Raw genomic sequence first — 57,671 nt, forward strand, 5'->3', positions numbered from 1 at the left:
TTTTGTTTGTCCAAGAATATTCCGCACAAGACTTGCCGAGAGAAACTGTCCTACCTTGTTTTGAATGGGAGATGCCGCTTCGGTCACCTGTTTTGGCGACCATTTTCCAAATTCATTTTTCCAAAATCCAAGTACAAGCGGATCGTGCACTTTTGCAAGAATTTCTTCTCGATATTCTGCTTCTCCAAGCATGCGGAGTACACCAAGGAGCGTTGTTCCATCTGCTTCAATAAGGGCGAGAAGTGTGTTTCGAAGAACGTGTTCTAACCGAGGACCCCAACTTTCAGAAAACATTTTCTTGAGCACCCCAATTACTCCAGAGGCAACGAGATGACGATTATTTGGATTTGGACATTCAAGAATATTGAACGATACGGGAAACTCAGAATCGGATGGATCAAAAAGCATAACATCATTCGTACGACTTGAAGGGACAAAACCAATCACTTCTTCCGCCAAATCTCCGTGTGGATCAATAACCGCTATTCCTTTTCCTGCTTGAATATCAGAAAAGATCATATTTTCAAGGAGCGTTGATTTTCCCATTCCTGTTTTTCCCACAATGTATACATGTCGTCGTCGATCATCTGGCAAAATGCCGAAAATATGGCGATTTCCACGAAAATTAGTTTTTCCGAGCGCAGTTGCCTCCGCATGACGAGAAAATATAGGGAGATTCTTTGGTGGCTCAAACTTCCTGTGACTCACCCACAAAACATCTGGCGTTTCCACGGTTTTTGTGGGAAGATGAAAAACCGTTGCCAATTCTTCGTTATTGAGCACCATTTGCCCGCGAATAGCAGAATGTGCCAAGCGTCGTGCCAAAAGTTGTGGTTTTCGCAAAAAGGAACTTGCCTCAAAACCATTGAGTTGAGGCATATTAAACTGCCGAAATGCTCCAACAATCTCTTCTGTTTTCTGTTCGAGTAAAAAAGGATCTTCTCCAAAAGCAACAATACGAATTGAACAAAGAAACGGAAGCCGGCTCAGTTTGTCACTTGCCGCCGTTAATTCATTCTCTCGATCATGATTTCGATTCATTTCCATATCGAGACTTATACTTTTTCCAGAAGAAACCGTTCCACTTTGCCGGAGGAAAAACCACAATCGCAAAGGAAAGCGAAGAAAACGCTGAAAAGAATTTAGAATGAGAAGATTTTGAACGCATGCGCTTTCTACATCAGAATTGCTGTATGTTCCTGCACTTATAATACGAAGACATTTTGATCCAAGTTTTCGAAACCGACGAGGAGGAAGCGGCTGACACGCAATTTGAATAACAGTCGTTTCGTTTTCGAGCAATCCTGAAAGCGGATGGAGAATACCCGAGAGCGGATCTGTGATGACCTTTGCCGTTTTGTCTTCAAATTGGGAATGGCGACGAATCGGGAATATATCGGCATTCATAAGGCGAAGCTCTGTTCCAACGGCTCTTGTGGGAGCAAGTGGAAGGTATTCCAAGACCGTTTCCATTTCTATTTCTGGATAATGTGCATAGAGCTGACTCTTTGCAAGCGCAAAGAGAGTGCGTGGCATGCGAGCAAAAAAGCAGATGCTTCCTTGGTACGAAGCAATTTCAAAAGAAAACGATATATGTGGTTTTCCCGAAAGAGTTTCCCATACCCCCCCACCCTGTTTCAGAAAATGAAGCGCAGAAAAAACCTGTTCCATTACCGCTGGATTTTTTTCACTGAGTCGTGCCGGACGAATACGAAGAAGAACTCTGTCTTCGCAATGCGCTTTTCGGAACCAATAAGAATGAATACCAAGATGAATAAGGGAAAAAAACGCAAGAAATAACGTTGTCAGAAAAAAAGACCCAGAAACAGCAAAATACGCTCCCGAAAGCAAAAGAATAAAAGAGGAAAGCCGTACAAAGGCGAGAAGAAAGAGGAGCATTTCGTTTTAGGATGAATGGGGAGAGTATTTTTTCCTGATATTTTAACAGAAAATCACAAAAAAGAGGAGGTGGAATTTCTTGAAACCGCCTCTTTTTCCCCTGCAGAGTGGGTAGGTTTTTTCAGGAATATGCTTCGGATTCTTTATTTCTGCACTCCTTTTGGTAATCATTTTTAGCATTCCCGTTTTCTCCTAGGTGGCAAAAAAGGACGCCACAACCATTGCGGACAACACCGCACAAAAGAAAACTCCAAAAACTGATTCCTGAAATGAATTTATTAGCCTTGCAGCAAAAGGGTTTACATTTTGGAGATAGAATATGGAGGAATACTGGAATAATGGTGTAGAAAGTCTGAGTAATAGGATCTTCGAAGGAGAAGGAAAAGATACATGTAGCACTACCATCCTGAAAAGAAACTCTATAGTGCACAGAGGAAACGCTCCTTATTGTCCAGAAGAGAATGGTAAGATAGAAAGATTTCATGGAACACTGAATCAGAGATCCATACAGTACTATTGGTATCCATCTGACACCCTAGAGACTTTGGAATACGAACTTCAGTCATTTCTGAAATATTACAATTTTAAGAAAAGATACAGAGGGCTTGGAATGCATGGATTGACTCCTTATAAAAAGCTTTCTCTTCTTGCATTCAGATTGGATCTCTTCTCATCTCAAAATGTAAACTTGACGCTGCAATACAATATGATTTGACAATATTTTTTTTAAGTATAAAATTAGTTTCCACTCGCAAGTAACGAGTGGACGTGATTTACCGGTGGGTCTTTTTTAAAGACACCAAAAGTAATCACAAAGACCCTTAACAGCACGGATGCAAAACTTTGGAGAAAATAATGAAAACTCTACTGAGTATCACCACCCTCCTACTGGTCTCCGTTGTCGCCATTGCTGACGACTGCGGATGCGGCCCACAGCCCCAATACTGGGGGGAAAACAATGCCGTCCCCGTCTATTCAGATGGGAAAGACTTTTTGGCTTGGAAATCCCCCGCCCACGCTACACGAGGAGGAAAGACCTGTAAGTACATTCTTATTTCCAAGGGGAAAATACAGGTAGATATTGAGCCATTCCCCGATGGGAACGAAAACCGCTATCTAACCGTAGTCGACACCCCAGGATTCGAAGAGACAGAAGGGACATTCGTTGTTCCCGGCAACCCTTGGGATCGGTATATGATAAGGATCATCGCGGTCGCCCCTGCGGGGACGATTGAGGGGATCACTGGCTGGGTCAAGGAAATTCGGATCTTGAACTGCCTATAAAAAGCATCCGTGCACACCGTCCTCCCTTTCTAGGGAGGACGGCAAAACTTTTAACTCACAGTAAAAATTATGTGAGTTTTTTTGGGAATCCAAAATATTTTTTGCCGAAGAGTATGTGTTAAAAATATCAGAATGCTTCGCAACAGTTTTTCGCGTACAAAACTTCCGGAAAAATGGAAATAGAAGAAGAAACCCTGTAAAATCTGCCGATAACCGTCACAGTCCCCTTCGGGAGACTGTGACGGAAGAAGAGATTTTTTTTGTTTCCACACTTGAGCGCTTGTAATATTTTGAACCATTGTGGAGCACATGATCTTCGATACACATACTCCGCGAAGAAACGTCCGTAAAAATCCAAATATCGCCTTTCTTCTTTTTAGTTTGGTATTCTGAAATCCCGCTTGAAAAAGCAAAAACTTAATTACGATGTCCTAAATTATACCTGATCTACTCTTTTATTTTTGCGAAAGAAAATCTTTTAATCCCATTTGAGTTTCATCCGACATGTCATTTTCCTATTTCTCGTGCCATTTCCAAAAACGTCGCATTGCTCCACGCCTGATTAAAACATCCCTCGCTTCGCCGTTCCTGTGCAGAGCTCACCTCTGCACAACAACCAATCGCTCCAGAATGAAGAATTTCGGCGGTAGATGCCTCCTGAATTTTTTGAATATATTCGGCGTATTGCTTTTTATCGGTGCGGTAAAGCGCAATTGCCACCAAGTGATTCACAAAAAACCAACTGTCTCCTCTGTGGTAACTTCGGTTATTTTCTCCGGTATAATGGGCATGAAAGAGTGGATGATTTTTTTCAATGGTCGAAAGTCCCCCCCAAGAAAGCCAGAGCTTTTCGAGCGCCGCATCAAAGCAACTTTTCCATTCAGATTTTGAGAGAATTTCTGGCGCAATATATGCCGCTAAAAAAAGATTTGGACGAAGAAGGTTCCCACTCGCCTCATCTCGCAAAAATTGCCCATTCCAAAATGCCTGTCGAATGCGCTCCCGAAAAGATGTTTGCTTTAAAAACCCCTTTGCCCCTGTTGTGAGGGGAGAATTTGGTGCGAGTTCATGAAGAAAGGCATACATGCTCAACATAAGCGCCTGAATTTCAATACAATACCCTTCCCGCGTGTCACTCTGAAAACCAGTGTCCATCCATGTTTCAAGTGGACCGTTATAAAAAAGTCCATCATGAAGAAGCTTTTTTTCGAGTCGCTGAAGAGAGGTCTGAAGGGCATTTTTCACCATCTCCTGTTCAGAAGAGAGCAGAAACCCTTCGCGAAAAAGCTCTCGAAGACGGAAGAATATCCATCCAACACCATCTGCAGAACTAAGATCGGAAGCAGGATACCGATTGGGAATGCGCCCAGTGCTATCCATACGCGAAAGCGCGCCAAGAAGAATCCGCTTTGCCGTTTCTCGTTTTCCTGCAAGACAAAGTCCTTTTGCACTTATTGCCTCATCTCGAGTCCAAAACTGAAAAAACCACGGATGTCCCGCAAAAAGCCCCTTTCGTCCATCTCGCTCAGAGAGAAGTCCGCGCAGTGCAATAGCAGATGAATGTGTCGCTTTCTGAAGATTTGATGAATCGTTAGAAACTTCCCAAATATTTTCGCTCTCAATGTTTTCTTCTCCCCACTTCTTTCTTCCCTCCAAAGAGAGAGAAATACGCCGAACTGGACCAAGACGACACCGCAGGACATAAAATTCACCTTCTCCTCCCTCACGCTCAGCATCAAATGAATACTCTCGGCGTACCCATTCAAGCGACCAAAGTCTTTGCTTTTGATCTGTTTTTATAAAGAGAGAAGAATCAGGGAGAAACTGTAAATTTTGAAAACGAATACGCACACCATCTTCCTCTTCTTGAAAATCATAATCTCGGTGGAGTCCGTTTGCGTTATATGCTTCTCGAAAATCGAGAAAAAGATCGGTGTTTCCTTGGGTATCGCGTTCGTAGAGCAAGGTTTCCCCCTGAAGAACAAAGGATTCTCGAACGCCATTTGGAAAACGACGAAAAGCAGAGTACTCAGATTCAACGGTAAGGACTGGTTTTCCAGAATGACCTTCTGGACAAATATCTTCTAATATACGAAAAAAACTATTCCCAGCAGGAAGAAAAAGTCCATGATACCGACTTTCAGCACGCTGTCCAATGGTGCAGAACCCTCCAGTATCACTAAAAACAATGAGGAACGGATTCATGTTTTATGAGGGGTTATTCAAATTTTCGTTTGGGAGAATAACTCGTGTAGAGGAGTGATTTTCGTTTTTCCTCGGGAATGGTCTTGAGGTATTCGAAATACTCCTGAACAATAGGATTTTCATGCGCGTTCCGCATTGTCATTTTTCGGTCGATGCCGTAGATTCCGGCAATGCGTTTTTTGATAATGCGGTCAGAAGAAGGATTTGGCTGTCCTCCACCGCCAATACATCCACCAGGACACGCCATAAATTCGAGATAATCGAACAGACTCGGATTTTCCTTAATTGCCTTGAGAACTTTTCGAATATTTTTTGGCATCGCCACAACCCCCACTTTCACCTTCATTTTTCCAATGGAAATGACGGCTCGTTTCACGCCCTTCATTCCTCGAACTTCGGTGAGCTCAACGTTTTTCAAATTTTCTCCTGTGATCATGCGGTATGCTGTGCGAAGCGCGGATTCCATCACTCCTCCAGATGCACCGTAAATAACCGCCGCTCCGGTATGAATACCGTAGCGGTCAACCTCACTTGGCTCTAAACTTGGAAGATCGATATTGTGCTTTTTAAGGAGCACCGCGAGTTCCCGCGTTGTAAGAGAATAGTCAACAGGAAACATGCCATCAATTTTCATTTTTTCGTGTTGTGCCTCATATTTTTTTGAAGTACATGGCATTACCGAAACCACTACAATTCTTTTAGGATCAACACCTTCTTTCTCTGCCCACCACGTTTTATATGCACCACCAGAATGCATTTGTGGAGAACGTGCTGTGGTGAGATGTGGAATGAGCTCTGGATGATAGTATTCGAGATATTTCACCCATCCTGGGCAACACGAGGTAAACATAGGAAGTCCTTCACCGCTGTGAATTCGCTCAATGAGCTCTTCCGCTTCAACAATAGTAGTAATATCTGCTCCAAAATTCACATCGAATATTTTATCAAACCCAAGGAGTCGATATGCCGTGTACATTTTTCCAGTGAGATCTGTTCCGTACGGAGCGCCAAACTCCTCTCCAATACTCGCCCGAACCGATGGTGCTGTTTGGACGATGACAATTTTATCTGGATCGGCAATCGCCGCCTCCACCTGCTCAATATGTCCCTGTTCGCGAATAGCATTTACTGGGCACACCACAGTGCACTGTCCGCAGTAAATACAATCGACTTTGGGGTCTTTATTATAATCGACTCGAGTTTTTGTATTTTTTCCCGAAAGCTCCAAAAAATGAATACCAATACGATCACACGCCTTCACACACTTGTTACAGGCAATACAAAGCTCTGGGTCAAATTCTGCGGCCGTTCCCATTTTATGAATAGCTCGTCCCACCCTTCGGCGAACGTACTTATTTTCGGGAATGTGGTATTTATCAATTGTATCCGCCACTTTACACCAATCACCCTTTTGACACTTTGGACAAAGCTTTCGATGAGACGCAAGGAGAAGCTCCATGTTTTTCTTCCGCAAACGTTCGATTTTTGGAGAAGTCGTATGAATACGAAGTCCTTCCGATGCCGGAACCGTACACGACGTTTCAATTCGTTTTGTGTCTTCTAAAAGAACAAGACATGCACGACAATTTGCCTCCACTTCCATATCTTCGTGGTAGCAAAAGTGAGGAATGGGAATATCGTTTTCAATAGCAATCTGAAGGATATTTTTTCCTTCTTCTGTCTGGATTTCTTTTCCGTCGATGAATATCGAGACTTTTTTCTTCATAGAGGTTTGTCGAGAATATTTTTTGCGTAGCTTCGAATGGCAACTGGAACGGATTTTCCAAGCGCACAAAACGAGGAATTTTCGAGAAGTTCGAGAACATCTTCCATTTGTTTCCACGGAATATGCTTCGCCTCTTTTACCAAGTGATAGAGCTGATAGGTTCCCTCACGACATGGCGTGCATTTTCCACAGCTTTCTTCTTTGTAAAATTCAAGCCATTTCATAAGGAGATCTTTTGGTTTTATGCTCATGCGATAGACTTCAATAGAACCAGCGCCAGTAACCCGCTCGGTTTTTGCCTGTTCTGCACTAAAAACCTCACCACTTGCACTTCCCCCAATTTGAATAAAATAGGGAAATTTTGGCTCATTTCCAGTGGCTTCAAGCACTTTCCACGACGACCACTCCGCTGGAAGATGATACACTCCGGGATGCTGTATTTCTCCAGAGAGACAATAAAATCGACGACCGTCGTAACTCCCCTGTTCCACTGCCGCAATGTTAAAAAGAGTTTCTACATTGTGAACAAGTGTTGGCTTTCCGAAGAGTCCTTTTTGCGCCGGAAATGGTGGTTTGAGTCGCGGTTTGGTTCGTTTTCCTTCAATAGCATTCAGAAGTGCGGTTTCTTCTCCGCCAATATATGAAGGATGTTCACGAAAAACTTTGATGTCGTACCCCTCTTTGGCGTACTGCTCAATAATATCATCAAGCTTTTCGTGAAGTTCACGGTAATATCGGGCATTCATATTGAAATATCCCTTTTTTGTTTCGAGAAAATCCATGGCAAGTTTCATGCCAGCAAACACCTGCTCGGGGTGATCACGAAGAATTTGAATATCTTTAAAGAGTCCAATTTCTCCTTCGGACGCATTGCACACCACGTACTTTGGTTTTCCCTTGGCACTCTTTACAAATTCCCATTTTCGATAAGTGGGAAATTCCGCTCCACCGCGACCCACAAGCCCTGCGGATTTAATTTTTTCGAGAATATCTGTTTTTTTGCTTTGAGTGGGAGACACGTTTTTTCGTGTAAAAATCAATCGTATTGTACCACTTTTAAAAAGAGAAGGAAATGAGAAATCGAAATCTATACCATCTTTATTTTGGGAAAATATTGTTTCGGGAAAAACGGGAAAAACTACTGATTCCCATTTTCCAAAAATGCATTTAAAAGCGATTTTTCCATTTCCTTTTGCGGAGCCTCTTTTTCCGTCCAAAGAAAAAACTGTCGCATTCCCTGAAACAGCAACATTTTTTCTCCAGTAACAATAGTGCCACCATTTTTTTGAGCATCGAGCAGAAAACGAGTATGAAGTGGAAAAAAAACCGCATCAAACGCCACGCCAGAAAATTCATTCCAAACAGGTTCTAAAACCGGAGATTCATCTGATCGAAGCCCCACAGAAGTCGCGTTTGCGACAAGAGAAAAGCGGGATGCGAAAAAATGCTCCAAAAGTTCAAATGAAGCACCGAAGCGTTTCGCAAGTTTATCTCCCTTTTCGGGATTTCTCCCAAAAATCGTTACTTCTGCGCCAGCTTTTTTGAGCGCAAAAATAAGCGCACGCGCCGCGCCCCCCGTACCAATGACGGCAGAAGGCAATCCAGAAAAATCGGAAACAGATGGAGACACAGCAGAGAGAAAACCAAAAGCATCGGTGTTGTCTCCATACATTTTTCCATCTTTCCAAAAAAGCGTATTCGCGGCACCAATTGTTTTCGCTGTTTCCGTGAGTTCATCAAAAAATGGAAGAACTGCTTCTTTATGTGGAATAGTAATGGCGAGTCCAGAAAATTCCTCTACTCGAACTTTGTCAAAAAAAACAGGAAGTTCTTCTGGTAACACGTCAATCCGCTCAAAGGTCGCAGAAATACCGAATGCATCAAACGCCGATTTCTGCATTGGTGGCGAAAGAGAGTGCCCTATGGGATGACCAATGACAGCATATTTCATGTGTTGGAATGGAGAAATGATGGCGCTACTTTACACGGAAGAATTTCGACACTTTCCCATACTTTTCCCAAAATATACGGCTCTTTTGCAAGCCACTGTTGCAACTCTTCATCTGATGGAAAATCAACAATAAGCACAGATCCGTTCATGTTTCCCACATCACCGAGCAATGCGGCGGCACAAATTGCTTTTCCTTCCTTTCTCAGGGCATCGTTGACATTAAGATGATCTTTTCTTGCACTAAGACGTCTTTCGAGAGCTTTTTCATCTTGATAATCTCGAGCGATTATAACGTATTGCATGGAAAAAAAAGAGAGTCAGTCAAATTTCATCCGAAGTGTCGTTCCAGAAGAAGCGGTATTTCCAAAAATATCAGAGAGATTTTTCCAAGAGAGTTCGCAAAACGGACTCGTTTCTGAAAGTACAATGTCGCCAAAGACCAAACGGACATCCCGAAGATCATTTTCATTTCGAGCAAGTTGATAGGGAACAAACACATTTTCATCACATCGAAGTTCAAAAGTATCGGGAGAAAATTCTTTCGCAAGTGCCTCTGAAAATCGAGTGAAGATTTCTCGAGGAGGTTCAAAAATTGCCTGCTCCAAAAATGGAGGAAACGTATCGGGGAGGAGTTTGACAGTAAATATTCGATTTCGAGAAAGCCTTGTTTTACACACCGAAATATTTTCTCGCAAGAGCGATTCATCACAACCATCAACAGAAAACCCAGTTTCCCCCACTCCACGAAAAATAAGCGTGAGATCATCTTCCGTTCCGCTCTGTTGAAGCCACAGAAGCTCATGCGACTCATTTGGAAGCCACGTTTCTGGGAAAACAAATACAAGTGGTATTTCCAAAGATTGTCCAGGATCAAGAGAAATCACACGCGAAAACTCCTCAACTTTTTCTTCAGGAAGAGATTGTTGTTCCCATTCTTCAGAAGTCTCGGAAAGTTTAGTTCCTTGTGGATGATACACACGAATGAGCATTCGCTCAGGACCAGAAAAAATATTATCTGTTCCAGTGTGTTGTAAATGTATTGCAAATCGCTCTGATACTCCTCCTTCGGGAGAGAGCGTGATTTCAGAAGTTACATTTCGCAGAATGTATCGATCGGATTTTTTTCCGCCCAAATTCGCAACATTCACCCCAAAAAAACCATTCCATGGCATTTCTGCAGTATTATTTTTCGGAAACTCTCCTGTCCATCCTTTTTCTTGTGCAATATGTTGCAACTTCTCATCCAAAAACCAGACTTGGATTTTTTTTGTATCTGCTAAATATGTGGCGAGCTGTGCCATTTTTGGAAGACGAAACCATGAAGCGGATCGAAAAAGATTGTGCGCCATGTCTCCCAAAAAATCTTTTCGCTGATCAATTTCTTCTTTGGAATGAAGATTGATATTTTTCGTTTGTCGCTGAAGCGAAAGAAAAAGATCTTGAGAATCCTGAGGATCTAAAAGTTGAATAACTGATTCTACCGCGGAAAAATTTACCGCAACAACGACATCAATTTTTGTATTGGCAAAGCGAGGATCAAATCTCAGAAAGCGGATTGTCTCTTGTGCGGACTCGGAAAAATCTGGGGAAAAATTGCTATCACGAAATACCATTCCCGAAAACTTCGGATCTTCTGCAAAAATTTTTGCCATCGCCGGCGGCGCTTTCTGGGGAATGGGAGGATTTGCCACGGCATAGGAATCGAAAAAGTGGAGTCTTTCTTTTTCTTTGGGGGTAAAGAGAATAAAGCCCGAAAGAAATCCGCCCGTCGGACGAAGTTCTGCTTCATTTTGAAGAAGCACCAGTATATTTGCCTTGCGAAGCTCATTTGTGTACGGAACAAACTCTGAAAAAGAACCACTTGCAAGCCGAAAAAGAGGAATAAGAAAGAGGAAAAGGAGAAGAAAAAGTGTTGCAAGAATTCCAAAGACAATAAGCCAAAAATGGGATTCTTTTTCTACTTTCTTTCCGAGTCGGCGCTGGGAGAATGCACGCTTTTTCATGGAATGCATTCTATGCTATTTCTTTTTTCTTGTCATTGTGAACTCTCTATCTTGTTACTGCAGGCTTCCTTCTTTGTCATTACGGACGTGATCCGCAATCTCTCTTCACAACAGAAGAGATCCTGAATCAAGTTCAGGATAACAGAGAAGGAGAGGATAACAGGAGGGAAATATTTTTCTCTCTCCTACTTTTTTTATTCATGTTCCATTTTGATAATATTCATAACCTTTTCGTTCTGTCTCGCAAAAATAAAAAGCAGGGTCCAAGTTGCTTCTTTTTCATTACTCCAAACCCCCTGATCAAAATCGATACAAGAAATCTTCATTGTCTCTGGATCTACCAATAAATTTGGAGAACTCATAAAATCATAGTTAACAACGCTCCAGTCGAAGTTTTTGAGATTTTCGTCCTTATGTCTATCTGCGTACTTCGAGAGTCCACCCAAATCAAGTTTTGCATCTATTTTTGCAGAATCTTCCACAACGCTATTTACTCGCTCCAGCATGCGATACATATTTTGCAATTTCAGAATAAGGAGATATATATTTCGCAACAATCGAGGATCCTCTTTTTGACTCTCACTCAAGGAGGCTATTGTTACCTGAGGAACTCTTTCTTGTACTGTATACTCCTTTACTACTGTTCGACTGCCATCTTTTTTATTTCCTAAAATGAAAAAGGATTCAGGAATAAAACCTCCAAGGAAGAACTCTAGCATTTCATATTTTTTCTTCTTGTATAAGATTCTCCAAAAATGACCCTCAGGATCCATTGGCTCTTTTGGATTGTGATTCCACTTTACAACATATTCCTCCCCCCTCTCTTCTTTCGGCATCTTTGACATAAGAGAAACAACAACATTATCCTTTCCCCTTCCAATAGAAGAACTGAATTTTCCGTCAAATGGGGTCAGTGGATCTTTTTTCATATTTTTATTATATCACTATAAAAAATTTTGTCTCAAAAATTTTGTGACTAGTTGAGGCATATTTTGGACATTATTTTTTATCACAAAAAAAACGACACCAGTTTAGGTCAGTTTGCAAATGGATAAAGCCTCATTTTAAAAAATCTTATTCAACTTTTATTTTTCTTTGAATATTTCTCGTAAATACTGACCAGTAAATGATTTCTCATTCCCTGCCACTTCTTCTGGCGTTCCCTCTGCAATAATCTGACCTCCACCAGAACCTCCTTCTGGACCAATATCCACAAGATGATCGCAACACTTCACAACATCGAGATTGTGCTCAATAACGAGAACCGTGTTTCCTCCTTCTGTTAAAGTATTCAGCACTACTAGGAGCTTTTTGATATCATCAAAATGGAGCCCTGTCGTTGGCTCATCGAGAATGTAGAATGTTTTTCCAGTACTCCGTTTGCTGAGCTCTGTTGCAAGTTTGACGCGCTGTGCTTCTCCACCAGAAAGTGTGGTAGCAGATTGCCCCAACTGAATATACCCGAGCCCAACTTCATCCAGTGTTTCGAGTTTTCGTTGAATAGAAGGAATACTTGCAAAAAATTCGAGCCCCTCAGAAACGGTCATCTGGAGAATATCCGCAATATTTTTCCCTCGCCATGTAATTTCAAGTGCCTCTGCATTATAGCGTTTTCCTTTGCAGACTTCACACGGGACATAAATATCTGGCAAAAAATGCATTTCGATTTTTACAATACCATCTCCTTGGCAAGATTCGCATCGTCCTCCTTTTACGTTAAACGAAAACCGTCCAGCACGGTATCCGCGGAGCTTTGCCTCAGAAGTTGTAGCAAATAAATCACGAATATCGGTAAAGACACCCGTATAGGTAGCAGGATTACTTCGTGGAGTTCTTCCAATGGGAGATTGATCAATCACAATTGCTTTATCAAGAAGACGAATCCCCTCAATGCGTTCCACGCTTCCAACAGGTTGGCTCGCACGATTAAGTTCGTTGAGTAGATATGGCGCGAGAATTTGATTGATAAGAGAACTTTTTCCGGAACCAGAAACCCCTGTAATACCAATGAGCTTCCCCAAAGGAAGACTGACACTTACATTTTGAAGATTATTTTGATTGGCGCCAACAATGCGAAGATGTTTTCCGTTTCCATCTCGACGCTTTTTTGGAATGGCAATCTTTTCTCTTCCCGAAAGATATTGTGCAGTGGGAGAATTTGGATTTTTGAGAAAATCACGAAGAACACCTTGATTCTGAACCTCTCCTCCGTGTGCACCTGCTCCAGGTCCAATTTCAAGAAGCCAATCGGCTTCTCTCATCATTTCTTCATCGTGCTCTACAACTAATACCGTGTTTCCAATGCTTTGGAGATCGCGGAGAGTTTTAATGAGTCGAGAGTTATCTCGTTGATGAAGCCCGATAGACGGCTCATCGAGAACATAGAGAACACCCTGTAATTTGCTCCCGATCTGTGTAGCAAGACGAATACGTTGTGCTTCTCCTCCCGAAAGAGTATTCGCCGAGCGAGAAAGTGTGAGATAGCGAAGTCCAACATCTTGCAAAAATGAGAGTCTTGCAGAAATTTCAAGGAGAATAAGGCGTGAAACCTCTTTTTCGTAAGCATTCAGTTTTTCGGGCAGATTTTGAAAAAACAAAAAGGCATCGCTCACCGAAAGACGAGTAACATCAATAATATTTTTTTCACAAATGGTGATACTCAAAATTTCTTTTTTGAGGCGCGTTCCATGGCAATCTGGGCATTCTTCCATTTCCATAAATTTTTCAATTTGCTTTCGAGAAAAATCGGATTCTGTTTCGCGAAAACGACGTTCTAAATTGGGAATAACTCCTTCAAACTTCACGAGAGCATTTCCCGAAAATCGATCGGAGTCCATAAGAACTGAATACTCCTCATCTCCTGTTCCATGAAGAATAATGTTCGCTTGCTGCTCTGTAAGCTCTCCTACAGGAGTATTCATGGAAAAATTATACTTTTTCACGACCTCCTGAAGAACACGCTGATTCCACCCCTCTCTGCTCGTCATAGTTGCCCAAGGAACAACAGCACCTTCCGCAAGAGTAAGCCGAGGATTCGGGAGGATTCGATCAGGCTTCACCACCATACGATGTCCAAGTCCATGGCACGATTCGCAGGCACCGTAGGGAGAATTAAACGAAAAATTTCTCGGTTCAATTTCTCCAATAACAGGACCATGTTCTGGACAAATAAATTGTTCAGAATAGATGACTTCTGCCTTTGTGTCGACATCGAGAATAGTAACAAGCCCATCACTTTTTCTGAGAGCAATTTCTACAGAATCGGCAAGGCGACTCTTGTCTTCATTTTTATCCTCTACTTTTTCTCCACTCGGAAGATCGATATATCTTTTTCCAAGATTTTTTATAACGAGACGATCAACAACAATTTCAATGGTATGAGGCTTTTTGGGATCAAGCTCTACTTCTTCGGCAATAGAAACAATATTTCCATCAATACGCATGCGAACAAAACCTTCTCGACGAATATTTTCAATGACTCGCTCATGTTCTCCTTTTTTTCCGCGAATAACTGGAGAAAGAATCATGATTCGTGTTCCTTCTGGCATCTCTGCAATACGCTCAGCTACTTGGCTTGCAGACTGTTTTTCAACAAGATGATTACAAATGGGACAATGTGGTCTTCCCACTCTCGCATAAAGAAGACGAAGGTAATCGTAAATTTCTGTCACGGTTCCCACTGTACTTCGCGGATTTCGTGGAGCGGTTTTTTGATCAATAGAAATAGCAGGAGAAAGCCCTGAAATACTTTCAACATCTGGCTTCTCCATCATTCCCAAAAATTGACGGGCGTAGGTGCTTAGAGACTCAATATAACGACGCTGTCCTTCTGCAAAAATAGTATCAAAAGCGAGAGAGCTTTTTCCAGAGCCAGAAAGTCCGGTTACTACTACCAATTTTCCTCGCGGAATACTGACTGAGATATTTTTGAGATTATGCGTCTTAGCACCCGTTACAATAATATTATCCTCCATGTGTGAAAACAACTTGACCGATTTTTTCATTTTTTTAAGTAGATTGCAAGAGGACGAGGTTTTGTATTCGTCCTTTAATCTCATTTTTTCTTTCTCAAAATATTCTTGTCGATGAAAGATGACAGTGTGTTCACAAAGATGATATGTTGACCCATGACTTTTTCGAAAAAATGTCCTTTCTCTTTACTTCCGAATCGGTTACGTGCGGACACCCCGATAAAATTTGCGATCAAATTTCTGATGCTATTCTCGATGAAGCATTGCGGCAAGATCCACATTCCCGTGTTGCGGTAGAAACCGCAGTAAAAACGGGAATGGCAATGGTTTTTGGAGAAATGCGAACAACGGCTTGGGTGGACGTAGAAAAAATTGTCCGTGATGTAGTGCACAATATTGGCTATACCCATGCAAAATATGGACTCGATTTTGAGGCAATGGCAGTTCTCTCTGCTATTGGGCAACAGAGTTCAGAAATTGCGCAAGGAGTAGATGAAACCGAATCGCACGAACTTGGAGCCGGAGATCAGGGAATGATGTTTGGCTATGCCTGCCAAGAAACCAAAGAATTTATGCCACTCCCCATCACTCTGGCACACCGATTGACACGACAAGCAGAAGAAGTTCGCAAAGAAGGAATTTGCCCATTTCTTCGTCCAGACGGAAAGTCGCAAGTTACTGTGGAATATGATGATTCTGGGGAAGTAAAACGAGTCCACACTGTGGTGATCTCACTTCAACACACTCCTGATATTTCTCAAACGAGCCTCTCTCAAGAAGTACACCAACACATTATTGAACCCATTCTCAGTGAATTTCTCGATTCAAAAACTCTTTTTCACATCAATCCTACGGGGAGCTTTGTAATTGGCGGTCCGCAAGGAGACTCTGGACTGACGGGACGAAAAATTATTGTCGATACCTACGGAGGAAGTTGTCCACATGGAGGAGGAGCTTTTTCGGGAAAAGATTCGACAAAAGTCGACCGAACAGGGGCGTATGCCGCACGACATATTGCAAAAAATATTGTGGCGGCAAATCTTGCAAAAAAATGCCAAGTGCAACTCGCATACGCTATTGGAGTTTCTCGTCCGGTTTCAGTTTTTATTGAGACATTTGGAACAGGGACTCTTTCCGACCGAACTCTTGAAGATGCCGTACAGCAGATTTGGGATCTTCGTCCATCGGCAATGATTTCTCACTTTGATCTTCGGAAACCGATTTTTCAACAAACCGCTGTCGGCGGACACTTTGGAAGAAATGAGTTCTCTTGGGAAAATACTGAAAAAGTCTCAGATCTTCTTCAGTCTGTTTAATGCATCCCAATGAATATGGGTCGAAAATATTGGCCAGTTTGGGTACTCGTTGTTGCCATGTTTTTTGCTTGGCTCTCATGGGGAATGGTCTTTAATAATATTTCTCCCATTGCCTCACCTCAAGTTGGCGTTCCTCTTTTCTATCTCACAGCTTTCCTTTCGGAAAGCCTGACATTTTGCGCTTTTTCCGCACTACTCCGTATTGCCTTTTTGCCAAATACTACTGTGGCAGGACATGTTTCTGGAGCCATTCGTCAGGGGCTTATTTTTGGACTTGCGCTCGTAGGAATCATGCTCTTTCAGCAATTTCGCATTCTTACTTGGTGGATTGGAACAATGATTTTTTTGATGGGACTCTTTGTAGAGGCTTTTTTTTGGGGACGATCGGATATTCCAAAATAATCTTTAAAACCCTATCTCCAAGCGATTTTTAAAAGATGTACATTTTCCTGTCGAATAATTTTTGACTCATGTTTCCCTCGTAACTCCTCCGAATTCCTTTGACAAACAAAATCTTGACCACTTCCCTCTTTTTTGCGAGAATCCGCAAGCGTTTTTGAAAATGAGATGCCGGGGTGGCGGAACTGGCAGACGCGCGGGACTCAAAATCCCGTTCCCCTTGGGGAGTGAGGGTTCGATCCCCTCCTCCGGCACCAAAAAGCCACGTCAGAGTTTTTTCTTCTTTTTCTTGTCGATCATGTCACACCCCATTCTTAAAACAGATGTTTATACTCCAGGAACGGCACAAGTAATACGAAGTTCAGGGAAAGTTCCTTCTGTTGTATATGGTCACAAATTAGAAACAAAGAATATAACTGTTGATAAGCAAGAATTTCGACGTGTTTACCGAAAAGCAGGAAAAGCAACACTTGTCGATCTCGAAGTTTCTGGAAAAACAATTCCGGTTCTTATTCACGTTGTTGATACTCACCCTATTTCAGGTGACCCGATTCATATTGATTTCCATGCGGTTCGAATGAATGAAGAAGTACATGCTGTTGTTCCCGTAAAATTTTCTGGTATTTCGGATGCAGTAAAACTTATGGGAGGAGTCCTCACTATTCAACACGAACAAATTCATATTAAATGTCTTCCAAAGCACCTTATCTCTTCTGTAGAGACCTCACTTGAAAAGCTCAAAACCTTTCACGATACCATTACTGTTGCCGATATTCCTTTCCCCAAAGAAGTAACTCTCATTGATCCTCCAGAAACAGTTATTGCAAGTGTAAATGCGCCTCGTGTGAACTCTGCAGATGAAGAGACAGAGACATCATCAGAAGGAGGAGAAACTGGAGAGAAGGTGGAGAAGAAAGCCTAGTTCTCATATCCCATATATGCATCTTCGTGCATTCCTTCTCGTTTTTGTGCCAATCGCCTTTGTGCTTGTAGTAACAGGAGTACTTGGATATTGGTGGGAACAGCATGAAAAAGAAGCTTCTCACAAAACAATACTTCTTTCGGATTTTATTGGAAAAACAACACCCAAGAATCTTATATCTCCCCCTCCGCTTCGTGATGTTGGAGAACCACCTGCTTTTGAAAAATCTCTTCTCACAGGGCTTCCTCGCATTTCGGGAGAGGTAGAGAAAATTGTTGGCGTTATGATTGATGAAGCTCCTGGTGCGCGAGCTCATCACACCGGAATAGAAAAAGCACGCATGGTTTTTGAAGCGCCTGCCGAGGGCGGAATTCCTCGTCTTTTGACACTTTTTTCTTCTGAGGATTTTCCAGAGAAAATTGGACCAGTTCGGAGCGCACGACACTATTTTGTGCAAATGGCAGAACCCATTGCAGGAGCCTATGTTCATGCAGGGGGAAGTCCCCAAGGACTTGAAGAAGTCTATAATTCTTCTCTCATCAATATAGACGAGGGATTTAACGATAAACATTTTGAGCGAGACAATACTATTGCGCGTCCTCACAATCTTTTTCTTCTTCCCGAAACCATTTCAGAAGAAATTCCGCCTTCTTCTCATGAAGAAGCTCTTTTTTTGTTCTCAGAAGATATTCCAACAGGACTTTCTTCTGAAGACGCACCATTTCTTGATGTGGATTTCTCCACCACTCAGCACCATGTCTCTTGGCAATATGATGCCGAAAAAAAATGTTATCAGCGAAAACAATCAATGGAAACTTCCGATATTTGTGCTACCAATGTAGGGATTCTTATTATTCCCATCTGGTCTATTGAAGGAGATAAAAAGGGGCGACTCGATATGAACACTATTGGATCGGGTTTTGCCACTATTTTTCGGGATGGAAAAGCAATTTCTGGAAAATGGAATCGAAATAAGGATGAGGTCTTTTCTTTTACCACAGAAAGCGGAGAAGAAATTCCCCTCAAACCCGGAACTACTTTTTTTCAAATTGTAGGATCAAAAGAGAAATTCTCGTTCTCTTCGCCTGGGTGAAAACTACGGAATTCGATTTTGTCCTCCCAAAAGAACAAATTGCCAAAAAACCACTGAGCAAAAGGGAATTGGCAAAACTCATGGTGATTGACCGAAATACAAAACACAGGGCACACAGAAACATTGGCGATCTTCCTGATATTTTAAATGAAAATGATGTTCTTGTCTTTAATCGGAGTCGAGTTATTCCCGCACGAATCCTTCTTTCGGAAAAAGAAGAAGTTTTTCTCTGTCACAAAATAACACCCAAAAAATGGGCATGCATGATTCGCACGGGAAAAGCCTTTCCAGTAGGAAGAATACTAAGCTTTTCTGATGGATCACACGCAGAAGTAGAGAAAATTCGAGATGATGGACTTCGAGAGATTTCTTTTTTCTCGAAGGAATCATTTTCGACATTTTTGGAAAAATATGGAAGTATTCCTCTTCCGCCCTATTTGGAGAGACAGGCAACTCAAGAAGATAAAAATGACTATCAAACAGTCTTTGCCGATCACGATGGATCTGTGGCGGCACCAACAGCAGGACTCCATTTTACAAAACCTCTTCTTGAGCTCCTACAAAAAAAGAAAGTTCAAATGGAGTGGGTAACCCTTCATGTTGGTCTTGGAACATTTTTACCAGTAAAAACAGAGGAAATAAAAGACCACCAAATGCATGCGGAATATGCAGAAATATCGGTAGAAACCGCTGAATCTCTCGCAAGAGCAAAAAAATCGGGAAAACGGATTATTGCGGTAGGAAGTACGTCCCTCAGAACCTTAGAAAGTAGTGTGAGGAAAAATGGAGCGATGATGCCCTTTCAGGATTTTACAAAACTTTTCCTCTTTCCTCCGGCAGATTTTTGCTTTGTTGACGGTTTTTTTACAAATTTTCATCTTCCAAAAAGCACACTTCTCATGCTCGTTTCCGCATTTATGAGTCCAAAAAAAATGGAGGGAAAAGATATTCTTCTTGCGGCGTACCAAGAGGCAATTCAAAAGAACTATCGTTTCTTCTCATACGGCGATGCTATGCTCATTCTGTAGGAAGATTTTCTAGAGATGTTTTCCTGCTATGCGTATATGAAGAGTTTTTTCTTCTCCAGAAATATGGATTTCTGCTTCTGAAATATCTCGAAAAAAATCGAATTTAGCATTTTCGGGAAGTTCCATATTCTTCATTTCCGCCGAAAGAAGATCACTTTTTTTTCCTTTGGAAGAAGAAAAATCATACGAGAGGATGTCTTTTGCGAGAACGGTATCATTTGCAATGAGAAAGACATTTTTCTTTTCTCCGAGAGAGAGTTCCATTTTTTTTCCCTCAGCATCTTCTGCAGAAAAGATATCGAGTGTTCCGCCCTGAATTTCTTCAGAAACAACAGAGATACAATCCGTACAAGCGGCAATCTCTCGAATTTGTGTTCCGTCTTCTAATGTGTGTGTGATGATGCGAGGAATAAATCGTTCTGCTTTTTGCTTGAGTCCAGCAAGCATTTTTTCCTTCTTGAGAGAAATGTCTTCTGTTCCCACTCCTGCTACTATTAATGAATTTTTGGGAACATACCAAAGCGCCATCCCTTTCTCGAAAAGGGGAAGAATATCATTTTCAAAATCAATCTCTTTTCCAAGCCAATCTTGCGACAACGCTCGCGCTCGTCCCCAGAGAAAAAATGAAAATGCGGGATCGGTTTTTTCAAGTTCTTGTGTCAGGCTTTGAAAGAGTTTGCCAAAATGATTTGCAACAAGTGTTATTCCCTTTTCTTGGGAAGGGAAAGAAATACCTTTTTCTTCTGAAGAAAAGGAGAAGTGGGAATTCATGGTTTCAAGAGGAATATCAAAAGACCCCGAAACAGTGCCATTTGAATATCCTACTGCAAAAGAAAGAGAAGAAGCATGGCGAAAAACATGCTCTGCCTGAGAAGCAATATTTTCGGGAATAAGAGGAAAAAGAAAATCTTTCGTTAAGAATCCGTGAACAAATGCTTCTCCCATTGAAGGAAAATGAGAAGAGGAAAATACATCAGCTTCTCCGAGTGAAACTGCACTTCCAGAATGCACATCTTGTATGCGGCTTAAAAAAACCGGATCATCAGAAACAATAAGCCATCCGTTCTGAAAAAAACCTCTTTTCTGATTCCCCTCTTCTCCAAATTCAAAAATAACATCAGAGCTTTTTTCGCTATTCTGCTGTGCAAGTCCTCCTCCAAGTTGTTTTACTATTTCCTCCTCTTTTTTGTGGAACTGTTGATTTTTGAGACGAAAAAGCCCAACAAACTGCAGTGGGTTTTCTTTTGAGATTGGATTTTTATACGCCGCAATCACCATTTTGTTCGCAAAGTTCTCCGCACGAATGGGTAAAACACCGGTCAACTTTTCGAGGAGTTCCGACTGTTTTTGACACCACAGTGGAAAAGATGTTCCCAGCGTATTTTGGCATGAGGGAGACTCAAAATCTGCAAAAAACACAACCCCTTCTGCCGGAAGAAGGTTTTCTGCACTCGGAGAAAGAAATGGCGTGAGTAATAAAATCCACAAAGCACCGCCAAAAAGAAGACTACCAAAAAGGATGCTTATCCACAGAGGAGGTCTTTTTTTCTTCTCTTTTTTCCCGAGGATTTTCTGAACGATCTTAAGTATTGAAAGAGTCACGATGAAGAAAATACTTCGTTATTGTGGCGAAAAAGCATTATGGGAACAATGGAAAATTAGGCGAAAGCCTCTGCTTCATTTTTCTTTAGGAGGATCTATGATATACACCTTTCCATTAATCCAAATACAAACTCCATTTTTTCCCGAATTTTTTACTGCGTACATTGCATCATCTGCTTGGCTCACAAGATGGATTCCCCTTCCTATTTCTTTATGTGGAATCTCTACAATCCCTATAGATGCGCCTATTCCATATTTTTTGCCGTCATCGTCTGTTATATCCAAAATAAGCTCCCGATACCTGTGAGCAACTATTATTGCATCCTTAGTACAATTGAGAAGTATAACGAATTCATCACCTCCCCATCGAGCGACGACATCATGTTCTCGTCCCTGTAAGATTTGTGCCACTTTTTGCAACACCTTATCACCCTCTGAATGCCCTCTGGTATCATTCACTTTCTTAAAATTATCGAGATCAATGAAGAGAATGGAAAAGTTTTTTTCTAGATCATCTTCTTTTCTTTCAACATTTCTCTTTTTGAATTCATCTGAAAGTCCCTTTCGATTGTAAGTACCTGTAAGGAGATCTAACATACCTTCTCTTTTTGATTTATCTATCGTATTATTTGCTTCTCGTAACCTTTCATTGAGATCGTGTATTTTTTCGAGAGAAAACTTCAAAGCAACTCGCTGAGTAACAAGAAAACAAAACAGCTTTTCGTCGTTTCCCAGAAACCCTTTCTGCAAAACATACTGTACTGCTTCTTCTACAAACGAAAGAAGAAAAGAATCATCCTCTTTTCTCCGTAAAACAATAATACCTTCTTGCTCTAAAAAATCTCTCACCTCTTGAAGAACTTTTGTAGTGCAGGGTGTTGTTTTTTGAAGACTAGGTTGTAGCACCTCTTTTGATTTACCAAAAGCCATTATATAACAATAAAAATAAGGTTATGATTTTTCCTTATTTTTTTCTTTCTTAGCAAGTTTTTTTGGGAATATTCACAACAACCTCCGTGAAACGATATTCATGGAGGTTGTTTTTCTGTTTTTTTCTTTTACTTTAAAATACATGCAAGAGGATATGTTCCTTTATTTTCATCGTCGAAAAAATATCCACCATGATATGCATAAGGAAGGATGGAAATACTTTCAGATGAATTTCCATAAACATTAAAGAAAACAGGTACTTCAATATCGGTATTTAGATCATAAAGAACAGCAGGGTTTTGCAGAGAAAGATCAAGAATTCTTGCCGCTTGATAATTACTTCCAAAATCGCCTACACACACAGCATCTTTTGCTGCGTCAGAAGCATTGTATGCAACGTTTGTTCGAGAAAAACGAAAATCATTACTCTTTACAATACACCCAATAGGATAATCTCCCCCGAGAACACCAAGACCAAGAAATATAGAATAAGGTGCAAAGCTCTGGGTAGAATCTCCGTAAACATTGAATGCTATTTTATCAAAAGTAGAAGTATCAATAAGAGCAATATCTTGGAGCATAACATCTAAAATTCTTGCCGCTTGATAATTACTTCCAAAATCACTCACACACACAGCATCTTTTGCTGCGTCAGAAGCATTGTATGCTACATTTGTTCGAGAAAAACGAAAATCTATATCGTCAACATATTCTCGAATACTCTGTTGAGTGGGAACTTTTGTTGCGGAATCAGATGCAAAATCATCTTCATCAAGAACCCAGCTGTTTCCTGAAATATCAGTATCATCATTTTTGGTGAGGTTCGTATCATTTGAAAGATTCACAGAGCTGATTTGGCTTCCATTGATGAGGTAATTATTTCCTGTTGAGACATTGATGTTTCCACTCACATCGAGTTTCTCTATTGGCGAAATGGTGCCAATTCCGACATTGCCGTTTCCGAGGATTGTCATTTTGGTTTGCAGGGATTGAAGTGTACTTCCCGAGGAGATGGTAGTGCCGGTTTTGAAAGAGATAGTACTTGCCCCTGTTCCTTTTCCTGCTCCAGAGGAGAGAACGAGTTCTCCGCCAGAGAGGTTTGGAGCGCCGCCGGAAGTAGCGAAGAATTCGTAGATATTGTCACTATTTACAGCCGCATAGATATTTCCGCTGGAGTCGGCGGTCATGCTATACCAATTTCTCGATGTTTGTCCGAGAGGGAGAAAGTCTCCCGTCCCTCCGGTTTGTTTGTAGATGTCGCCAAGAATTTCAGTCGCATAGATATTTCCGCTGGAGTCAGCGGTTATGCCGTCCCAACTTCTCGATGTTTGTCCGAGGGGGAGAAAGTCTCCCGTCCCTCCGGTTTGTTTGTAGATGTCGCCATACTCAATAGTTGCATAGACATTTCCGCTGGAGTCGGCGGTTATGCCATACCAATTTCTCGATGTTTGTCCGAGAGGGAGAAAGTCTCCCGTCCCTCCGGTTTGTTTGTAGATGTCGCCACCATACTCAGCCGCATAGATATTTCCGCTGGAGTCGGCGGTCATGCCGGTCCAATGTCTCGATGTTTGTCCGAGGGGGAGAAAGTCCCCCGTCCCTCCGGTTTGTTTGTAGATGTCGCCACCATCTGTAGTTGCATAGACATTTCCGCTGGAGTCGGCGGTTATGCCCCACCACGTTCTCGATGTTTGTCCGAGCGACACAAAATTGGTTGACGCTGCCGAACCTATTCCCGCATTTCCCGCCAAAAGAGAGAGCGCGTTCCCCGCCAAGTCCGCCACCTGACTCTCCACCCCTATCTCTTGATCTTGCGTATTTCCAAAAGCAAGCGCGTAGGTAGGGGTGGCAGTGCCGATACCGACATTGCCGGCAACCGAGAGTCCGTCAGAACCGCGGAGATAGAATTGATTGGAAAAGTATTCCACCGCTCCCGCTTCTGGAGTCGTGAGGAGTGTTCCGCTCGTAAACTTGAGTGGTGCTGTACTCGCCGTAGCTGTTCCCGCTTTCAGGTGAAGCACAGCGGTCGGACTTGTTGTTCCGATTCCGACATTTCCACCATTAGTAATAGCAATTCCCTCATTGTCTCCGTCATTTGAAAGCCAGTTCTCATTGAGTTTTATATTTTGGGTAGCCGTATGGTTTCCAAGGTTATCAGTGCCTTCGGCACTCGTTGATCCTCCAGGACCAACAGAAGCATAGGCCGTTCCAAAAAATGCTCCGTCGAGATTGTATTCGCTAACAGCAGAACCTGGTACATCTAGGACAAGCATTTTTGTTCCGTCGGCATTAAAAGCGAAGGGTCCCATTGGTTGTTCTCCAGTGATAGAATCTGAAGCCTGTGAAAGAGTAGAAACATCAAACCCTGTTGAAAGATTGTATACTCCTATGAAGCCTGATGATAGAAATAGCTTACCTCCATCCGGACTGAAAACTATATTAGCATAATAATCATATAAATTTAGGGGGGCACCTATAGAATCATACGAAGCAGTAGAAACATCAAACCCTGTTGAAAGATGGTATTCAACAATAGATCCCTGAAGTGTATAAGGATTCGCTAAGGCCATTACAAACATTTTTGTTCCGTCAGTATTAAATGCCAGACCAATAAATCCAAGAGCAAAAAAATTAACATTAGAATATGGGTCAAAGTTTGAGTCGTACGAAGCAGTAGAAACATCAAACCCTGTTGAAAGATGGTATTCAGCAATAATGCCTATATTATTATCATTTCCTAATACAAACATTTTTGTTCCGTCAGTATTAAAAGCTATATTCGTAGCATTCTGTGATTGCGCACTTATATCAAAGCTTGAGTCGTACGAAGCAGTAGAAACATCAAACCCTGTTGAAAGATGGTATTCAAAAATAATGCTTGTATTATTATTATCTAATACAAACATTTTTGTTCCGTCAGTATTAAAAGCTATATCCGAAGCACCCTGTGATTGCGAACTTATATCAAAGCTTGAGTCGTACGAAGCAGTAGAAACATCATAGGCATAATCTTCTGCTACTACTGAGAGGTTTGAAGAAGGTTGTAATACTCGGTACTCTTTGGCTCCATGAGGAACAATTGCTTTTAAAACGCCATCGACCATAACACGAAGTCTTCCTGTTGTTAGATTGGTGGCATCTACAAGAATAGGGGTAATAGTACTTCCAGAAAAAGGAGCGTTCCATGTTTCTGTAGTAGTGAACTGGTGAGAAAGTGCGCTTCCATCTGCACATTCCCAAGCGGCATTGGTATCGTTCCATTTTGCCGTTTGTCCATCTGCACAAGAGAGCTGAGAAAGGGTGTCTGAGAGTTCACTGGTGGTATAACAGTTATCTCCGTTTTCATCACAATATTTTGTTGCTCCTATATTTCCTTCTGTGTCGAGTTTGAGCTGTCCTCCTGTTCCAGAGTCTGGACTTGTTGTTCCGATTCCAATATTTCCATCATCGGTAATGGTGAGTCGGTCATCTGTATTCCAAAATCGTAAATCTGCTGTGGTTTCATCTTGATATATTCCCCAGTGGTTTTCTGCTCCACTTTGTATATCTATTTCTGAGTTGGTTCCCGTATCGGTTTTAATATGGAGTTTCGCATTTGGACTTGCTGTTCCAATCCCAAGACGATCTTCTGTGTCATCCCAAAAGAAGTTACTGTTGTCTTCTGCTACAGCAGAGTTAGAGGTAAAGAGAACAGAGCCTGCGGTAAAAGAATTGGGAGTATCAGAGAGTGCGATAAAACTGGTAGAACCAACCGTTGTTGGATCTATCCAAGTAAATCCTCCTGTGGCGTTGTCAAAGGTGAGAAGATAGTTATCGTTTGCACTATTTGTTACTTTGAGATTTGCTTCATCAATAATATCATCGGCAATAACGTTACTCGTAATGCTTCCCGTAATATCTCCGTTAAGATCGGGAAGTCCCACGGTAGAACTCATCTCTACCCAGTTTGTTCCGTTACAGACATAAATAAGACTGTCTCCTTTATTGTAAGTCGCAAAGCTCTCATTTGTGCTGTTACAAAGCAGTCCTCCCAAGTCATCATCTGGGGTTCCGCCATCCGGTCCATCGGCATCATCAACTGGTGCTTTCCATGTGAGTCCGTTGATGAGGTTGTCGACGTAGGTTTTGGTAGCGGCATCACTTCCAGATGAAGGAGAAGCAAGGTTTGTGATGGCGTTTCCTCCAGCATCGGTACTTGTTCCGAGAATCTCACTGAGGGTTTGATCGTCGGTGTTATCGAGGTAGCTGCTCAAATCCACAGAATTTCCGTCTTCAATGGAAAGAGTGTTTCCAGTGAGATCGAGGGTTTGATCGTCGGTTCCTGTCGGAAGAGTCTCCCAAGTTGGTGCAGATCCATCTCCACCAGAAGTAAGTACTTGTCCACTTGTTCCGGGAACACTATTGATATTCAGTTCTCCGGTAAAGTTTATGTTTCCATTGACATCGAGTTTCTCTGTTGGTGAGGTGGTGCCGATTCCGACGTTGCCATTCCCGAGGATTGTCATTTTGGTTTGCAGGGGTTGAAGTGTATTTCCCGAGGAGAGGGTGGTGCCGGTTTTGAAAGAGATAGTACTTGCTCCTGTTCCTTTTCCTGCTCCAGAAGTGAGGACGAGTTCTCCGCCGGAGAGGTTTGGAGTACCACCACTACTCGAGAGTTCGTAGATGTCGCCACCATACTCAGCCGCATAGATATTTCCGCTGGAGTCGGCGGTCATGCCGGTCCAATATCTCGATGTTTGTCCGAGGGGGAGAAAGTCCCCCGTCCCTCCGGTTTGTTTGTAAATGTCTCCACTACTTACAGCCGCATAGACATTTCCGCTGGAGTCGGTGGTTATGCCGGTCCAATTTCTCGTTGTTTGTCCGAGGGGGAGAAAGTTTCCCGTCCCTCCGGTTTGTTTGTAGATGTCTCCATTACTTACAGTCGCATAGACATTTCCGCTGGAGTCATTGGTCATGTCGGTCCACAGTCTCGATGTTTGTCCGAGGGGGAGAAAGTCCCCCGTCCCTCCGGTTTGTTTGTAGATGTCGCCATTCCACACAGCTGCATAGATATTTCCGTTGGAGTCGGCGGTCATGTTGCGCCACAGTCTCGATGTTTGCCCGAGGGGGAGAAAGTCTCCCGTCCCTCCGGTTTGTTTGTAGATATCGCCATTACTTACAGCCGCATAGATATTTCCGCTGGAGTCGGCGGTCATGTTGCGCCAATTTCTCGATGCTTGTCCGAGGGGGAGAAAGTCCCCCGTCCCTCCGGTTTGTTTGTAGATGTCGCCAGCATCTGTAGTTGCATAGACATTTCCGCTGGAGTCGGCGGTTATGCCATACCAAAGTCTCGTTGTTTGTCCGAGCGACACAAAATCGGTTGCCAAACCTGTTCCCGCATTTCCCGCCAAAAGAGAGAGTGCGTTCCCCGCCAAGTCCGCCACCTGACTCTCCACCCCTATCTCTTGATCTTGCGTATTTCCAAAAGCAAGCGCGTAGGTAGGAGAGGTGGTTCCGATACCAATATTTCCATCATCGGTAATGGTGAGTCGGTCATCTGTATTCCAAAATCGTAAATCTGCTGTGGTTTCATCTTGATATATTCCCCAGTGGTTTTCTGCTCCACTTTGTATATCTATTTCTGAGTTGGTTCCCGTATCGGTTTTAATATGGAGTTTCGCATTTGGACTTGCTGTTCCAATCCCAAGACGATCTTCTGTGTCATCCCAAAAGAAGTTACTGTTGTCTTCTGCTACAGCAGAGTTAGAGGTAAAGAGAACAGAGCCTGCGGTAAAAGAATTGGGAGTATCAGAGAGTGCGATAAAACTGGTAGAACCAACCGTTGTTGGATCTATCCAAGTAAATCCTCCTGTGGCGTTGTCAAAGGTGAGAAGATAGTTATCGTTTGCACTATTTGTTACTTTGAGATTTGCTTCATCAATAATATCATCGGCAATAACGTTACTCGTAATGCTTCCCGTAATATCTCCGTTAAGATCGGGAAGTCCCACGGTAGAACTCATCTCTACCCAGTTTGTTCCGTTACAGACATAAATAAGACTGTCTCCTTTATTGTAAGTCGCAAAGCTCTCATTTGTGCTGTTACAAAGCAGTCCTCCCAAGTCATCATCTGGGGTTCCGCCATCCGGTCCATCGGCATCATCAACTGGTGCTTTCCATGTGAGTCCGTTGATGAGGTTGTCGACGTAGGTTTTGGTAGCGGCATCACTTCCAGATGAAGGAGAAGCAAGGTTTGTGATGGCGTTTCCTCCAGCATCGGTACTTGTTCCGAGAATCTCACTGAGGGTTTGATCGTCGGTGTTATCGAGGTAGCTTGAGAGATCGACAGTTGTTCCGTCTCCTGTGAGAGAGAGGGTATTTCCTGAGAGATCGAGGTCTTGCGAGTCGGTGTTATCGAGGTAGCTGCTCAAATCCACAGAATTTCCGTCTTCAATGGAAAGAGTGTTTCCAGTGAGATCGAGGGTTTGATCGTCGGTTCCTGTCGGAAGAGTCTCCCAAGTTGGTGCAGATCCATCTCCACCAGAAGTAAGTACTTGTCCACTTGTTCCGGGAACACTATTGATATTCAGTTCTCCGGTAAAGTTTATGTTTCCATTGACATCGAGTTTCTCTGTTGGTGAGGTGGTTCCGATTCCGACGTTGCCAGAAGAATTAATAGTGGCTCTTACTATATCATTCGTAATAAATTGGATAGGTGAGTAGCTATCTTCAGTTCCCAAAAGAAAAGCATTGGCGATAGTGTCTGTTGATTGTGTTCCTGCATTTCCTTCAAGAGCAATGAATCCATCCGTTCCCCCTCCATCTTGAGTAAGAGTTATTTGGGGATTATCGCCTTCTGATATATTATCACTATCTGCTTCCAATAAAATACCAACATCTGCCGTATTGGATATATGGAACGTATCTTGTGGGGAAGTAATACCCAGACCCATTTTTTTGTCTGCTGTGAGAACGAAGGTATTTTGCGTATCATCTCCACTATTACCAATGTAAAAAATATCAGGATCTGAATCAGCTCCTAGATCCCACGTTCTCACGGGGTTTTGTAAATAGATTTGAGCGGCAGAATTTGCTGTTGTTTCTTGAATATGGATTTCTGGTCTAGATCCACTAGAATATATATGTAATAGTGAATCTGGACTACTCGTCCCCACCCCCACCTTCCCATCATTCAACACCGTCAGTGCATTCGTCCCCCCATTATTCCCAACATTGACTTGCAACGCCGCCGCCGTACTCGTTCCATTGGCACTCGTTCCCTGCAAGACCAGTTTATCAGTGACGCCGGTTCCACCGGTAAGAGATTGTCCTCCGCTTCTTCCTGCAAGAAGAGCATATTGCGTATGGTCATCATCCGTCAAACCCGTAAGTGCGCCATGATCGACAACGCCTGTTGAAACATCTCCCCAAGAGGCATTACTTCCATCGGTGGTGAGATATTTTCCGCTGTTTCCCGTTTGCGTTGGCAAGAGATCATCAATTGCTGGCGCATTGGTAAGATCAGCATAATCTCCACTGGTTGCCACTGTTGCGAGATCTGCTGTATTTGCCTTGAGACCAAGCGCATTTTGCAAATCGGTTTGATCGGCAAGCGTTCCGGTAATGCTTCCCCAAACAGCGGTTGTTCCATTTTCCACCAAATCTCCAATGGTATAACACGTGAGACCTGTTTCATTACAATACTCAGTTGCTCCAACCTTTCCCTCAACATCAAGCCTCAGCCCACTGCTTGGAACTATGGTTCCAATTCCCACATCTCCAGCGCTATTCCAAATACCTGTTCCGGGAAATGAAATATTTCCCGTAAAAGCTGGATTATTCAATGGTGCCGACAAATTATCGGTAACGTTAAAGTTAACGCCAGAAGCTCCCGCTTGTCCCAAGAAAATGAGAAAAGCAAGAGAAGATGCGGCAAAGCGTTGTATCCATTTCATAGCCGGAGAAGAAAGAAGGAAATTTGTTTTTGTTGTTTTTTTCATGGGAGGGTGGGTTTTATATTTTATATTTTCATTTTTTTGTCATTGCGGAGGTGATCCGCAATCTTTTGAGATCCTGAATCAAGTTCAGGATGACAGAGGCTGGGATCATTGCCGAGTTTGTGCAGAAGAGAAGTCATGTTTAGAAAGAGAACCAGTTTGTTCCGTTTGAGTACAAACGAAGCACACCGTAATTTGCAGAAATCACAATAGAAGTAGCCCCATCCATGGTTCCTCCGCCTTCAACAACAACGGTAATATTATTGGTGGCGGCACCTCCCGATTCGTCTTTAATAATCATTATTCGTCCAGAAGTGGCATCGGCGTTTGAAAGCGTAATGGTTCGTGGAGCGGCGGTATCGGTAACACCGATGATGGTCTCTCCCGAGCTACTCGTGCTTGCTGTTACCTCGGAACGAAGCACCGCAAAACTTCCATTAATCTGAAGGGTGGAAGTTGGATTTACAATTCCAATCCCCACATTTCCATCATCGGTAATGGTGAGTCGGTCATCTGTATTCCAAAATCGTAAATCTGCTGTGGTTTCATCTTGATATATTCCCCAGTGGTTTTCTGCTCCACTTTGTATATCTATTTCTGAGTTGGTTCCCGTATCGGTTTTAATATGGAGTTTCGCATTTGGACTTGCTGTTCCAATCCCAAGACGATCTTCTGTGTCATCCCAAAAGAAGTTACTGTTGTCTTCTGCTACAGCAGAGTTAGAGGTAAAGAGAACAGAGCCTGCGGTAAAAGAATTGGGAGTATCAGAGAGTGCGATAAAACTGGTAGAACCAACCGTTGTTGGATCTATCCAAGTAAATCCTCCTGTGGCGTTGTCAAAGGTGAGAAGATAGTTATCGTTTGCACTATTTGTTACTTTGAGATTTGCTTCATCAATAATATCATCGGCAATAACGTTACTCGTAATGCTTCCCGTAATATCTCCGTTAAGATCGGGAAGTCCCACGGTAGAACTCATCTCTACCCAGTTTGTTCCGTTACAGACATAAATAAGACTGTCTCCTTTATTGTAAGTCGCAAAGCTCTCATTTGTGCTGTTACAAAGCAGTCCTCCCAAGTCATCATCTGGGGTTCCGCCATCCGGTCCATCGGCATCATCAACTGGTGCTTTCCATGTGAGTCCGTTGATGAGGTTGTCGACGTAGGTTTTGGTAGCGGCATCACTTCCAGATGAAGGAGAAGCAAGGTTTGTGATGGCGTTTCCTCCAGCATCGGTACTTGTTCCGAGAATCTCACTGAGGGTTTGATCGTCGGTGTTATCGAGGTAGCTGCTCAAATCCACAGAATTTCCGTCTTCAATGGAAAGAGTGTTTCCAGTGAGATCGAGGGTTTGATCGTCGGTTCCTGTCGGAAGAGTCTCCCAAGTTGGTGCAGATCCATCTCCACCAGAAGTAAGTACTTGTCCACTTGTTCCGGGAACACTATTGATATTCAGTTCTCCGGTAAAGTTTATGTTTCCATTGACATCGAGTTTCTCTGTTGGTGAGGTGGTTCCGATTCCGACGTTGCCGCTCGAATCAATACGCATACGTTCTTGTCGACTGGTATTCCCTATCGAAGTTGTTTCCAAAGTAATGTAAGAACCTTGTGCAGACGAGGTAAAATTCTGTGCTGCAACTCCCTGAATAGCCACAACATTTCCACTATAGGTGCCGCCATTGGTATAACCTTTGAAATAGAGTCCTCCCAATCTATCACCGGTATTGACTTGGGCTTTTGAACCTAAGGAACCACGAGATTTCAAGAATGAGAGGTTTGCTCCAGTGTTGTCATTTGAAGCTATTTCTAAAATCCCATTAGGTTCAAGAGAATTGGGAGTAGAAACGTGAAATTTTGCTTCTGGAGAGGTGGTGCCGATTCCGACTTTTCCTCCATTTGGAGCGAGTTGTATTTTATCATCCTCAAAAACTGCCATTTTTACTTCACCTGCGGAACCAACTGTTGAAGTATTAGCACCAATAGTAACCGTTCCATCTGGACCGCGACTCGAAAGAGCAACTTCATTAGAACCAGGAAAGTGCATTGCATATCGTGGATTTCCTTCGGTATCGGTATATGAGATACCTTCTTCTCCACCTCCGTTTGTTCCAGAAAAACGAATAATGTTTCCTGCTCCACTAAAGTTCATGTTTCCATTGACATCGAGTTTATCTGTTGGTGAGGCGGTGCCGATACCAATATTGCCACCATTTGGAGCGAGTTGTATTTTATCATCTTCAAAAACTGCCATTTTTACTTCACCTGCGGAACCAACTGTTGAAGTATTGGCAGCAATAGTAACCGTTCCATCTGGACCGCGACTCGAAAGAGCAACTTCATTAGAACCAGGAAAGTGCATTGCATATCGTGGATTTCCTTCGGTATCGGTATATGAGATACCTTCTTCTCCACCTCCGTTTGTTCCAGAAAAACGAATAATGTTTCCTGCTCCACTAAAGTTCATGTTTCCATTGACATCGAGTTTATCTGTTGGAAAGGTGTTGCCGATGCCGACATTCCCACTATTCAACACCGTCAGTGCATTCGTCCCCCCATTATTCCCGACATTCACTTCTAATGCTTTCGCCGTACTCGTTCCATTGGCACTCGTTCCCTGCAAGACCAGTTTATCTGTAACGCCGGTTCCACCGGTAAGAGATTGTCCTCCGCTTCTTCCTGCAAGAAGGGCATATTGCGTATGGTCATCGTCTGTGAGTCCTGTAAGAGCTCCGTGATCGGTTGTTCCAACTGTACTGGCATCTACCCAAGTTGGTGCAGATCCATCTCCACCAGAAGTAAGTACTTGTCCACTTGTTCCGGGAACACTATTGATATTCAGTTCTCCGGTAAAATTGATGTTTCCATTGACATCGAGTTTCTCTGTTGGTGAGGTGGTGCCGATTCCGACTTTGCCACTCTCTGATATTCTGACCCTTTCCGTTCCATTCGTCCCGAAAAGAATTGGATGGTTAGTTGAAACCCTAAAATATAAATCTGGTGTTCCACTATTGAATAAACCACTTCCGTCTGCAAAGAACTCACCCACTATTGCTCTGTTGCCAGCAGTTATTTCGTATGAAGCAAAAGAAGCATCACTTGGTCCCGTTGAAACGTGCGTATTAGCGACACTAATTGTAGGTAATACATCTAGAGTGGTAGCGGCTGTATTTTTGACGACTGCCAACTGTCTAGTTGGCGAAGTCGTCCCGATGCCGACTTTGCCGTAAAATATTGCATTCCCCCCGTTTCCAAATCAAGAATAGGTCCGTTAATTCCGCCTTGTTTTGTTGATGACCACCTAAATTTTGTTAAACCAGTAGTCCCGCCAAATGTTGTCAGCCAAGATGTGCTTGCTTGGTCCATAGCCATCTTGATATAAGGGCCTGCAAAATACCATTTATCGCCCCATACATTGGCTGGCATATTGATAAGTGCATTTGCAATTGAACCTAACTGTAAATTCCCTTCAACAGTCAACTTTTCTACAGGAGCGATTGTCCCGATGCCGACGTTGCCTGTGGAGGTATCCACATACAAATCATCGGTATTGACGAAAAAATCACCAGTTCCATTTGGTGCTACCTCAATGTTCCCATTGCTCGCAGAAACAATTTTGTGTCCATTCACGTCCAAATCTCCGCCAAGCTGAGGAGTTGTATCTTCTACTACATTTTCCAAATAACTTCCCAAGTCAGAAATTTGACTCTCGGTAATGGTAAGTGCTCCTTCATGCTGTGTCACCGAACTCTCTGTGATATTTGCATCGGGAACATTTGCCCATGTTACAGCACTCGTGAGATCGTTTGTTTCTGCTGTTGTGAGGGTTGTTGGATCTATCCAAGTAAATCCGTTGGTTGCGTTGTCGAAGGTAAGGAGATAGTTATCGTTTGCGCTATTTGTTACTTTGAGATTTGCTTCATCAATAACATTATCTGCGACAAGAACATTGTTGTACGAACCAGTAATTTCTCCCGTGAGTTGTACTTTTCCGGCAATAGCATCAGTAGCAAAGGGAACACCAACAGTAGAACTCATTTCGATCCACTCATCTCCATTACAGATGTAAATGGTGTCATCGTTTTTATTGTATGTTGCCCAACTTTCGGTGGTGGTATCGCACGTACCATACTTTGTTTCGGCATCGGTTTCGGTAATTTCAATAGGATCTTTCCAAGTAAGTCCGTTGATGAGGTTGTCGACATATTGTTTCGTTGCCGCTTTTAAATCGCTATCGGGATCTCCCGCAAGTACAAGATCGCCGGTCATGGTTCCCCCAGTAATATTGAGTTTTGCATCAAGTACATCTTGAAGATCGGTTTGATCAGAAATGGTTCCTGTAATTTCTCCCCATGCTCCACCAGAAGCATCTACCCAACTTGGTGCAGAGCCATCTCCATTCGAAGTAAGTACTTGTCCACTTGTTCCGGGAGCACTATTGACATTGAGTTCTCCGGTAAAATTGATGTTTCCATTGACATCGAGTTTCTCTGTTGGTGAGGTGGTTCCAATACCAACGTTACCGTTTCCGAGGATTGTCATTTTGGTTTGCAGGGATTGAAGTGTATTTCCCGAGGAGAGGGTGGTGCCGGTTTTGAAAGAGATAGTACTTGCTCCTGTTCCTTTTCCTGCTCCAGAAGTGAGGACGAGTTGTCCGCCGGAGAGATTTGGAGTACCACCGGAAGTGGCGAAGAGTTCGTAGATACCGCCACCATACACAGGTGCATAGATATTTCCGTTGGGGTCGGCGGTCATGCCGCGCCACAGTCTCGATGTTTGCCCGAGGGGGAGAAAGTCTCCCGTCCCTCCGGTTTGTTTATAGATGTCGCCATTCCACACAGCTGCATAGATATTTCCGCTGGAGTCAGTGGTTATGCCATGCCACTGTCTCGATGCTTGTCCGAGAGGGAGAAAGTCCCCCGTCCCTCCGGTTTGTTTGTAGATATCGCCAGTATCTGTAGTTGCATAGACATTTCCGCTGGAGTCGGCGGTTATGCTGCGCCAATTTCTCGATGTTTGTCCGAGGGGGAGAAAGTCTCCCGTCCCTCCGGTTTGTTTGTAGATATCGCCAGTATATGTAGACGCATAGATATTTCCGCTGGAGTCAGTGGTCATGCCATACCAATACCTACTCGTTTGCCCCAAGGCGATAAAGTTCCCTGTTCCGCCGGTTTGTTTGTAAATGTCACCACCCCACACAGCTGCATAGACATTTCCGCTGGAGTCGGCGGTCATGCCGGTCCACAGTCTCGTTGTTTGTCCGAGGGGGAGAAAGTCCCCCGTCCCTCCGGTTTGTTTGTAAATGTCACCGTTATGCACAGACGCATAGACATTTCCGTTAGAGTCAGTGGTCATGCCATGCCACTCTCTCGATGCTTGTCCGAGCGACACAAAATTGGTTGAGGCGTCTGTTCCCGTGTTTCCCGCAGAAAGAACAAGTGCTTTTCCTGCAGTGTCTCCTCCTGTGCTTTCTACTCCAACTGCTCGATCTTGCGTATTCCCAAAGGCAAGCGTGTAGGTTGGCGAGGTGGTGCCGATTCCAATATTTCCACCATCGGTAATGGTGAGTCGGTCATCTGTATTCCAAAATCGTAAATCTGCTGTGGTTTCATCTTGATATATTCCCCAGTGGTTTTCTGCTCCACTTTGTATATCTATTTCTGAGTTGGTTCCAGTATCGGTTTTAATATGGAGTTTCGCATTTGGACTTGCTGTTCCAATCCCGACTCGTCCATTTAGTTCATCAATATATGCAGTAGAACCAAGGTTAATTGTCCCTTTAGTGGCGTTTGCGGTTGAACTTAACGTGAAGTTATCACCAGCATCTGTTCCACCGGTAAGAGATTGTCCTCCGCTTCTTCCAGCAAGAAGGGCATATTGCGTATGGTCATCGTCTGTGAGTCCTGTAAGAGCTCCGTGATCGGTTGTTCCAACCGTACTGGCATCTACCCAAGTTGGTGCAGATCCATCTCCACCAGAAGTAAGTACTTGTCCACTTGTTCCGGGAGCACTATTGATATTCAGTTCTCCGGTAAAGTTTATGTTTCCATTGACATCGAGTTTCTCTGTTGGTGAGGTGGTTCCAATACCAACGTTACCGTTTCCGAGGATTGTCATTTTGGTTTGCAGGGATTGAAGTGTATTTCCCGAGGAGAGGGTGGTGCCGGTTTTGAAAGAGATAGTACTTGCTCCTGCTCCTTTTCCTGCTCCAGAAGTGAGGACGAGTTGTCCGCCAGAGAGGTTTGGAGTACCACCGGAAGTGGCGAAGAGTTCGTAGATACCGCCACCACTTTCAGCTGCATAGACATTTCCGTTGGAGTCGGCGGTCATGTTGCGCCACAGTCTCGATGTTTGCCCGAGGGGGAGAAAGTCTCCCGTCCCTCCGGTTTGTTTGTAGATATCGCCATTACTTACAGCCGCATAGATATTTCCGCTGGAGTCGGCGGTCATGCCATACCAATATCTCGTTGTTTGTTCGAGGGGGAGAAAGTCTCCCGTCCCTCCGGTTTGTTTGTAGATGTCACCACTATAGTCAGCTGCATAGACATTTCCGTTGGAGTCGGCGGTTATGCTGCGCCAATTTCTCGATGTTTGTCCGAGGGGGAGAAAGTCTCCCGTCCCTCCGGTTTGTTTGTAGATATCGCCAGTATATGCAGTCGCATAGACATTTCCGCTGGAGTCATTGGTCATGTCGGTCCAATTTCTCGATGCTTGTCCGAGGGGGAGAAAGTCCCCCGTCCCTCCGGTTTGTTTATAGATGTCGCCATTCCACACAGCTGCATAGATATTTCCGCTGGAGTCAGTGGTTATGCCATACCAATTTCTCGATGTTTGTCCGAGGGGGAGAAAGTTTCCCGTCCCTCCGGTTTGTTTGTAGATGTCTCCATTACTTACAGTCGCATAGACATTTCCGTTAGAGTCAGTGGTCATGCCATACCACGTTCTCGATGTTTGTCCGAGCGACACAAAATCGGTTGAGGCATCTGTTCCCGTGTTTCCCGCAGAGAGAACAAGTGCTTTTCCTGCAGTGTCTCCTCCTGTGCTTTCTACTCCAACTGCTCGATCTTTCGTATTTCCAAAGGCAAGCGCGTAGGTAGGAGAGGTGGTGCCGATACCAATATTTCCACCATCGGTAATGGTGAGTCGGTTATCTGTATTCCAAAATCGTAAATCTGCTGTGGTTTCATCTTGATATATTCCCCAGTGGTTTTCTGCTCCACTTTGTATATCTATTTCTGAGTTGGTTCCAGTATCGGTTTTAATATGGAGTTTCGCATTTGGACTTGCTGTTCCAATACCCACGTTGTCTGTTGCAGAATCTACTACAAGCGTATTGGTATCCACTGTGAGACTTCCTGTTGTCGTTACATTTTGACTGCCAAAATCGGGAGAAATTTTTGTTCCAGAAATGGCGGCAGCAGAGTTGACATCGGCATCGACCAAAGAATCATCGGTAATGCCTACATTATTCCACGTGCCATCGAGTACTCCAGAAAGTTCTAAAATACCGGCATTGCTCGTGGTAGCATACGGAATACTGGCTGAAGCTCCAATAAGCACCCAATCGGTTCCATTACACACGTACACCGCTCCGTCGTTTTTGTTGTAGGTTGCCCAACTTTCTTTCGTGCTGTCACATGCGCCAAGCGTACCAAGTCCATCGGTTTCATCCGCATCGTCAACAGGATCTTTCCATGTGAGTCCGTTGATTTTATTATTCACGTATTCCACCGTAGCGGCATACGTGGTATCGGTATCTGCTGGCGTTGCGAGATTGGTGATGCTATTTCCGCTCATGTTTACATTTCCGGCAAATTTCCCTGCGCCATTTACATCGAGCATAACAGAAGGAGAAGTGGTGCCGATTCCCACATTTCCCTTGAGATACTGTTTTGTACCATCAACTTTTAAGAGTTCAGTTTGAGTATCTCCGCTTTCTGTCCAGCTGCGAACGGCAAAATAGGGTGTTTGCCCAGAAGAAACTTTTCCTCCCATTTTAAAGATAACATTTCCAGTGGTTCCTGTTGCTTCGTCTTGCCGACTTTCAACAACAAAATCGGAATCGTTTACCGAAAATGCGGCGTGTTCGCCTACTGCGCCTAAACGAGTGAGATAGAATTTTTGATTTCCACTGTCGGTATCAAAAATAGTACTTCCATCAACGTGGAGTTTCGCATTTGGACTTGCTGTTCCAATCCCGACTCGTCCATTTAGTTCATCAATATATGCAGTAGAACCAAGGTTAATTGTTCCTTTAGTGGCGTTTGCGGTTGAACTTAACGTGAAGTTATCACCAGCATCTGTTCCACCGGTAAGAGATTGTCCTCCGCTTCTTCCGGCAAGAAGGGCATATTGCGTATGGTCATCGTCTGTGAGTCCTGTAAGCGCTCCGTGATCGGTTGTTCCAACCGTACTGGCATCTACCCAAGTTGGTGCAGATCCATCTCCGCCAGAAGTAAGTACTTGTCCACTTGTTCCGGGAACACTATTGATATTCAGTTCTCCGGTAAAATTGATGTTTCCATTGACATCGAGTTTCTCTGTTGGTGAGGTGGTTCCGATACCAACGTTACCATTCCCGAGGATTGTCATTTTGGTTTGCAGGGGTTGAAGTGTATTTCCCGAGGAGAGGGTGGTGCCGGTTTTGAAAGAGATAGTACTTGCTCCTGTTCCTTTTCCTGCTCCAGAGGAGAGAACAAGCTGTCCGCCGGAGAGGTTTGGAGTACCACCGGAAGTGGCGAAGAGTTCGTAGATACCGCCATTACTTACAACCGCATAGATATTTCCGCTGGAATCAGCGGTTATGCCATACCAAGCTCTCGATGTTTGTCCGAGGGGAAGAAAGTCTCCCGTCCCTCCGGTTTGTTTGTAGATGTCTCCGTCCCGTACCGCCGCATAGACATCTCCGCTGGGGGTAGTGGTCATGCCAAACCAAGTTCTCGATGCTTGTCCGAGGGGGAGAAAGTCTCCCGTCCCTCCGGTTTGTTTGTAGATGTCGCCATTAAACACAGCCGCATAGACATTTCCGCTGGGGGTAGTGGTCATACCGGTCCAAAGTCTCGATGTTTGCCCGAGGGGGAGAAAGTCTCCCGTCCCTCCGGTCTGTTTGTAGATATCACCACTATAGTTAGCCGCATAGATATTTCCGCTGGAGTCAGTGGTTATGCCATACCAATTTCTCGATGTTTGTCCGAGGGGGAGAAAGTCTCCCGTCCCTCCGGTTTGTTTGTAGATGTCGCCACCCCACACAACCGCATAGATATTTCCGCTGGAGTCAGTGGTTATGCCATACCAATTTCTCGATGTTTGTCCGAGGGGGAGAAAGTCTCCCGTCCCTCCGGTTTGTTTGTAGATGTCGCCACCCCACACAACCGCATAGATATTTCCGCTGGAGTCAGTGGTTATGTTGCGCCAATCTCTCGTTGTTTGTCCGAGCGACACAAAATCGGTTGAGGCATCTGTTCCCGTGTTTCCCGCAGAGAGAACAAGTGCTTTTCCTGCAGTGTCTCCTCCTGTGCTTTCTACTCCAACTGCTCGATCTTTCGTATTTCCAAAGGCAAGCGCGTAGGTTGGAGAGGCGGTTCCAATTCCAATATTTCCGGAAGCATCGACGACAGAAAGCGTTGTTCCACTGGAATCTTTCCACCGAGTAAGTGGCTCTGTTTGCGTAGCACCTGCCTTAACAGAAAGAATTGTTTTGTCTAAATTCGATTGGAAAGACTCGTTTCCTATAGAAAGAGCAGCACCCCCCCAAGCATTATTATTATCAATTCCGATACTAACTCCAGAGAGAGAATGCACAACTATAGCAGTATTATTAATTGTTCCCGTACCACTATCAGAAACAACACCAGTTCTAATTTTAAAACCCAAATTCCCACCTCCAGCTCCAGATACAAGCTCTAAAACCCCAGAATTGTCACGGAATAGAAATCCGCTAGATCCTGTAACAGTGCCAGGCGTCAAAATCATGCCACCGCTAACATGAAATTTTGTCTTTGGATTCGTCGTCCCAATCCCCACATTCCCGTTATTCAACACCGTCAGCGCATTCGTCCCCCCATTATTCCCAACATTGACTTGCAACGCCGCCGCTGTACTCGTTCCATTGGCACTCGTTCCCTGCAAGACCAGTTTATCTGTAACGCCGGTTCCACCGGTAAGAGATTGTCCTCCGCTTCTTCCGGCAAGAAGAGCATATTGCGTATGGTCATCGTCTGTGAGTCCTGTAAGAGCTCCATGATCTGTTGTTCCAACCGTACTGGCATCTACCCAACTTGGTGCAGATCCATCTCCATTCGAAGTAAGTACTTGTCCACTTGTTCCGGGAGCACTATTGACATTGAGTTCTCCGGTAAAGTTTATGTTTCCATTGACATCGAGTTTCTCTGTTGGTGAGGTGGTTCCGATTCCGACGTTGCCGTTTCCTTGAACCACAAAGCGGTCTCCTCCTATCAGTGTATAACCAACCTTCGTCGCCGTCCCTGTAAACGGAGCGGTCACCGTCATCGCCACATTCGATAGAACCGTAGCGATTGTTCTTGTTTCACTGCCCCATGAGGTGGTAACCGTGATAGTATCACCTGGTTTGAAAGTATTGAGAAATTGCGTTCCTCCCTGGCCCCCCCCGTAGTTCACGCCAGAAATGTCTGTTCCGGAAACACTCACATATCCGGTGCTTGTAGTTTTCTGGTTGACAACAAACAGTCCAGTGGGATATATAGTATTCCCCACTACAACGTTTCCATTACTTGTATTGTTGAGGAATATATTACCACTACCACTGCCACCACCGGAACCACCGGATGCGTAGTAACTGTTTGGGTTGATTGTTATGGTATAATTCCCTGTTGCATAAATATCGCCACGATATCCAGCTCCTTGGAACTGGATGCCTGTTAGGCCAGTATTATCGTTGGATTTGAGAAGTATTTCCTGATCCCCGTTTCCAACAACATTTAAAGACTGAGGCGACACCACGCTTCCACCGCCAGAGTTTATGACTGCTTTCCCGGTAACTTGTAACGGAGCGGTTGGACTCGTCGTCCCAATCCCGACATTGCCTGTTGCCTCATTGTAATACATATTTGCGCTTTTTGCTGTTCCGTCATCGGTGTACACAAACTGAAACGTTCCATCTGGTGCGGGTCCTTCGGGGCCCATTAGATTTCCCTCGTACAACCAACAATTTACGGGGTCGGTAACGCTATTTCGTGAGTAGTGTTTTCCGGCATCGGGATCGGTATTATCCCCTTCTACTAAATATCGGTCACCATCTACTGCAGTTGCAGGATCGGCACATGTCGGAAGAGTAGTACCAGAAAACCATGTGGCTCCATCGGCTCCATCGAGTCCCGGATTTCCCGCTTCTCCTTGTACAGAAACCTGTTCCCACTGCCCCGAGGTGTCGCAAAGCACAAGCGTTTCAGAATTAGAATCGTACCCAAATGCTCCTTCTATCGTACACGACGTGCCAACACTTGCACCTATCGCGCGAATTGGTTGGTTACTGTCAAACGGAACCGTAGGCGAAGTAACACCAACACCAATAAATCCGTTTTTGCTCACTACCGCAATAGGCGTTCCACTCGAATTGCGCCATTCTTGCAGGTTTCCCGTTTGACCTGCCGCACTATCAACAACAAGCGCAGGATTTGTTGCAGTGGAATTGATAATTTGCACGCCAATATCTTCTTCATCAGAAAATGCCGGCTCTACGCCCGAAGATTCTCGGTCGCCAAGAAGACGAATGGTTTGATCAGAATAAATGTCGAGCGCGCCCCCATATTTTGCCTGCACGCCACTGGCACTGTTATCGCTTCCAATACGATAGGCTTCTCCGGTACTAAAATCGGAAATGTTGATTCCAGCAGGGTCCACCGTGGTAGAATTATCTGAATCGATGCGAACTTCTGTAGAACCCGAACTCGCACTAATTTCTAATTGATCGGTTGGGCTTGCCACACCAATTCCAATAACACCATCGGTAATAATATTTCCGTCTGAATCTATATTTCCATCACTGTGAATATCTTTGGTGACTTGGAGTTTACCGCCAGAATATGTGGCAATAGCACCATCATCTTTGTCGTATAGACCTGCGGCTTTCGCCGCAATCCACGTATTTCCAAACAGTCCGTTCATTGCCGAAATTTGTGCCGAAAGTGCGGCCTCAAATGTACTCTGTCCACCCCAAGTGTCGGTATCGTCCGAACGAAATGCCCAATCAGGAAAAATACTTCCAAAAACGTCAAAAACCTTGTGAATATGGGGCTGACTTATGTCCGCAGGAGTATCAGCATGCGTTGAAAAAGGAGAAATTACTCCTTCTGTAACAATGAGACAGAAGCAGAGAACAAAGGAACTTATGCGTCGAAGCACCGTTAAACGGTACTGTTTTTTCGAGATTTTCATGTTGGTTTTTGGAAATTTCCTTCGTCTTATTGTACCAAAACACCCTTTCGCGGACAAGCTTTTTTTGTGAGAAAAACACTCAAAACCATCACCTCTCAAAAAACGATGTCATCCTTAGCTTGACTGAGGATCTCTGAAAAGCCATTTTAATGTTCAATTTTGAAGGTCAAAGTGATACGCCAAGCCTTGGTCGATATTGAAGCGCTTCCGCAAGGTGGGCAACAGTGATTTTTTCAGTTTCTGCCAAATCGGCAATGGTTCTCGCCAATTTAAGAATGCGATGAAAAGCACGACCAGAAAGCTGATATTGGCGCATTGCCTCTCGGAGAATGTTTTTTTCTTCTTCCCCAAGCACACAATATTTTTCCACCTCTTTCACTCCCATTTCCGAATTACACGTGATGTTCTTTTTGGAAAATCGCTCCTTTTGCCAGTTTCGCGCTATCTGTACCCGATTACGAATGGATTGGGAAGACTCTGATCCCTTTTCTTCTATGAGATGATCAAATTTTACAGGAGTAATATCGATATAGAGATCGATGCGATCAAGAAGTGGTCCTGAAATTCGCTTTTGATAACGACTAATATGCCCAGAAGAGCAGGAACATTCTTTTGTGCTCTCGGGAACATTGTAGTATCCGCAAGGACACGGATTCATTGCTGCCACCAACGTAAAATGTGCGGGGAAACACACACTTCCCTGCGCACGAGAAATGGTGATTTCACGGTCTTCAAGCGGTTGACGAAGCACTTCGAGTACTTGCGATGGAAATTCTGGAAGTTCATCGAGAAACAAAACTCCTCGATGTGCCAAAGAGATTTCTCCTGGTTTTATTTTACTTCCCCCTCCCACAATACTCACCGCACTTCCCGTATGGTGAACAACACGAAAAGGACGCTTTTTTGGAAGAGGATTTTTAGAGGGAAGAATGCCTGCTACAGAGTAAATGCGTGCCACTTCCAATGCTTCTTCTCGTTCCAAATGAGGAAGAATACCTCGAAATGCTCTCGCCATAAGCGTTTTTCCTGCACCAGGAGCACCATTCATGAGCACGTTATGCGCTCCTGCGGCGGCAATTTCAAGCGCTCGTTTTGCGTGTTCTTGTCCTCGAACAGAAGAAAAGTCAACAAGTGGTTCTTCTGCATCATTTTCTCCTCCATATTCCTCTTGCTCCGCAGGACGAATGGTTTCTTCATTAGGATTTTGCAAAAAATCAATCAATTCTCGAAAATGAGAAACTGGATACACACGAACATTTTCCACAAGAGATGCCTCTCGCACTGATTCCATTGGGACAAAAAGATTTTTTACTCCTAGTCGTTCCGCGCCCAAGGCAATAGGGAGAATTCCATTGATATGTCGCAAAGAGCCATCAAGCGCCAATTCACCCACAAATGCAGATTCCTCAAGAAAAGATGAAGATTCTATTTGTCCCGTCATAAGGACAATACCAAGAGCAATGGGAAGATCAAACGCCGGACCTGATTTGCGAATGTCTGCTGGAGCAAGTGAAGTGACAATGCGTTTCATGGGAAAAATGAGTCCCGAATTTTTAATGGCGCTCCGCACTCTTTCGCGCGATTCCTGCACGGCAGTATCCCCAAGCCCAACAATGGTAAAATTGGGAAGTCCTCCGTGAAGATCCACTTCAATCTCTACAGGGATTGCATCAACACCAAAAGGAGAAAATGTATGAATTTTTGCTGGCATAATAATACAAATAACACAAAAACAAGAGCTATTATGAATTTTTTTGGCTTTCTTTTCAAAAAGAAAAAGTATGAAAGAGAGAAAGCCAAAAAAATACTAAAAGGCAAAAATTAATGAGAGAACTTGACACAGAGAAAAATATCTTCGCCCTTCCCTATGCCAAAATAGGAATAAATATTTGTTATAGTTTTCCCAAAAAAAACGCTCGAAAAGATGAGAGAATAGTGATAAAAATCATAATCATAAAAAGAATATAAGCACTCAAAAAGAGGCTGAAAAGTTGACAGAGGAAAAAAACTTTGCGAGGATACCATACAGGTTTCTTCTGCCGAAAAAACCTCTCGTTTCTTCTTTGTTTTTGGCATTATGTCACCCATTTCTCCCCTGAAATCTTCTTCCTTCAACCTTGAAGAAATGATTGGTGAGCTCCTCTTGGTTCTCTCAGACAAAGAGAGAACGGTTATTACAAAGCGCTTTTCGCTCGATAGCGGTCCTCGGCAAACTCTCGAAAATATTGGAAAAACTTTTTCCGTAACACGAGAACGCATTCGTCAAATTGAATCAACTGCCCTTAAAAAATTACAACGAAATGCGGCAAACCCAAAAGTACGACGTGTGAGCCAATCTATTACCGAAGTACTCGCCGAGCATGGTGGACTTTGTACCGAAAAACAAATTATCAACAGTGTTCTTATGCGTCTTCATGGTCCAAAAACACAGCTCAATGGACACATTATTCACTTAGCACTCTCCATTACTCCGAATATAAAGCAATCCGAACTTCCAAAACAATTTCATCGATTCTGGTACGATGCTTCTTCTACCTCAATGAAGGAAATCAAGAAGATTTCAAAAACAGCCCATCAGATTATTTTAAAAAAAGGAGATATTATTCCGATTCACGAAGTAGTAGAAAAAACCATAAAATCGCTCAAAATTGATTCAAGCTTGTTGAGTCGTGTACAATCGGTTGTAACCGTTGACATGCGTTTTCGTTCCGCAGAAAAGGATATGTGGGGACTTCAGGAGTGGCGACACATTAATCCAAAAAGTATTCACGATAAGTCGCTTATTATCATGCGAAACACACGGAGACCGATGCACTTTATTGAAATTGCAAACGCTATTTCCGCGTTTGGATTTGACAATCGTCCTGTTACGGTTCAGGCAGTACACAACGATCTTATTCGGTATCCAGAATTCGTTTTGGTGGGGCGTGGTATGTATGCGCTTCGAGAATGGGGATACGATCCCGGAACAGTTGCAGATGTTATTGCCGCCATTTTGAAAGAGCAAGGACCTCTCACCAAAAAAGAAATTGTCCGAAAAGTACAAGAGCAAAGAGATATTCGAATTGGTACCATTTCTCTCAATCTCCAAAAAGAAAAAGCATTTACTCGTGTTGGACGAGCGGTTTACTCCTTTGATGAAAGTCAGTGGAACCCAAAAACATCCGGTCGAGGGAGGAAGAAAAAAGCTATTATTGAAGAACTCGACAAAAGAGGAAAGGAGCGAAAAAAAGGAGGAAAATAAGCTATAGAAATATTCGGTTAATTTCCCCAACGTCACAGTCTCCCGAAAGGGGCTGTGACGATTATCAACATTCTTTTAGAAGACATGTTTTATAGGGAAAATATTCCCCATTCATTTCTCCATTTTTTCCAGAAGTTTTGTATGCAAAAAACTATTGCGGAGCATATATGTTAAAACCATATAAATTTCCATTTCCCTTTTGGTATTTAATAGGTTTTTTCTGCAGAAGAAATTTCCTCTTCTATCACTTCAGAGTTTTCTTCTAAATCGGTAGGATCTTGTTCAAAAGAGGAATTATCTTGCCTTACGGCGTTATTATTTTTCCGAAAAATATTCGGTTGAAATTCAAATGTTTTTTTTCCAATAAGAAGTATAGAACCTTGTTTTGCCCCAGATTTTAGGAGTTCTTTTTCAATCCCCATTTTGCGAAAGACATCTCGAAGGCGAAGCACCCCCTCGGGGTTTGAAAAATCTGTCTGTACAGCAATTTGCTCAATACGTATTCCTGAAATACGAAATGCTTCTTCTTCCACAGCAACAGTAAAAGCTTTTGGATTTTTTTGAAGATGCGGCTGATAGAGAACCGTATCAGGAAGATTTTCAAATCGTTCTTCTTCTGGTTCTGCCGCACGTGAATCATCCACTGCTTTTTTTGCAATTTCCAAAAGCTCAGAAATGCCATGTCCACTTGCCGCAGAAATGGCAACAGCCTTGCCCGAAAAAACAGGCTTCATCTCTTGAAGAAATTCCAAAATCATTTCTTCATCATCTCCTAGGAGATCGGTTTTTGAAAGCACGAGAATCTCTGGTTTTTTACAAAGTTCTAGGTCATACCGACGGAGTTCTTCGCGAATAGTTTTATAGTTTTCCACCGGATTTTCCGCAGAAATATCAACGAGATGAAGAAGGACGCGGTTTCTACTTATATGTCGGAGGAATTGATGCCCAAGTCCCCTCCCCTCGCTTGCCCCCTCAATAAGCCCCGGAAGATCACAAAAAATAAGTGATCGTCCTCCCGAAAGACTCGCCACGCCAAGATTGGGAATGAGAGTTGTAAAGGGAAAATCACCTACTTTTGGTCTGGCATCGGTAATGCGAGAAATAAGCGTCGATTTTCCTGCACTTGGTAGTCCAATAATCCCCACATCTGCCACAAGTTTGAGTTCTAAATGGAGAGAACGTTCTTCACCGGGTTCTCCCAATTCGGCAAATCGAGGTGTCTGACGAACACTTGAAGTAAAGTGGGCATTTCCATATCCTCCGCGCCCACCTACTGCCACCACACATTCCGCATTTGGGTGATTAAGATCGGCAATAGGTTCTCCAGAATCCTCACAAATTTGGGTTCCTACAGGAACAAGAAGAACAAGGTCTTCTGCAGATCTTCCGTGTTTTTTTTGTGGTCCTCCTGGAACTCCTCTTTCAGCAGAAAAAAACTTCTTTGTTCGAAAATCCGTAAGGGTATCGGCATTAGCATCTGCTCGAAATACAACATCTCCTCCACGACCACCATCTCCACCATCGGGTCCGCCTTTTGGAATATACTTTTCCCTGCGAAAAGAGATGAGCCCATCTCCTCCTTTTCCGGCACGCACGGTGATGTTGGCTTCGTCACAAAACATAGTGGACGCACTATGACAGATTTTTTAAGAAATGAACATCTCGATTTTTTTCCTCTTTGCAATATGAAATTGTGGATCAGGTTTAGAATGAGGAAAGAAATAAGTGTCATGCCCCGGCAGACAAACTTGATCCAACATTTCCAATAGAACAGAAAAGACGAGGGAGTCCAAATCACGTTTGGAATGACAAGTAAAAAAGCTTCCAGCTTAAAGCACGGGATGAGGAAGAGTAAAAATCAGAAAAATCTTTCTTTTTTCTATTTGACAAAAAAAACAAAAACTACTTAAATACTCAACTTCAAAAAAAGTTCCTTTACATATCATTCTTGCTTGGCATACATCTGTGCCTCATGAAGACAGAAATAGCACAACGCCTGATTTTTCAGTGCTTTTGCTTTCGGTTTTCTGTTGGGGTGCAGATGGTGTCAATCAATTTTTTCATTTTTATTTTGGGAGATTATCCATGAAAACTCTATCTGTTGTTTTATTTTTTCTTTTTTTTTCAACCCCAACCGCTTTCGCTTGCCTAGGTGAGAGCGTGATTCTTACCCTGCCCAATGGGCAGATGGTTCAATTGGAAGGAAGAAGAGATACGGAAGTCCAAGGATTTAAAATTTTATTTTTAGGGAAATATAAAGGGATCATTGTTTCCCCTAAAGGGGAGACATGGGAAATTGGAATTCCCATCGTAAAAGGTTTGGGGAGTTGCGAAAGTTTTGCATCTCCCCCGAAGAAAATTGAAATAAATAAGATTGATTGACCCATTTGAGCGGCGTTCTACGCCGCTCTTTTTTGTGTCTACCAATCATGCCAAACTGTATTCAACATCTAAAAAGAATGAGAGATCTCGGATCAAAGCCCAGAACAGTAGGGAAAGAGAAGATTCATCATTTTCTGCTTATACCGCTCTGAAGAAAATTGTTTTGCTTGTTGTTGTGCTTGTTTCGAAAACTCCTCTCGCTTTTTTCTATCCTCAAACAGCAAACGAAGAGCGTTTACTGCCTTTTCCTCATCATCAACGGGGAAAAGAATCCCTGAAAACCCATCTACAACAACTTCAGGAACTCCTCCTACACGAGGAGCTACGACCGGAACCCCGTGCGCTTGTGCTTGCAACAACGCCAATCCGAAGGTTTCATATCGAGAAGTACTTAAAAAAAGATCGATTCCCGAAAAAAACGCAGAAAGTTCTTCTTCAGAAAGATTTCCTAAAAGAGCCACGTTATCGATTGATTGCTCAGTAATTTCACAAGAAAGTGATTCTCGAAGCTCGCCTTCTCCTGCAATGAGAAAAAGAATTTCAGGAAAAGAAGTGGCAATACGAAGAGCAGCAGAAAGATTTTTTTCCACAGAAAGTCGCCCCGCAATTCCAACGATAAATGATTGTTTCTGTACTTTTTTTCGAAGCAAAAACGATTCCCATGTTTCCACGGAAGGAGGAAGTGGAAGAAGTGGATTTTGAAGAACACGAATATTTTTTTCTGGCAGACCAAGCGCAAGAAGCTCTTTTTGTAACGCAAGAGAAGGAACAATAGTGAGCACTCGTTTTCCCCAAAATCGCCACAAAAAGAAGAATGGATTTTTTGAGAGCCATCTACCAAGTGGAGCGTGATGTGCCCAAAAAATACGATATCCAAAAAAGAGAAAAAAGGGCGTAAGAAAAACTTTTTCCACAAGCGTAAGCATGAGAACAGTTCGAAATCCTCGAGAACGGAAAAGAAGAATTCGAAAAAAAGAAATGAAAAAAAATGGAATCCCCAAGAAAAGAAAAAGGAAGAGTGACTGGCGAGAAGTAATATCTCGAAAAAAGGATGCTGTCGTGAAAATTCTTTGTTTTTGAAAAGCAGAAAGTAAAAAGGGGCAGCTCGACCAAAGAGCAATGCGAATATCTTGTTTTTGAAATGATTTTGCCAAAAAAAGGTGAAGTTCTTCTTCCCCTCCCCATCCCGATTCAAGCGGAAAACGGGTTATAAGAAGTCCCGATGAAGGCGTAGTTTTGGGAGGCATGGTATCAAGGAGAGGATACTACAAAAATGACACCGCTCCCAAGGAGAGAACGGTGCCACAATAATACTACTCTCCTAAAAAAACTATTCGTGTGTCCAAATCTCAATTGTCTCAATGGTAACATCTTGAAGAGGTTTACTCCCTTGTCCCACTGGTACTTTTGCAATGGCATTCAGAACATCCATTCCTTCAACAACCTGACCAAAAACATCATGTTTGCTGGTGAGTGGTTCCTTATTAAAATCGAGATAGGTGTTGTCAACCTCATTAATGAAGAACTGAGATCCATTTGTATTTGGTCCAGAATTTGCCATGGCAATGGAACCTTTTATATTACTGAGCTTATCACTAAATTCATCATCAAACGTTCCTCCCCAGATACTTTCTCCACCGGTTCCATTTCCACGAGGATCTCCCCCTTGAATCATAAAGTTATCAATAACACGATGGAATATGAGTCCATCGTAATATCCATTTTTTGCATGAGTGGTAAAATTCTCCACAGTTTTCGGAACAATATCTGGGAATAACCGAATAACAATATCACCCATGCTCGTTTTAATAGTCGCCATGGTATCACCTGCAACCGGATCGGCTGTTTGAGAAAATGGCTTTTGATCGGTGTTTTCCGTGGTGGAAGGAGTGTTATCCGAAGTATCTTGGTTCATGGGCGGAGTACAAGCAGAAAGAAAAAGGAGAGATAACGGAAGCATCATCAGAAATCTCATATTTTAAAAAAAGAAAACTGGTGGTACTATCCCACAGAAAAAAAAAGTGTGCAATATAAGTTCTTAAAAATTGCCTTTTTCTCCTTTCTGTAGCAATAAGATTGGAATCAACTATCAAGTCATAAAAAGGGATCCTACTGATACATGAGATTCATCATTCGAATAGCAGTGGTTGCAAAACCACTTCCCAAGGAAAGGCGATTTTGTATTTGCTCTTTCGTATCGCACGTAAGCACTCCAAAGACAACGGGGATTTTTCCTAAAACATTGAGCTGCTGAATACCACAAGCAGCTTCTCGAGCAACAACATCAAAGTGGATAGTCTCTCCGCGAAGCAAAATTCCAAGCGCAATAATGGCGTCATGCTTTCCATCAGAGAGAAGACGAGCGCAAGAAAAAGGAAGTTCGAAACTCCCTGGAACGCGCACTACAGATATGGTGTCTTCCGTTATTCCATTATCAAGGAGTCCCTCCAGCGTGTTTTTGAGGAGTACATCGGAATATTCTTTGTTAAACTCTGCAGAAACAATCGCAACACGATAATTCCTGAGTGCCGTTTCTGAAGAAGCTCTCCAATCGCTCATCCTTCTGAAAGCAAATGTTCTTTTCCTACAAGGGAGGAAAGAGAGGAAAAAATATTTTCAAAAAATACTTTTCCAAATGCAGAGAAATAATCAAGTGGCATATTTTGCTGCCCATTTTTCTCTAAAAACTCTCGAAGTATCAGTGCAAAAATCTGAACAAGTTCTGGAACTGGTGATGCATCTGGAAGTATTGCCGTGCGCAGTATTCGCCTTGGTTCTTTTCGCGCAATGCCGGCAATGGCATTTGTCCAAAAATCAATTTCTTTTTTCTCTTTTGGAGAGAAGATATGTTCTTTTTCTGAAGAGGGCGCAGAAAGAGCATGCATCTCTTCGGCATTTAATTTTTGCCCAATAGCTTCCGCCGCAGGAGGAAAAATGAGCGCTAAAATGGAAAGAATAAGATCACTCGGAATATTCCGCGCGGAAAGTCGTGCAATAAGAAGGAAGAAAGGAGTTCGTCCTTTCTGATGAAGAAACTGAGTAATAATATGTGCCAGAGAGGTGTCGTGTGCTCTTTTTTGGGATTCTTCTTTTCGAATCTGAGCAATGGCGGCTTGTGTCTGATGATAGCGTTCAGAAAACTGTTCCATCGACTCCCCCGATTGTTCGGGAGCCGACTGTGCGCCAAGTGACTCAAAACCAAAACCCTCTTCTGCCATACTCATTACAAATCTCGCCTATTATGCCATAGAAGACAAAAGAAGGGCAATTTTCAAACACTCTGAAAAGGAGAGTATTATATCTTCATGTTGTCGGGAAGAACACATCCCGTTTGTTTCGCAAGATCAGAAAGAGGCTGTGTTCCGCTCAAAACAGCACCATTCTTGAATTTCCATGTTGGGTATCCGGTAATCCCTTCTTTTTGACAAGTACTTCGATTGGCATCGCAATCAATATAGGGAACGTTTCCAAGCGCATCTCCAAACATCGCTTTCTGTTTTTTACAGTGAGGACACCACTCTGTTCCGTAGAATACTGCACCAGAATCTGTAAGACATGTTGCAAATTCGGCAAGTGGTCCAGTTCCATTTTTGTGGGAAGCAAGAGTATCGGTAGCAGATGAAGTTTCGGGAGCCTCTACTGAAGGCACACAAGCAGAAAGAAGAAAACCAAGACAGAGAAGAGAAAGAACGTGTCGCATAATCTAAAAAAAACTGTTCTTATTGTTTGGAGAATAGAAATAAAATGCAAGAAAAAAAGAAAAATAGGGAAAAATTTCTTGCATTTTATTCCGAAAAAAAGTAAGATAACCTGAAATGGTTGACCCTCAAAACGGAATAGGCGGCGCATCTGGACTACAGACACCTCTGGGAGGAGCTATTGTGCCAAAAGAAGTTCAAGATAAGTTCCCCGATCTTGTTCCACAAATTTTGGCGAGTCCATCCATGGATAATGAAGAAAAAAAATATTGGTTCTCAGTTCTTCCTATTATGACAGAAGATCAAATAAAAGAGCTTCGCGATATTCTCAAAACTGAACAGAATCGAATTTCTGCGCTACAAGAAGATGTGAAAACTATCGACATAGAAGAGGTGGAAAAAAATAGACGACAAAACCAAGAAGAACGAAAAAGTACAGAACAAGAAGAACACAGAAACGACGAAAAAAAAGCAGAAGATCTCCTTAGGTCCCTGAATGATATTGACTAAAAAATATCTCGTACTATTTTTTCTGAGAAGCACTCACGGAAAATACTATTTTTCCTTTTTCTCCTGCTGGTTCATTATTGATCCATATTTCAACAGCATACTGACCTGGCTTTGAAAAAGAGAGATTTTGAAATTCGTGAATAATGCCAACATTTCCGGTTTTCTGACACGAAATCTTCCCCGATATTTTTGCCAACTCTTCATTATTCTTTTCATGAACAACCCGAACAAGAAGGGGGTATTCTCCTTTTTCGAGAGTAACGTTCATCACAAGAGAAATCTTTGGGTGACACGCAGGAAAAACAGCGGAAGAAATATTCTCAAAAATACCAATAATATTTAGCTTTCCTTCTTGAGAAAGAAAAGCGAGATCACAAAGATGCACAAAATTTATAATTGCCTTGCTCACAGAAAAAGAGAGAAAAATATTTTCTCAATTTTTATTTTAATGACGAAGGCCAAGTTTTTGAATAAGCTCTTCGTACAAGTCTTTTGAACGATCTTTTAAATATTTCAGAAGCTTTCGTCGTTTCCCAACGGAACTCATAAGCCCACGACGCCCATGATCATCTTTTGGGTGAGTGCGCAAATGGTCGGTAAGGTGATTAATTTTTTCGGTAAGAAGTGCAACTTGTACCGAAATAGAACCAGTATCTTTTTGATGGCGAGAGTGTGCTGAAATAACTTCTTTTTTTTCTATCCGCCCCGAAGGGGCTTTTACTTCCTCCACTTTCTCTTTTTTTCGAGAGGTCTTTTTCTCTTTGGGAGAATCCTTTTTTAAAGAAGTTTTTATCTCCTTTGTTGTTGATGGAACAGCTGATTCTTGCTCATCAGTTTTTTGATTTTCGTCAGTCATAAAAAGGGGGTAATATCGAAAGCCTCAGTCAAAATATTTCTAAAGAAACCGAAGCAACGTGTTCCCATTGTTTCAAAAAACTCCTTCGAAACGCAAGAAAATAAATTTTTATTTCCGAAAGAATACTGTTTTTTATGTCTCCCCCTTGTGAGCTTTTGGATTTTCTGTTGCGAAAAAAAAGAGAAAAAGAGTACAAGAAAAGCGCTTTCCTTTTCTAAAACTTTCTTATGATTTCTGACCATATTTTTCGCGCGTACGACATTCGAGGAATTGTTGGAGAAGATTTTGATGCTAATGGTGCCTACAGTGTGGGAAAAGCCTATGCGACGTATCTTATTCGTCATGATGGCATTGCGAAACCTTCTATCTGTGTTGGACGAGACGGACGCTTAAGCGGAAGGGAAATACAAAAGGCTTTTATTGAAGGGGTGCTCTCTACAGGAGCAGATGTTACGGATATTGAAGAATCTACTTCTCCGCTCCTTTTTTTCTCCATCTGCCACGGAAAATTTGATGGAGGTGTCAATATTACAGCAAGTCATAATCCCCGAGATTATAATGGATTCAAACTTCAACGACAGCATGCACATGCCATTTGTGGAGATGAAATTCTTGCCATTCGTGATCTTTGCCATTCAGATAATCAGGAAGAAGGTTCTGGAAATCTCAAAAAGGACTCCTTTCAAGATGCCTACTTTGAGAAAATCACATCACTCGTATCTATCACAGGGAATCCAAAGATTGTTTTTGATGCAGGAAATGGCATTACAGGAAAATTTGCCCCAGATCTTTTTACGTCGCTTGGTGTTAATGTAAGACCGCTCTATTGTGAAGTGGATGGAAATTTTCCTCATCACGATGCCGATCCCGAAGTAGAAGAGAATTTAAGTGACTTAAAACGAGCCGTAAAAGAAGAAGGTGCAGATCTTGGTGTTGCGTTTGATGGCGATGGCGATCGCGTTGGTTTTGTCGATGCCGAGGGGAATCATTATTCTGCCGATTTAATCCTCCTCCTCCTTTCTCGTGATCTTCTTCAGCGTCACCCAAAAGCAAAGATAGTCATTGATCTCAAGGCAACTCAAGTGCTCTTTGAAGAAATTCGGCGTTTAGGCGGTGAGGGTATCATGGTAAAAACAGGACATTCATTTGTTGAAGAAAAAATGCGAGAAACCCATGCGCTTCTCGGAGGTGAAGTTTCGGGACATCTCTTTTTTGGGGAAAATTATTATGGATTTGATGACGCGTTTCTCGCCGCGGCAAAGGTAATTGAGATTCTTCAGAAATCAGGAAAATCACTCGCCGAACATTTCCAAGGACTTCCAAAAGTATTTAATACGCCCGAAATCAAGGTAGAGTGTCCGGAAGAGAAAAAATTTCTTGTTGTTCAAAAATTAGTAGATTTTTTCCTCAAAACATACGGACCAGAAAAATGTCTCACTATAGACGGTATTCGAATCGACTTTGGGGACGGCGCATGGGGAATTGTAAGAGCAAGCAATACTTCTCCAAAAATCACACTCCGCTTTGAAGCACGTACACCAGAAAAAAGAGAAGAAATCAGAAACATTGTCGAAGGCAAATTGCATCAGGAATTAAAGGAGGATCTTCTTCTTAGAAATTTCTAAAAAGTTTTTCGCGATAGAACTTGGAAAGCTCACCACAAAGACACCTCGTACTTCCGCACGAGGTGTCTTGTCGTATCCACTTTTTTACCAAAAGAATTATTTTAGTTCTATTGTGGCACCAACTTCTTCTAGCTTCTTCTTGAGCTCTTCTGCTTCTGGCTTTTTCACTCCTTCTTTTACTGCTTTTCCACCAGCATCAACGAGATCTTTTGCCTCTTTAAGACCAAGACCAGTGATTTCTCGTACCACCTTAATAACGGAAATCTTTTGACCACCGGCACTTGCCAAGATAACATCAAAAGTATCCTTTTCCACAGCGGTACCTTCTCCTCCACCAGCAGCAGGGGCCGCAACGGCAACAGGAGCGGCGGCGGAAACTCCAAATTTTTCTTCCATTGCTTTTACAAGGTCGGCAAGCTCAAGAACGGAAAGCTTCTCCACAGCATCAAGTATTTTTTGTGCGGCATCGGAGAGCTGAATAGTTTTTTCATCTGACATGATGAGGAAAAAAGAGAAAAAATTATGCGTTTTCTGAAGACTTTTGTTTCTCGTAAGCATCCACGACACGGACGAACCCAGAGATAAGCTGATTTCCCACTCCTACAAATCCACTGAGAGGAGCCATAAAAGAACCAAGAAGCTGTGCGAGCAATTCTTCTCGACTTGGTGTTTTTGAAATCCTTATGGTGTCCTCTTTTCCAATGACGCTTCCTTCAAAAATTGCTCCTGTGAGCTCTATTTTCTTAGTTTTCTTTGCGACATCAGCGATTGTTTTCACAGCACTTACCTCGTCCATTTCTGAAAAAGCAACACCAACAGCACCCTCAAGAGCTTCATCGGAAATTTCCAGAGAAAATACTTCTTGAATAGCTTTCTTGATGAGAGTCTTCTTTGCCATTCGAAAAGAGTTTCCCGAATCGCGAAGTTTTCGTCGAAGGTCTTGAGAATCGCGAACACCCATCCCAAGGTTTTTCGCAAAATAAATAGCTCGCGCAGACTTCATAGCTTCTATGAGCTGTGCAAGGGATTCTTCCTTTTGTTGTCGAGAAACAGGCATAAAAATACCGGAAAGAAAAGGAGTCTGCCTCAGGCGTCCCCTTTTTTGCTCTTTCTGAAGTAATTCAAAGCTTTGGGAATGCGCCTCTCGCTGGTCTTCTCTTTCTATAAGGAAAGTGCCAACGGTCTCTGGCAGAAATGGTCGGAGGCAATTCTACAAATGAGCATCCTTTTTGTCAAATAAAATCATTTTCTCTCGTTGACCATGAGTTTGCACAATAAAAAAGAAAGAGGTATAATGAAGAGAAATAACAAATATTTTCATGAAAACAAAATTCCTTTTTTCCATCTTTTTGGCATTCGCCCTTCTTTCTACCGTTTTTTTAGACGGCGTAAGACAGGGTGCGCTTGCTGTTGTTGATTGGCCAGATGCCCCCAGTGGATATGCTTCTTGGGGAAAAATTGGGGATATTCTTTTTCCCGATCTTGGAAATCAGCGACTCGGAATAGGAACAGGAACCCCTCTCGGACGCTTTCATGTTGTAGGAGGAGGAAAACGTGTCACCATGACAGCAGATAGCATCAATGGAGACGGAACAAATAATTGTAGTGCCGGTCAAGAAAAAGTATTCCTCGACGCCACGGGAATCTCTATTGGAGATACTATTGAAGGAAACACTATTATGAGTGTTGGAGGAGGGTATGTTTGTACAAATCAAAATTCGGTAAGTTGGAAGAATGGAGAAGAAAAATGGTGGAAGAAAAATGGAACTGATGTTCTTATTTCAGATACTGGTCGAGTAGGAATTGGAACAGTAAGTCCACAAAATCGATTGGATGTTGAAGGAGGAGCCGTTATTGGAACAAACTATTCAGGAACAGAAACCGCACCAGCAAATGGGCTTTTAGTGCAAGGCAACGTAGGAATTGGGACTGCTTCTCCCACAGAAAAATTAGTGGTCGATGGAAATGTTCGAATCACCAATGGTTCGGATATTTGTATTGAAGGAGGAAATTGTCTCTCAAGCGTAGAAGGAGTTAGCGATAATGACTGGACCGTAGTGGGCGGAGGAACGCAGACAGATTCTTGCCATGCGTATCAAACATACTCCTCACCCTATTGTACCCTTACTGCAACGAATATCGGAGGAGGAAACTACAGGCTGAATTATACTATTGATTTTCAAAATTCCGGATGGTGGAGTCGTGCTGATGCGACCTACGGCAAAATTTATCCAGATGATATCCGTATCGACAAAACAGCCGCTCAACAGAGTGGATCAGTAGTGGTTACCCCTTCTCAGAGAGAAATTTATTGGTTCCGTTTTCCAGGAGGGACAGTTGCAAGTCCGTCACCCGATCCTATCATTTGTTCTATTCCTGCTCCCATTGGTGGATCGGCTTCCGCACCAGGAATCTGCGGATCTGCCCATGAAAGCACATTCTCCTCAACACCAACAGCAAACCTCTGTAGCTCTGGAACGGCTACTGCAATTACAACCGGTGCGTATACTGACGCATCATATTATTGGCAGTGTGCTGAGCAACAAACAGAAACTATGTACAGCGGAGTCTCGGGAAACGTAGGAATTGGAACTGCTTCTCCCAATGCCAAACTCCATGTTAAAACTGATACTGGAACAAATG

Annotated in this window: 37 protein-coding genes and 1 tRNA gene (2 of these 38 cut by a window edge); 13 read left to right on the forward strand and 25 right to left on the reverse strand. The window is 43.0% G+C overall.

All coding sequences use genetic code 11. The features are described 5' to 3' along the window. On the reverse strand, positions 1 to 786 hold the 5' portion of the coding sequence (locus IPN35_03155) for a type IV secretion system DNA-binding domain-containing protein (GenBank protein QQS59933.1). The gene continues 663 nt to the left of window position 1, outside the view; 786 of the gene's 1,449 nt are visible here — the first part of the coding sequence; the start codon lies at positions 784 to 786; its stop codon lies off the left edge, out of view. Positions 787 to 2,218: 1,432 nt separating this feature from the next. On the opposite strand from IPN35_03155, the gene IPN35_03160 reads away from it, so the two are divergent. Beyond that, positions 2,219 to 2,614, forward strand: coding sequence for a transposase (locus IPN35_03160; protein ID QQS59842.1), 396 nt, complete (start codon positions 2,219 to 2,221; stop codon positions 2,612 to 2,614). 140 nt (positions 2,615 to 2,754) lie between these two features. Continuing rightward, on the forward strand, positions 2,755 to 3,183 hold the full coding sequence (locus IPN35_03165) for a hypothetical protein (GenBank protein QQS59843.1): 429 nt from the start codon (positions 2,755 to 2,757) through the stop codon (positions 3,181 to 3,183). A 507-nt stretch (positions 3,184 to 3,690) separates the two neighbouring features. On the opposite strand, the gene IPN35_03170 is transcribed toward IPN35_03165, so the two are convergent. The 8 genes from IPN35_03170 to uvrA all read right to left on the reverse strand — a co-directional run bounded on the left by IPN35_03170 (position 3,691) and on the right by uvrA (position 15,042). Further along, a complete protein-coding gene (locus IPN35_03170; GenBank protein QQS59844.1) occupies positions 3,691 to 5,388 on the reverse strand; it encodes a hypothetical protein in 1,698 nt (565 codons plus the stop codon). A gap of 13 nt (positions 5,389 to 5,401) precedes the next feature. Further along, positions 5,402 to 7,114, reverse strand: a complete 1,713-nt coding sequence (locus IPN35_03175) for a (2Fe-2S)-binding protein (GenBank protein ID QQS59845.1) — start codon at positions 7,112 to 7,114, stop codon at positions 5,402 to 5,404. After that, a complete protein-coding gene (locus tag IPN35_03180; protein ID QQS59846.1) occupies positions 7,111 to 8,133 on the reverse strand; it encodes a hypothetical protein in 1,023 nt (340 codons plus the stop codon). Before IPN35_03180 ends, IPN35_03175 begins: the two co-directional genes overlap by 4 nt. Positions 8,134 to 8,252: 119 nt before the next feature. Next, on the reverse strand, positions 8,253 to 9,065 hold the full coding sequence (aroE, locus tag IPN35_03185; protein QQS59847.1) for a shikimate dehydrogenase: 813 nt from the start codon (positions 9,063 to 9,065) through the stop codon (positions 8,253 to 8,255). Beyond that, positions 9,062 to 9,367, reverse strand: coding sequence for a YciI family protein (locus IPN35_03190; GenBank protein ID QQS59848.1), 306 nt, complete (start codon positions 9,365 to 9,367; stop codon positions 9,062 to 9,064). Before IPN35_03190 ends, aroE begins: the two co-directional genes overlap by 4 nt. Positions 9,368 to 9,382: 15 nt before the next feature. After that, positions 9,383 to 11,068, reverse strand: coding sequence for a DUF4012 domain-containing protein (locus IPN35_03195; protein QQS59849.1), 1,686 nt, complete (start codon positions 11,066 to 11,068; stop codon positions 9,383 to 9,385). A 194-nt stretch (positions 11,069 to 11,262) separates the two neighbouring features. Next, the gene (locus IPN35_03200) at positions 11,263 to 11,997 is read right to left on the reverse strand and encodes a hypothetical protein (GenBank protein ID QQS59850.1); all 735 of its coding nucleotides are present in this window, start codon (positions 11,995 to 11,997) and stop codon (positions 11,263 to 11,265) included. A 156-nt stretch (positions 11,998 to 12,153) separates the two neighbouring features. Continuing rightward, positions 12,154 to 15,042: an excinuclease ABC subunit UvrA gene (gene uvrA, locus IPN35_03205; protein ID QQS59851.1), complete on the reverse strand. Its 2,889-nt coding sequence runs from the start codon at positions 15,040 to 15,042 to the stop codon at positions 12,154 to 12,156. A 170-nt stretch (positions 15,043 to 15,212) separates the two neighbouring features. On the opposite strand from uvrA, the gene IPN35_03210 reads away from it, so the two are divergent. From IPN35_03210 to queA, 6 genes are all read left to right on the forward strand, one after another. Continuing rightward, positions 15,213 to 16,355 carry a methionine adenosyltransferase gene (locus tag IPN35_03210; protein QQS59852.1) on the forward strand — a complete coding sequence of 381 codons (1,143 nt, stop codon included), beginning with the start codon at positions 15,213 to 15,215 and terminating at the stop codon, positions 16,353 to 16,355. A 9-nt stretch (positions 16,356 to 16,364) separates the two neighbouring features. Next, positions 16,365 to 16,757, forward strand: coding sequence for a hypothetical protein (locus IPN35_03215; GenBank protein QQS59853.1), 393 nt, complete (start codon positions 16,365 to 16,367; stop codon positions 16,755 to 16,757). Positions 16,758 to 16,924: 167 nt separating this feature from the next. Next, positions 16,925 to 17,011: transfer RNA gene (locus tag IPN35_03220), tRNA-Leu, on the forward strand. A gap of 41 nt (positions 17,012 to 17,052) precedes the next feature. Beyond that, positions 17,053 to 17,676, forward strand: a complete 624-nt coding sequence (locus tag IPN35_03225; GenBank protein QQS59854.1) for a 50S ribosomal protein L25 — start codon at positions 17,053 to 17,055, stop codon at positions 17,674 to 17,676. A gap of 16 nt (positions 17,677 to 17,692) precedes the next feature. Further along, entirely contained in the window at positions 17,693 to 18,769 is a 1,077-nt protein-coding gene (locus IPN35_03230) for a DUF3048 domain-containing protein (GenBank protein QQS59855.1), read from the forward strand. Beyond that, entirely contained in the window at positions 18,766 to 19,797 is a 1,032-nt protein-coding gene (gene queA, locus IPN35_03235) for a tRNA preQ1(34) S-adenosylmethionine ribosyltransferase-isomerase QueA (protein QQS59856.1), read from the forward strand. The genes IPN35_03230 and queA overlap by 4 nt, the downstream gene beginning before the upstream one ends. A 9-nt stretch (positions 19,798 to 19,806) precedes the next feature. Here queA and IPN35_03240 read toward each other — a convergent pair whose 3' ends face one another. The 6 genes from IPN35_03240 to IPN35_03265 form a co-directional block, all read right to left on the reverse strand. Continuing rightward, positions 19,807 to 21,399, reverse strand: a complete 1,593-nt coding sequence (locus IPN35_03240; protein QQS59857.1) for a hypothetical protein — start codon at positions 21,397 to 21,399, stop codon at positions 19,807 to 19,809. Between the two features lie 75 nt (positions 21,400 to 21,474). Then, positions 21,475 to 22,329 (reverse strand): GGDEF domain-containing protein, encoded by an 855-nt coding sequence (locus IPN35_03245; GenBank protein QQS59858.1) that lies wholly within the window; start codon positions 22,327 to 22,329, stop codon positions 21,475 to 21,477. Between the two features lie 128 nt (positions 22,330 to 22,457). Continuing rightward, positions 22,458 to 30,260 (reverse strand): hypothetical protein, encoded by a 7,803-nt coding sequence (locus tag IPN35_03250; protein QQS59859.1) that lies wholly within the window; start codon positions 30,258 to 30,260, stop codon positions 22,458 to 22,460. Between the two features lie 184 nt (positions 30,261 to 30,444). Next, positions 30,445 to 33,486, reverse strand: coding sequence for a hypothetical protein (locus IPN35_03255; protein ID QQS59860.1), 3,042 nt, complete (start codon positions 33,484 to 33,486; stop codon positions 30,445 to 30,447). Next, complete coding sequence (locus tag IPN35_03260) at positions 33,450 to 42,713, reverse strand: hypothetical protein (GenBank protein QQS59861.1); 9,264 nt, start codon at positions 42,711 to 42,713, stop codon at positions 33,450 to 33,452. Before IPN35_03260 ends, IPN35_03255 begins: the two co-directional genes overlap by 37 nt. A gap of 166 nt (positions 42,714 to 42,879) precedes the next feature. Continuing rightward, the gene (locus IPN35_03265; GenBank protein QQS59862.1) at positions 42,880 to 44,424 is read right to left on the reverse strand and encodes a YifB family Mg chelatase-like AAA ATPase; all 1,545 of its coding nucleotides are present in this window, start codon (positions 44,422 to 44,424) and stop codon (positions 42,880 to 42,882) included. Positions 44,425 to 44,790: 366 nt separating this feature from the next. Here IPN35_03265 and IPN35_03270 point away from each other — a divergent pair, with 366 nt between their 5' ends. Further along, a complete protein-coding gene (locus IPN35_03270; protein QQS59863.1) occupies positions 44,791 to 45,957 on the forward strand; it encodes a hypothetical protein in 1,167 nt (388 codons plus the stop codon). A gap of 206 nt (positions 45,958 to 46,163) precedes the next feature. Here IPN35_03270 and obgE read toward each other — a convergent pair whose 3' ends face one another. Next, positions 46,164 to 47,579, reverse strand: a complete 1,416-nt coding sequence (obgE, locus tag IPN35_03275; GenBank protein QQS59864.1) for a GTPase ObgE — start codon at positions 47,577 to 47,579, stop codon at positions 46,164 to 46,166. 343 nt (positions 47,580 to 47,922) lie between these two features. On the opposite strand from obgE, the gene IPN35_03280 reads away from it, so the two are divergent. Next, positions 47,923 to 48,339 carry a hypothetical protein gene (locus IPN35_03280; GenBank protein ID QQS59865.1) on the forward strand — a complete coding sequence of 139 codons (417 nt, stop codon included), beginning with the start codon at positions 47,923 to 47,925 and terminating at the stop codon, positions 48,337 to 48,339. Between the two features lie 92 nt (positions 48,340 to 48,431). Here IPN35_03280 and IPN35_03285 read toward each other — a convergent pair whose 3' ends face one another. The 5 genes from IPN35_03285 to IPN35_03305 all read right to left on the reverse strand — a co-directional run bounded on the left by IPN35_03285 (position 48,432) and on the right by IPN35_03305 (position 52,039). Further along, the gene (locus tag IPN35_03285) at positions 48,432 to 49,586 is read right to left on the reverse strand and encodes a glycosyltransferase family 4 protein (protein QQS59866.1); all 1,155 of its coding nucleotides are present in this window, start codon (positions 49,584 to 49,586) and stop codon (positions 48,432 to 48,434) included. Positions 49,587 to 49,669: 83 nt separating this feature from the next. Further along, on the reverse strand, positions 49,670 to 50,314 hold the full coding sequence (locus tag IPN35_03290) for a peptidylprolyl isomerase (GenBank protein ID QQS59867.1): 645 nt from the start codon (positions 50,312 to 50,314) through the stop codon (positions 49,670 to 49,672). Positions 50,315 to 50,448: 134 nt separating this feature from the next. After that, the gene (gene ribH / locus IPN35_03295; protein ID QQS59868.1) at positions 50,449 to 50,898 is read right to left on the reverse strand and encodes a 6,7-dimethyl-8-ribityllumazine synthase; all 450 of its coding nucleotides are present in this window, start codon (positions 50,896 to 50,898) and stop codon (positions 50,449 to 50,451) included. Then, positions 50,895 to 51,557 (reverse strand): hypothetical protein, encoded by a 663-nt coding sequence (locus IPN35_03300; GenBank protein ID QQS59869.1) that lies wholly within the window; start codon positions 51,555 to 51,557, stop codon positions 50,895 to 50,897. Before IPN35_03300 ends, ribH begins: the two co-directional genes overlap by 4 nt. Before the next feature lie 77 nt (positions 51,558 to 51,634). Then, positions 51,635 to 52,039, reverse strand: a complete 405-nt coding sequence (locus IPN35_03305; protein QQS59870.1) for a hypothetical protein — start codon at positions 52,037 to 52,039, stop codon at positions 51,635 to 51,637. Between the two features lie 115 nt (positions 52,040 to 52,154). Between IPN35_03305 and IPN35_03310 the strand changes: the two genes are divergently transcribed. Then, positions 52,155 to 52,547: a hypothetical protein gene (locus IPN35_03310; GenBank protein ID QQS59871.1), complete on the forward strand. Its 393-nt coding sequence runs from the start codon at positions 52,155 to 52,157 to the stop codon at positions 52,545 to 52,547. Positions 52,548 to 52,560: 13 nt separating this feature from the next. On the opposite strand, the gene IPN35_03315 is transcribed toward IPN35_03310, so the two are convergent. Then, positions 52,561 to 52,956 carry a hypothetical protein gene (locus IPN35_03315; GenBank protein ID QQS59872.1) on the reverse strand — a complete coding sequence of 132 codons (396 nt, stop codon included), beginning with the start codon at positions 52,954 to 52,956 and terminating at the stop codon, positions 52,561 to 52,563. 36 nt (positions 52,957 to 52,992) lie between these two features. Continuing rightward, positions 52,993 to 53,403 (reverse strand): 30S ribosomal protein S15, encoded by a 411-nt coding sequence (rpsO, locus tag IPN35_03320; protein QQS59873.1) that lies wholly within the window; start codon positions 53,401 to 53,403, stop codon positions 52,993 to 52,995. Between the two features lie 227 nt (positions 53,404 to 53,630). Between rpsO and IPN35_03325 the strand changes: the two genes are divergently transcribed. After that, the gene (locus IPN35_03325) at positions 53,631 to 55,028 is read left to right on the forward strand and encodes a phosphomannomutase/phosphoglucomutase (protein QQS59874.1); all 1,398 of its coding nucleotides are present in this window, start codon (positions 53,631 to 53,633) and stop codon (positions 55,026 to 55,028) included. Positions 55,029 to 55,124: 96 nt separating this feature from the next. Here IPN35_03325 and rplL read toward each other — a convergent pair whose 3' ends face one another. Next, a complete protein-coding gene (gene rplL / locus IPN35_03330) occupies positions 55,125 to 55,526 on the reverse strand; it encodes a 50S ribosomal protein L7/L12 (GenBank protein ID QQS59875.1) in 402 nt (133 codons plus the stop codon). 22 nt (positions 55,527 to 55,548) lie between these two features. Next, positions 55,549 to 56,085, reverse strand: coding sequence for a 50S ribosomal protein L10 (locus IPN35_03335; protein ID QQS59876.1), 537 nt, complete (start codon positions 56,083 to 56,085; stop codon positions 55,549 to 55,551). Between the two features lie 262 nt (positions 56,086 to 56,347). On the opposite strand from IPN35_03335, the gene IPN35_03340 reads away from it, so the two are divergent. Further along, on the forward strand, positions 56,348 to 57,671 hold the 5' portion of the coding sequence (locus tag IPN35_03340) for a tail fiber domain-containing protein (GenBank protein QQS59877.1). 1,436 nt of this gene lie beyond the right edge of the window; the window shows 1,324 of its 2,760 coding nt (coding positions 1-1,324); the start codon lies at positions 56,348 to 56,350; its stop codon lies off the right edge, out of view.

The sequence above is a fragment of the Candidatus Peregrinibacteria bacterium genome (assembly GCA_016699755.1).
Classification (GTDB): Bacteria; Patescibacteriota; Gracilibacteria; order CAIRYL01.

Coding starts and splice junctions, on each gene's coding strand:
- IPN35_03160 (QQS59842.1), top strand. CDS start 2,219: ATGGAGGAATACTGGAATAATGGTGTAGAAAGTCTGAGTAATAGGATC.
- IPN35_03165 (QQS59843.1), top strand. CDS start 2,755: ATGAAAACTCTACTGAGTATCACCACCCTCCTACTGGTCTCCGTTGTC.
- IPN35_03170 (QQS59844.1), bottom strand. CDS start 5,388: ATGAATCCGTTCCTCATTGTTTTTAGTGATACTGGAGGGTTCTGCACC.
- IPN35_03175 (QQS59845.1), bottom strand. CDS start 7,114: ATGAAGAAAAAAGTCTCGATATTCATCGACGGAAAAGAAATCCAGACA.
- aroE (QQS59847.1), bottom strand. CDS start 9,065: ATGAAATATGCTGTCATTGGTCATCCCATAGGGCACTCTCTTTCGCCA.
- IPN35_03190 (QQS59848.1), bottom strand. CDS start 9,367: ATGCAATACGTTATAATCGCTCGAGATTATCAAGATGAAAAAGCTCTC.
- IPN35_03195 (QQS59849.1), bottom strand. CDS start 11,068: ATGAAAAAGCGTGCATTCTCCCAGCGCCGACTCGGAAAGAAAGTAGAA.
- IPN35_03200 (QQS59850.1), bottom strand. CDS start 11,997: ATGAAAAAAGATCCACTGACCCCATTTGACGGAAAATTCAGTTCTTCT.
- uvrA (QQS59851.1), bottom strand. CDS start 15,042: ATGGAGGATAATATTATTGTAACGGGTGCTAAGACGCATAATCTCAAA.
- IPN35_03210 (QQS59852.1), top strand. CDS start 15,213: ATGTCCTTTCTCTTTACTTCCGAATCGGTTACGTGCGGACACCCCGAT.
- IPN35_03215 (QQS59853.1), top strand. CDS start 16,365: ATGAATATGGGTCGAAAATATTGGCCAGTTTGGGTACTCGTTGTTGCC.
- IPN35_03225 (QQS59854.1), top strand. CDS start 17,053: ATGTCACACCCCATTCTTAAAACAGATGTTTATACTCCAGGAACGGCA.
- IPN35_03230 (QQS59855.1), top strand. CDS start 17,693: ATGCATCTTCGTGCATTCCTTCTCGTTTTTGTGCCAATCGCCTTTGTG.
- IPN35_03245 (QQS59858.1), bottom strand. CDS start 22,329: ATGGCTTTTGGTAAATCAAAAGAGGTGCTACAACCTAGTCTTCAAAAA.
- IPN35_03250 (QQS59859.1), bottom strand. CDS start 30,260: ATGAAATGGATACAACGCTTTGCCGCATCTTCTCTTGCTTTTCTCATT.
- IPN35_03260 (QQS59861.1), bottom strand. CDS start 42,713: ATGAAAATCTCGAAAAAACAGTACCGTTTAACGGTGCTTCGACGCATA.
- IPN35_03265 (QQS59862.1), bottom strand. CDS start 44,424: ATGCCAGCAAAAATTCATACATTTTCTCCTTTTGGTGTTGATGCAATC.
- IPN35_03270 (QQS59863.1), top strand. CDS start 44,791: ATGTCACCCATTTCTCCCCTGAAATCTTCTTCCTTCAACCTTGAAGAA.
- obgE (QQS59864.1), bottom strand. CDS start 47,579: ATGTTTTGTGACGAAGCCAACATCACCGTGCGTGCCGGAAAAGGAGGA.
- IPN35_03285 (QQS59866.1), bottom strand. CDS start 49,586: ATGCCTCCCAAAACTACGCCTTCATCGGGACTTCTTATAACCCGTTTT.
- IPN35_03290 (QQS59867.1), bottom strand. CDS start 50,314: ATGAGATTTCTGATGATGCTTCCGTTATCTCTCCTTTTTCTTTCTGCT.
- ribH (QQS59868.1), bottom strand. CDS start 50,898: ATGAGCGATTGGAGAGCTTCTTCAGAAACGGCACTCAGGAATTATCGT.
- IPN35_03300 (QQS59869.1), bottom strand. CDS start 51,557: ATGGCAGAAGAGGGTTTTGGTTTTGAGTCACTTGGCGCACAGTCGGCT.
- IPN35_03305 (QQS59870.1), bottom strand. CDS start 52,039: ATGCGACACGTTCTTTCTCTTCTCTGTCTTGGTTTTCTTCTTTCTGCT.
- IPN35_03310 (QQS59871.1), top strand. CDS start 52,155: ATGGTTGACCCTCAAAACGGAATAGGCGGCGCATCTGGACTACAGACA.
- rpsO (QQS59873.1), bottom strand. CDS start 53,403: ATGACTGACGAAAATCAAAAAACTGATGAGCAAGAATCAGCTGTTCCA.
- IPN35_03325 (QQS59874.1), top strand. CDS start 53,631: ATGATTTCTGACCATATTTTTCGCGCGTACGACATTCGAGGAATTGTT.
- rplL (QQS59875.1), bottom strand. CDS start 55,526: ATGTCAGATGAAAAAACTATTCAGCTCTCCGATGCCGCACAAAAAATA.
- IPN35_03335 (QQS59876.1), bottom strand. CDS start 56,085: ATGCCTGTTTCTCGACAACAAAAGGAAGAATCCCTTGCACAGCTCATA.